The following is a 56774-nucleotide window of genomic DNA, read 5'->3' on the forward strand; positions in this document are numbered from 1 at the left end:
TGAGGTTATCAATTATGGTGTGTCAATCGATAAGCTGGCTCAGATGCTAGAGTCTGGACAGATGAGATTTGACGTTTAAGTTTCAGAGGGTCAAAAATGGAAATCAACCACTTTTTAAAGAGACCCGATTTTTTTGAAGAGGCTTTTGTGCGGTTTGACCTCGGTTTTGCATTCGGGGCAGATCCGTCTCACCAGCCGCTGTGCGACGATCCCGATCAGCGAATCGGCGATGAGATAGGGCTGAAGTCCCATCTGGACCATCCTCCCGATGGCACTGGGGGCGTCGTTGGTGTGGAGGGTCGATAAAACCAGGTGTCCCGTCAGGGAGGCCTGTGCCGCGGAGTTGAGCGTTTCGAAATCGCGGATTTCCCCGATCAGGATGATGTCGGGGTCCTGGCGCAGAAATGATTTGAGCGCTTCGTTGAACCCGAAACCGATCCGGTCGTTCACCTGCACCTGCTGGACGAGGGGCAGCTGGTATTCGATCGGGTCTTCGATCGTGAGCACTTTGTTTTCGATGCTTTTGATCTCATTGAGTGCGGCGTAGAGGGTCGTCGTTTTTCCGCTCCCGGTGGGACCGGTGATGAGGACGATCCCATAAGGGGAGCGGATCATTTCATTGAATCGCTCGAGGTTTTTGTTTTCGAAGCCGAGTTCGTGGAGGTTGAGGAGGATCTTTTGCTGATCGAGGATCCGCATCACGATCGATTCGCCGAACAGGGTCGGGGTGGTCGAGAGGCGGAAATCGTATTTGTTGACGCCGATTTCGAGGCTGAAACGGCCGTCCTGGGCCTTTCGGCGTTCGGAGATGTCGAGATTTCCGAGCAGTTTGATCCGCGACGTGAGTGCGGTGTAGATTTCGAGGTCGAATACGAACGTCTCCTGCAAAATCCCGTCCACCCGGGTGCGTACCGACATCCCCTGGGCATCGGGTTCGACGTGCAGATCGCTGGCGCGGCGGAGAATCCCGTCTTTGATGATGAGCAGTATCAGCTGCATGACGGCGCTCGATTCGGCATTGGCCGCCTTGAGCCCTTCATTATTGATTTCGCGCTTGATCTCCTGGGCGATGGTCTGGGTTTTTTTGACGATCTCGAGGCGCTGGAAAATGTGTTTGATGTCGGTGCTGAACGCAAGAAAGATTTTGAGCGGCTTGGTCGCAATGTTGCGTTCGAGCGCATCGAGCCCTTCGTAGTTGAACGGGTCGGAGGTGGCGACGTAGACGTAGTCTTCGTCCTCTTTAAACGGGATCGCTTCGGCGCCGACGAGCAGCGGAAGGGGAAAACGCTCAAGGGCGTGGAGGTCGATTTTCTGGCCGTAAAGGTCGACAAACTCGATATTGAGTTGTTTGGAGAGGATGACGGCGATCTCTTTTTGGGTGATGAATCCCTCTTCGATGAGGATTTCCCCGAGCTTTTTGAGGAAGCGGGACTCTTTTTGTTTTTCCAGTGCCTGGTTCAGCTGGGCCGGGGTGATGAGATCTTTTTCGATCAGCAGGTCGCCGAGGTGTATTTGCGGGCGTATCATCTCATCTCCATGTCCGGATCAGGTCGGCGGCCGCTTTGGAATTTTTGTAGTTCAGGTAGAGCTCCAGGATGCCGATCGCTTCGGCCGTGCGCCCCTGGGCGTGCATCGCCCGCGCGTAGAGCAGCCACGACTCTTCCCCCTCGCGGTTGATGCGGTTGGCTTTTTTGGCCCAGATCGCGGCGTCGATGTAGTTCTCTTTGGCATAAAAATCGCGGGCGGCGGCCATCGCGGTTTCGTATTTGGGATTGTTGTAATAGGCGTCTACCGGATTGAGGGCGCTTTGGGTGTTGACCTGGAACAGCGTGCTGGGCGGAGAGGGGATCGCGGGGACCGTGTTGTCGCGGGGCTGCGAGGGTGCTTCGGGCATCTCGGGCAAAGCCTGGGGGGATACGGGCTCGCCTGCGGCCGAGGGTTTTGGCGGGAGGGGTGCCGCGGCCGGGGTCTTGGGCGGATATTTGGATGCCCGCCCTTGGCCGCCTTTGGACGGTTCTTGGTGCGTGAAGGGAGCGGTTTCGTTGAGCTCGTCGACCGCGGGGAGGACGTTTTGAGCAATCGGCGCGGGAATGGGCGGCGGCGCTTTTGTCGGGGAACCCGCATGCGAGGGGGGCGGCGTTTGGGGGGCGAACCATACCCGATACGCCGAAATTCCGGCAATGAGAAACAGCAGTATCCCCGTCACGATCAGCGAGATGCGGATCATACGGCGGCGTCTTGAGGCCTGGCAGCGGGCGACGAGCTGATCGAAATTCTCAATCATGGATCAGCTCCGCGCTCATCGCCGCCATCGTGATCGTACACGACGAGGGACGGAGGTATTTCGTTTTCCGGTGGGCGTTGGTGTAGTGCAGCAGATGGAAAAAATGGTAAAAGAGCTTTTTGAAATTCCGGAAGTTGCCGCCGCTGATGCGGTGTGCTTTTTTGATCAGGGCCGGGGAGAGCTCGTCGATGTCGGCATAGCCGATCCGCAGCAGCTCCCGGTAGAGGTAGTTTTTGCATTCATTGGGGGTGAGACAGGAGAGTTCGACGACCCGGTGGGGGCGGCTTTTGAAATGGGGGGCCTGCAAGATCGCCTCCCCCTCTTTTTTGTGCATGGCCAACAGAAACCAGAACGCCTGTGAATCACTGAGCATCCGGACGAACTCACGCATTTCGACGCTGAGCAGCTGCGCTTCGTCGATCATGACGACGTGGTCCGTGCCGCGATAGAGCTCCGTCGCCTGCACCCGCAGCCGTTCGATGTCTTCCCCTTCGGCGACGACCCCCTTGTGGCGGATGAGCTGGTAGAGAAAACTCAAAGGGGTGATAAAAGGGGTCTCGATCAGGATGACGTGGCGTTTCTCGTACCAGCGGTCGTAGAGGAGGTTGAGGAGAAAGGTTTTGCCGCTGCCGGGCTCCCCGATGAGGTAAACGGGCTGCGGGAATTTTTCGTCGAGGCAGGTAGCGATTTTATCGATCGCCGAGAGGGCGCTTTGCATTTCGAAATAGTCCTGCGTATTCCGCCGCTCTTCGAACCGTTCCGCCGCTTTGAGCCAGGTCGTCATGTCAGTCAAACCGTTTGAGCACCGCATCGTCGATCGTGGGAAGGGTGTCTTCCTTGATCAGCGTCGGGGTAATCAGGATGAAAAGTTCGCTTTTGCGCACCGTGTCGGTGGTGTTGTGGAACAGCCGACCGAAGAGGGGAATATCCCCGACCAGCGGCACTTTGGTGTCGTTTTTATCGATTTTTTTCTCGATAAGCCCGCCGATGAGGACTTTTTGGGAGTCTTTGACCTTGACGATCGACGTCATCTGTTTGACGCGGGTATCGGGAGGCATCGCCCGCTCGGTCTGGGTGGTCGAAGAGGAGGACCCCCCGTTGCCGGAGAGCTCCGAGTCGTCGATCAGTTCGCTGGTAATCGGGTTGATCCGCATGATGATGTAACCCTCTTCGGTCACTTCGGGGATGATGTTGAGCGTCAGCCCCACGAAGACCGATCCGAGGGTGTTCGTCGTCGTCGTCGGGGTCGAAGTGGTGCCGATGATGCTGCCGTTTTGGTAGAGGTAGCTCAGCTGCTGTCCGACGTTGATGACGGCGGGCTGATTGTTGAGGGTGAGCACTTTGGGGTTCGAGAGGACTTCGACGTCCCCGTAGGTTTTGAGAAAATCGATCAGCCCGGCCGGGTTGAAATCGATACCGAATTTGTAAACCGGGTTGGCGACCCCGGTGTTGTTGAAGCTGTTCGAATAGGTACCGTTCAGTGCGAGGCTGAAGTTGCTCCAGTTTACCCCCACCGAACTGTAGTCGTTGTACGTGAGTTCGATGAGGTGCGCTTCGAGCATCACCTGCGCGTGCATCCGGGATTCGAGTTTGTCGAGATAGCGTTTGACCTCCGCCAGCTGGCGTTTGGTCGCGGTGACGCTGACGACCGCGGCGTCGCGGTTAACCATCGTTTTGTGGAGGGCTTCGTTGTAGGCGTCGTCGACCTGGAGGATTTGCTGGATGTGCTCTTTGAGCTGATCCCAGAAGGTAAACGTCGAAATTGCGCGGACCTTGGTATAGTCGGTGTTGGACCCGCTGCTGAGGTTTCCCGATCCCGATACGTTGTTCCCGGTTCCCGCAACATTTCCGGTCGTACCGTAGCCCCCCGAAGAGGTTCCGGCGTTGGTTCCCGGCCCCACGGTGATCGATTTGGTCGATTCGGTCACCAGCTCAGACATGTTGATGTAATCGACGTTGAAGTTGACCGTTTTGGTGTAGGAGACCCTCACGACCCCGCGTTGGGCGTCGTAGGTGTGAAAAAGGTTGTGTTCGTCGAAGATGAACGCAAAGAGTTCGGGGACGCTGTAGTCTTGGATATTGACCATGTCCAGCGGCTGCATCAGCTTTTCGCGGGCGAGGTTGTCCTCGAACACGACGCTGATGTTGCAGGTCTGCGCCACGTCGCGCACGAGATCGAGCAGGGTAAGCCCGCTTCCGCGGTTTTGGTAGGCGTTGAGGCTGAACCGTTTGTTGTCGCACTCCTGAGCCCCGAACAGGGCCGAAACAAAGATCAGCGTCAGGAAAAATATTCTCACGGAAGATCCTTGGCCCGAAGGACCGGGCGGGTAGCGCCGACGCCGAAGACGACGAGGCGGTTCCCTTCCCTGAGGCCGACGAAACGGTTTTGGATGTAGGCCACTTCCCGGTCGTTGACCTTGTCGCCGACGCGGTACCATGCCCCGTTGATAAACGCTTTGTCGTTCATTACCGCGCTCACCAGCGTCACCGTCGCAGGCTGCGGTGCGGCGAGCATCGGCGGAGGGGGGAGCAATGCGGATGAGGGATTCGCATTTTTAGGGCGGGCCGCTTTGCGGAATGGGTCATACATCTGCGCGTCCAGTGCGGTTGAAACGATCAGGCAGGCAATTATCCATGCGGTCATTCTCCTCATATTTCGATCCCCATGTAGAGGATGACGGCGGTAAAACGCGGGTTCTTCTCGCCGGCGCGTATGTGGACGCTTTTGACCTGAACCAGCGTGTTTTGCGCTTCGGCAAACGACAAAAACTCCGCGACGGCGGGGAACCTTCCGTTCCCGGTAACCGTCAGTTGCTTGAGTTGTTTGACTTTTCCGTAGAACACTTTGTCGGTATCGACCGATTCCATCGTCTCGATTTCGAGGCCGAGCTTCAGGGAACGTTCCAGTAGAATATCCAGCATTTTAGCATAGCGGCGGTTGTCGAACAATAGCCCCTGCGAATCGGACATCTGTTCGAGCAGGGCGATTTTGTTTTGGCGAAGCCGTTCGAGTTCGTCGTTTTTCTGAGCCAATTCATGATTGACGCGGGCGATTTTTTCCCGGTAAGCCGCGGGAGAATTGCGTTCGACCGTTGTTTCGAGCTCTGCGGTTCGGTCTTTAAGTGCGGAGAGTTTGTCCAGGGTGTCGGAGATGAAAAACATCCAGCTCATCATCAGGATCCCCGCGCTGATGATGGCGTAAATGAGCCGCCGTTTGAACGGCTCGTAGGCTTCGAGCTGGCCGTCGAGGATCTCGAGACGGTAGTCCATGCGACTCATCGGGTCACCTTCACGACGGCGTTATAGGTGTCGTTGTCCAGGGTGATCTCGTCGGTTTGCACGTTTTGGTATCCCAGGGCGTAGAGACCGCTCATCAGTTTGGCGATGTCGTCGCGTTTACGGTAGTCGGCGACGACATGCAGCGCCATCCCTTTGGAACCGTTTTGTTCCATGCTCAGCGTTCCGAGACGGTAGCGCCCCAGCTCGGACGTGACGTCGAGAAGCATTTGCTGGCGTTTGAGATGCATTTGCCCGATCAGCTCGGCGGTTTCGCGGCTGCCGCGTACCATATCGATTTCCCGGTTCAGCGCTTCGGCGTCGTGACGCGCCTTTTCGAGCTGCCGCATCCGGTCGCCGAGCGTCGATGAGAGTTCACTGCTCTGCCCTTCGATGCGTGAGAGCGTTTGGATCAGTTCCGCGTTGCGGCGGGTTTCGTCCGAAATCTGCCACGATATCGCCAACGGCGCTGCCAGGGCGACGAGTACAGACGCGGCGATGACGCTTAAGAACTTTCCGCTTTCGCGCCGGTACCACGGTGCCTGGCGTTCGAACGGGGAGAGGTTGAAAGAGGTGTTTCCCATCTGCCCTGCGAGGTGTTCGGCGCACAGCAAGTCGTGGAGAGCGTCGTCGGCGGGGTGTCCTTTGGTGATCGGAGCGATGGGGGCGCGGGTGATGCCGTAGGCCTCGAAAACGCTCTCCAGCCCCGGTATCGTATGTCCCTTGAAATCGAGATAGATCCGGTCGATTTCGGTGAGGCCGAACAGTCCGCGCTTGTGGTTGATCGTATGGACCAGACGTTCGACGTTGCGCGAGAGGGCATCCTGGATCAGCAGGCATTTGGCCGATTCTTCGGGGGGATAGTTATCCTCGACGACGCCCCGTTCCCAGAGAACCCTGAACAGCGTTTCACGCTCGCAGCCGCATTCCGCGGCGAGCGCGGCGAGGCTCTCCAGGCTCCGGTGGGCGATGTAATGCCCCTCTTGGTAGATGGCGGCGTAGGATTCGTTGTCGCCCAAATGGAGGAAAAGGTCGTTTTTCCCCGGCGGGGTGGTGCCGTCGTAAAACGATCCGTACACCATGATGGCGGGTACGATGAGGTCGATCGATCGGGTTTTGGCGAGGGCGGCGGAAAAATACTCGGCTGCTTTGGCATGTGAGAGGGCAAACGCTTCGAACAGGTAGCTGTTCTCGCTCGGAAGGTCATGGCGGACGTAGGCGATCGTATATTCTTCGTTGTTCTCGAGATTTCCCTCTTCGAACATCCGGATTTCGACGAGGATTTTCTGTTCTTCCTCGCTGAGATGGTTCGGGAGTTTGAGCGTGTGGATGTTGAGCAGGGAGAGGGGGACGATAGCCCCAGAGGGGATTTTTTGAATGTCGCGGCCGTCCGGTTCGCCGAATACTCCGTCCGTGTAGGTCGATGTCGCGTCATGATCAATGTAGAGAATCGTGTTCAGGGGCATCGGTCCGCTTTGTTCGTAGATAATGTGCTCAATTATTGTACATGATTATAGCATATCCGCTTTGGGGAAAGAGACGGATGAGGACATCGCTCTCTTGCTCATCGTCGGCGTTGTGAAACGTGATGTCGATCGGCGCGTGGATCAGGCTCTCGAGAGCGATCGAATACCCCATATCGTGGGGGCGGCCAAGCGCGTCGAAACAGACGGTATCGCCGCGCCCCGTGTGGGTGATCGTCGAGCGGATATCGTGTGCGGAGGTGGCGTTCTCCTCGAGGCCCGCTTCGGTGAGGGTGACGCACCCTTGCGACTGCACCCCGTCGTACCCGATCGCGCGGTAGCGCGCCTCTTTGAGTTTGAGGAGGGCGTACTGGGCGTCTTCGTAGGCGTTGTTGGAGCGGTAGGTGTAAAAACCGATGCCGCTGACGATACCGATGAGGACGATGACGAAAATAAATTCCAACAGGGAAAACGCTTTTTTCATGGGCGTTGCAGACTCCTTCGTTCCAGCCGGATCGGATGGAGCACTTTGGCGCCGGAGGCGGTCGTCACGACGACCCTCATGCTGAGCATCCCGTGCGAGGGGGTATAAGTGATCGGGGTATAAGGGACGTTCGTGCAGCCTGAGCCGTCGGCGAGGTAGTAGCGTTCCACCCTCACCAGCGCGTTAAAGCGCTGATCTGGGGACGTGACGTTCAGTTCCCTCAGGCAGCCGCCGCCGCTTCGGTCAAAGGCGCTGATCCGCAGCAAGGCCGCTTCGGTCGCGCTTTGCATGAACAGCTCGGCCTGCTCGCGGGTGTAGCTGTCGACGTAATGGTTGACGTTGATGGAGGCGTATTTGAGGGTTACCGTCACAATCCCGCCGACGAAGATGAGGATCGTCAATGCCTGCGGCAGTCCAAACGCGCGGCGCATCAGAACACCACCTTTTGTTTGGAGAGCTTCACGGGGTTCAGGCTGCCGCGGACGGGACGGTTCATGTCGATGGAGAGACGGATCGTGCCGTTAAGCATCTGGGCGCGGAACGCGTTGACGCCGGTGGCGACGACGGTGACCTCCCCGTCGCAGAAATTTTCCCCTTTCCAGGGGCGGTAGTTGTAAAACAGCAGCAGGGTGTCGTCGTCGAACGCGGGATTGGGAAAGCATGACGCGGCGTGTTCTTTGCGGGTGAGCGCGTACGCCGAATCGGCGATGCGGTACTGCTCGTAGATCGTTTCGGGCGGGGTGCCGCCCAGCGTGATCGCGTTCGGAAGGCTACCGCTGATGGCGTAGCCTTTGAACGTCGTTCCCGAAAAGACGAGGAGCAGGTCGGAAAAATCGAGGGCGGGATCGTTCCATTTGATTTTTTCGCGGGCGAGCAGGGCGGAGAGGTTCGTGTCGGGGGAGTAGAGGGTACGGGTCGCAAAATCGGAGCGGTTGAGATCGACGAATCCGCTGTAATCCCCCGCCAGATAGCCCTCGTTCGCCGAGCCGTACCATTCGAGGATCGTTTTGTCGTTCACTTCATCCAGCGGGCGGTAGGGACGCGTGTCGTTGAAGTCGAACCCGACGGCTGAGAAGGGGATGCGGTTGTAGAGGAGCGAACTGATCTGATCCAGGGCGCTTTGCGAATCGATCGAAAGGGTGCTGAACGCCTTGGCCTTTTCCGAGCGCAGAGCGATCGCTTCGAGCGCTTTGAACATCCCCATCGAGAGGATCCCCGCGATGGCGACGGTGAGGATGATTTCGATCAGGGTATAGCCGCGGCGCATCGTCAGTTCCAGGGGATCGAGTTGATCTGTGCCGTACCGATGTTGAAGGCGTGGTATTGCAACACGCCGATGCATCCGCTGTGGCGGTGGTCGACATGGTAGCCTACTTTGACGGTGACGTATTTGGTGTTGCTTTTGGACCCGGCTGCCAGGGGAACGGCGGAGAGGAGCGCCGTTCCCGCCGGCGGAGGATCGGCGACGTAGACGACGGTTGGGGTGAGGGTGTAGAGCTTTTCTCCCGTACTGCGGGAACAGTTACTGTCGGTGTCGATGGGGAGGGCGTAGTCGTCCACGTCGTTCATGTCGCTTCCCTCCGCTCCCGGTGATGAGGCGTTGTAATCGATCCCCGCGGGTTCGATGCAGTTGCGTCCGCCGACGAACCCGCCGATCCGGTAGCCCCCGGTCGTATTGCACTCGTAAGCGGGATTGCCGTGGGTAACGTGCAGGATCTGGGGGTGGAGGGTATTGTTTTCGTCCCAGGGGAGGTTGACGATGGCGCCCATCAGTGTCATCGCATTGTACATCGCCTCTTCCTTGACAGCGGTCTGTGAAGTTTGGTTGAGGGCGTGGATGAGGCGGGGAATGACCGTGAAAACGACCCCGATGATGACGGTGGCGAGGATGAGCTCGATCAGGGTGAGTGCGCGTCTCATCGGAATACCTTCTCCCCCTTCTGGATGATTTTTTTCGCCGGCGTCAGCGGGAAATCCGATCCCGTGAAGTTTCCGCTCGTGACGCCGCCGACGGGGGCCGTTCCGAAAAAACGGTAATCGAAACACGGGTGGCGCGAGCAGGTGGTGCCGTCGGCAAAACTGTAATCGTACCCCGTAGAGTACCACAGCCACGAAGGAATTTCCAAATGGATCAGGGCATGCGCAACGCCGTCGGGATTGACGATACGGATCGGATGCACTCCGTTGAAGGGAAGGGGGGAAGGATCGATCGAAAGGCTCGAAGAAACTCCCGTTTTGGTCGTCGTAGGGTAATCGTTTCCGCTGAGGACCCCCCCCTGTGCGAGGGAAGAGTGCCCCAGGTTGCGGTACCATCCCAGGACGTTTTGGGGCATCCCGGCGACGTAGGGCGTGGGAACCGAGCTGTAGACCTCGAGCTCGATGGGGTTGGGTGCGTTCGTCTGGTCAGTGGAGAGGTCATATCCCCTTGCCCGACCGTAGACGAAGGTCGCGGTTCCCGTCGGGAGCGTCGTCCCCTCGACGCCGTCGGCATCGTCTACGTCCAGGGCGCTCAGATTGAAATCAAAAGGGTTCAGCGCAACGGAGCGGCTGCGGTCAAAGTTGATCCCCAGTTTCAGCACCGCCGATCCCTGCACGAACCGTTCGGGTGAGAGAGCGAACGCGACGGGGGAGGGTTTGGTGACGTTCCCCTCTCCCGCGCCGTAGAGCTCGTAATAAAACACTTTGCCCAGCGCCGAGGGGAGAGGTGAATAGGAAAACTGCACCCCGGCGGTTTTGGCGTAACATCCGGCGGTGTAATTGCGGGTGACGTTCCCCTCGGCATTTTTGGCGGTGACGTTGGCGTCGAGCTGGGCGGACATGTTCAGATCGTTCGAGAGATAGGTGAACTCCCCTGCGTTGAAGTTTGCAAGCGTCGCATTGATGTCGAAACGGTGCGGTTTGAAGACGATTTGGGCATGGGCGTTCCCGATCGGAAGGAGGTCGGCGGTAAACGCGCTCCCGTCGCTGACGTTGGCGTCGTCGCAGTCGATTCGGGTGAAACGGGCGGTGCAGGGGAACGAAGTATCGGAGATGTTGACGTCGAGCACTCCCGCTTCGGCGTAACGGGTCGTAAACGCCCGCGTCCCTTCCGCAAAGGCCCACCCCGACAACGGCGAAGGATTCAGCGTCCCGCTGACGCAATCGGGGTTGTGTTCGGCGTAGCTGACGCCAAACCCGGCTCCGGCGCTTTCGTTGTATCCGGCGGTAGGGGCGGCCGTAAAATCGGGGGCGCTGAAGGTGAGGTTGAAATCGCTCCCGGCAATCCCCTGCGGCGCACTCAGCGCAAACGCGGCGGGACGGACCGAAAAATAGTCGCTCGCGAGGGTCGTGTTGTCTTCGCTCGCCAGCGGGCAGGGGAGGGTGACGCCGCGTTTCCAGTGCAGCCTCACCCCGGCGTAATCGCTGCCGCCGACGGCCCGTGCGACGCTGAAAAGGGCGTTCTGGGTCTGCGTCGAGGCAAACAGCAGCTGCGCCCAGCCGGTGATCGGTGTGCCGCTTCCATCGACGATCGCGGCGCATACCGTGCCGTTGAAATCCTGCATCGAGGTGCGGGCCGCATCGAGCGACGCGACGGTGAGGGTGAAGCTTTTACCTGCGATTTTGGTCGAAATGTTCCGGTCGGCGATGCTTCGAAACGGGTCCCAGGCATCGAAGCGTCCTCCGAAGGGGGGGACGTAGGTGATGACATTGAGGGTATCGGAGGCGCTTGCGGTGCCGGTGTTGTTTTGTTTGAGCGAGAGGGTCGCGGTGTCGGTGATCGTCGTCCCTGCAGAGGCGGTGACCTGCAGCTGCAGGTTGATTTCGGCGCTCGAACCGGTAGGGAGCGAGAGGAGATAAGAGCCGTTCACAAGTCGCCAGAAAAACTGCGGTGAGGTGGAGACGACCGTTCCGTAGGGGCTTGAGGGCATCAGGGGATCAAGCAGCGTCCCTCCGTCGTTTGAGACGTAGGAGAGTCCTGCGGGGATGAGGTTGGAGACGTTGACGTCGGTGACGCCGATCGATCCGAGGGCGGGGTTGGATATCCGCAGGGTCAGGGTCACCGTATCGCCGCTGTAGGCTTCGGTGCGATCAAAGAGCGCTTCGATCGAGACGGCGGCACTCAAATTCGAATCCGGGGGAAGCAGATCGGTATTGGGGACGCCGGGCGAGGGGGTGATCTCTTCGTCGGTTCCCGGATAGGTCTGGTAAAAGTCGCCGCTCCCGTCGGTGAGCCGGGCAAACGACTGGAGATTGGGGTCAACGCTGTTCATCACCAGGCTGCACGAAGAGGAAGCGACCGCATAATAATTGTACTGCTTGTTTTTGTAGTAGTTGAAATAATCGACGACCACGGCGGCCCCCTCGCTTAGGGGGGCGGTCGTGTTGGCGATGAACACCTCTCCGTCGGAGGGGTCGAGATCGTCGATCTGGTAGACGATGATGGTCCCTTTGGGATAGGTGGCGGCGGTGTCGCTTCCCGTCGAGCCGTCGGGATAGCGTACGTCCCCCAGCCCGCTGCCGATGTCGATGTATTTGTGGGTGTTGTGGTCGTTGATGTAAAGCCGCCAGCCGCTGATCGTCGTCGTTTCGTTGAAATAGATCTCGACCATCTCCAGGTAAAGCCCCGATTGGGTGTAGAGTTCGTTGGCCGTCACGGTACGGATTTGCGCCGCGGGAGAAGCGCAGTTGAGGTTCATGATAGTGGCGGGCGGAGTGTAGGGGGTTCCGTCGTCGGCGTAGCTCACGAGGGTGAGTAACAGCCACAGCACGGCACCCAGGGCTCTTTTCATGTTGACGTTTCCTTATGAGCGCCGGCGGGTGGGAAGATCAGGGTTCGATCAGTTTAAAGACGCCCGTCGTCGAATTGTATTCCCAGTAATCGTCCCCGTCGGGTTTGTTGGGAATGCCGCGATGTTCGGTCTTGTTTCCGGTTGCCGGACCGTAATAGCGGGGAGGAGTGAACGCGTCGTTGCGGACCCATTCCCCGTTCTCGGCATTTTTCAGCAGGTTTTTGAACGGGTTGGCGGCATCTCCCATCGCTTCGGCTTCGGGGTAGCCATAGCTGTTGAGCAGCGAAGAGTTCTGCTCGTTCCCCCACGTGAACATACACCCGTTCGTGATCCACTCCCCGTGCGTCGCGTCGATGGCGCTCTGGACCGACGAGGCGGTTGAGAGCTCCGAGGCGATTCTCGAATTGTCGATGAGATCCCCAAACCGCGGAATCACGAGGGTCGAGAGGATCCCGACGATGACGACGACGAGAATGAGTTCTATGAGGGTGAACCCTTCCCGTTTGGTCATGCCCAAACCTTAGTAAGTGACGGTTTTGTTCAGATCGGCACCCGTAACGGAGCTGACGTTCAGGTCGCTCAGACATTTTGACTGACTGACCGAATCGACGAAGTTGTCACAATCGATCAGATACTGCACGCTGCGGTCGGCGAGGTTGAGGCGGATTGTCGCGACCGTCCCTTCCGTCGTGATGTAGTTGTACGTTCCGTTGGTGTCGTTGGCGTCGTATGACCACCCTTTGCCCGATACGTTGACCAGTTCGGAGAGGGTGAATTCGCTGTCGTTTTCAAGCCCTACGCGGTTGACCGCGGCGTTGATGGCGCTGGTTGCCGTGTCGATGGTCGTTTTGATAACCCCTTTGACTTCCGCGTTTTGCTGCAGGTTCAGATACTGCGGGATCGCGACGGCCGCCAAAACCCCGATGATGACGATGACCATAATCAGCTCGATGAGCGTGAATGCACTACGTTTCATATTCGATAAATCTCCGATACTGTGATGATTACATTCCGTTTTTCAGGAATGCTTTAGATAAACATTATCGTCCAAACTTCCTTAATGTTTAATGACCTCAAAGGGCTTTTCGCTATAATCACGTTACTCATTTGCCCCTTCAGCAAAGGCGATGAGGAGTTCAAACAAAGAGGTTTCACCATGAAACATACGAAAATGGGCAAATACCGCCCTTATCCCCAAGTCGATTTGCCGAACCGCGTTTGGCCAACCAAAACCATCACCCGTGCTCCCATCTGGTGCAGCGTCGATCTTCGCGACGGAAACCAGGCGCTCGTGACACCGATGAATTTGGATCAGAAACTTGAACTCTTCACCCTATTGCTGAAACTGGGATTTAAAAACATCGAAGTGGGATTCCCCTCGGCGTCGAAAGTCGAGTTCGACTTTTTGCGCACCCTCGTCGATCAGAAACTGATTCCGGGTGACGTGACGATCCAGGTGCTCGTCCAGGCGCGCGAACACCTGATCGACAAGACGTTCGAAGCCCTCTCAGGGGTCAAAAAAGCGATCGTTCACCTCTACAACTCCACCTCGATCGCGCAACGCAAGATCGTCTTTGGCAAAGAGCAAGACGACATTATCGCGCTGGCCCTCGAAGGGGTCGACATGGTCAAGGCCCGGGCGCAGAAACACGACGGCGAGATCATGCTCGAATATTCCCCCGAGAGTTTCACGGGGACGGAGCTTGAATTCGCCGCACGGATCTGTAACGCCGTCATCGAGCGCTGGGGGGTCAACGAAAACCGCAAGGTGATCATCAACCTCCCCGCCACCGTCGAAATGGCGACGCCGAACGTCTACGCCGATCAGGTAGAATGGATGGGGCGCCATCTGATCCACCGCGAGCACGTGTTGATTTCGACCCACACCCACAACGACCGCGGAACCTCGGTCGCCGCGACCGAGCTGGCGCTCCTCGCCGGTGCCGACCGGGTCGAGGGGACGCTGCTGGCCAACGGCGAGCGGACGGGGAACGTCGACATCATCACCCTCGCGCTCAACATGTACACGCAGGGGATCGACCCCGAACTCGATTTCAGCGACCTCGACACGGTCGTCCGCACCGTCGAGCGGTGCACCGACATCGAAACGCACGTACGCCATCCTTACGTCGGGGAACTCGTCTACACGGCATTTTCGGGATCGCACCAGGATGCGATTAACAAAGGGCTTGCGTATCAGCGGGCCAAGCACGACGCGTTTTGGGAAGTCCCCTATCTCCCCATCGACCCGCAGGACGTGGGACGCAATTACGAGGGGATCATCCGGATCAATTCCCAGTCGGGCAAGGGGGGGGTCGCCTACGTTCTTGAAGACAAGTTCGGCTATTCGCTCCCCAAAAAGATGCACCCCGAGATCGGCCGGATCGTCCAGCACGTCACCGACGAAGCGGGGCGGGAACTGTCGAGCGAGGAGATATTCGGGATTTTCGAGAAGACCTATTTCGGCGAACCGCACGACATCGAATTCCTTGATTACTCGGTGATCAGCGAGAGCGCGAAAGACAAGCTGGTCAAATGCGTCCTTGAATACAGCCACAAAGGCAAAACGATCCGCAGCGAAGGGCAGGGGAACGGCCCGATCGATGCGTGCAAAAACGCGTTGATGGTCGAATATTCCCACCCGTTCAAGATCCTCTGCTACAGCGAGCATTCGCATGGGGAGCTCTCCAGCGCCGAGGCGATCGCTTACATCGAGATTCAGACGGAGAAACTGGAGAGTTTCTTCGGCGTGGGGCGCGACAGCGATATCACCGTCGCTTCCATCAAGGCGATGTTCAGTGCGCTGAACCGCGCGTTTTCGTAAAGTTTCCCGCCTGCGCGGGAAATCCTCTCCTAATTCTTCTTTTACGACTTCTTCGCTATAATCGCGCAATTTTTACTATTGCGAGTAACCCTATGTTAGACGTCCGCGAAGCCTTTTTGGCCTTTTTCGAATCCAAACAACACGAGCGTACTGCCAGTTCGCCGCTGGTTCCCGATGATGCGACCCTCCTCTTTACCAACGCAGGGATGGTTCCGTTCAAATCGGTCTTCACCGGAGATATCCCGATCCCGGCCAACCCGCGTGCGACGAGCGCCCAGACCTGCGTCCGTGCCGGCGGAAAACACAACGACCTCGAAAACGTCGGCCATACGGCCCGCCACCACACGTTTTTCGAGATGCTCGGAAACTTCAGTTTCGGCGACTATTTCAAAGAAGAGGCGATTGCCTATGCGTGGGAATTCGTCACCGAGGTGATGAAACTGCCGAAGGAGAAATTGTGGGTCACCGTCCATGAAAGCGACGACGAGGCCGAAGAGATCTGGAAAAAACACATCGCCGCGGATCGGATCATGCGTCTTGGGGACAAGGATAACTTCTGGCAGATGGGTGACACGGGCCCCTGCGGTCCGTGTTCGGAAATCTTCATCGATCAGGGTGCCGAACATTTCAACGGTCCCGAGGACTACATGGGGGGAGACGGAGACCGCTTCCTGGAGATCTGGAACCTCGTATTCATGCAGTACGAGCGCAATGCCAAAGGTGAACTCAAGCCGCTTCCCAAGCCCTCCATCGATACGGGTATGGGGCTGGAGCGGGCGACCGCAGTCCTCGAAGGGGTAACGAGCAACTACGACAGCTCGCTGTTCATGCCGATCATCCGCAAGGTCGAAGCCCTCATCGGCAAGCCCTACGTTTATGCCACCGGCGCATCGTATCGCGTCATCGCCGACCATATCCGCACCGTTACGTTCCTGCTCGCGCAGGGGACGAACTTCTCCAACGAAGGGCGCGGGTACGTCCTTCGCCGGATTTTGCGCCGCGCGGTGCGCCACGGCTATCTGCTCGGGTTTACCAAACCGTTCATGTTCGAAGTCGCCGATACGGTAGCCGAAGTGATGGGGAAACAATACCCTTACATCGTCGAAAAACTCGCCGTCGTCAAAGAGCAGATCATGCTCGAAGAAGAGCGTTTCTTCAAGACGATCCAGTCGGGGATCGAACTCTTCAACGAGGAGCTTAAAAATACCAAAGAGGTCTTCAGCGGCGACGTGGCGTTCAAGCTCTACGATACGTTCGGCTTCCCCCTCGATCTGACCGAGGACATGCTTCGCGAGAAAAACATGAGTCTCGATACCGGGACGTTCGAGCGGCTCATGGGTGAGCAGCGCGAACGCGCCAAAGCGGCATGGAAAGGCTCGGGAGACGCCCACGTCGAGGGGGATTTCAAAACCCTTCTCGAAACCTTCGGCCTCAATACGTTCATCGGTTACGGCTACACCAAAGCGCCGGTCAAAGTACTCTCACTGCTGGGTGAAAATTTCGAGCGCGTCGACCAGCTCAGCGCTCGTCAAAAAGGGTGGGTGCTCCTCGAAGAGACCCCGTTCTACGCCGAGAGCGGCGGACAGTGCGGAGATACCGGAACGCTCGGCGACAAAGCGACCGTTCTCGATACGAAAAAATTCCACGGCCTCAACCTCTCGCACATCGAGACGACAGCGACGCTCAGCGTCGGCGAAACGGTAGACGCGATCGTCGATCCTTCCCGCAACGAGATCGCCAAACACCACTCGGCGACCCACCTGCTGCACGCCGCCCTTTTTGATATCCTGGGCGACCACATCAGCCAGGCCGGTTCGCTCGTCGAGCATAACCGTCTGCGCTTCGACTTCTCCCACCCCAAAGCGATGAGTGCGGAGGAGATCGCCCTCGTCGAAGAGCGGGTCAACCAGCACATTTTTCACGCCCTCGAGGGGATTACCCGCGAAATGAGCATCGACGAAGCGAAAAAAAGCGGTGCGAAAGCGCAATTCGGTGAAAAATACGGCGATACGGTCCGCGTTGTCAATTTCGGAACCGCGTCGGTGGAATTCTGCGGCGGAACCCACGTCGACAACACCGCCTCCATCGGGACGTTCGTCATCGTCAAGGAGAGCGGCGTAAGCGCCGGGGTACGCCGTATCGAAGCGGTGTGCGGCAACGCGGCCTACAACCTCTTCAAAGCGCAGCGCCATCTTCTCGAAGAGGTCGAAGCTTCGGTCAAAAACCGCGACGTGCTGGCGGGGATCGAGCGGCTCAAAGAGCAGGTGAAAACCCTCAAAGCCGAGATGAGCGCACTGGCATCGGCTTCCAAAGAAGAACTCGCCGTAACGATGATGGGTTCTACCGCCGTGGTCGTCGCCGAACTGGGCGCGGGGGACATCAAAGAGCGGATCGACGAGCTCAAAAACGCCCACGATTCGGTCGCGGTCATGCTTTTCCAGGTGAAGGACGATAAGGTGATGCTGGCGGCGGGAGCGAAAAACACCTCCCTCAAAGCGGGAGACTGGATCAAAGCCATCGCGCCGATTCTCGGCGGCGGCGGCGGCGGACGTCCGGACTTCGCCCAGGCGGGCGGAAAAGACGCTTCCAAACTGGGTGAAGCCAAAGATGCCGCTCTCTCGTACGTGACGCGGGAGCTTGGCGCATGAAAGCCTTTATTATCGAAACGTTCGCCGACCACCGGACGCTGATCGTCTTTTTGCATGTGCTCAGCGCCGTCGTCTGGGTCGGGGGGATGATTGCGGTCCGCTTTGCGGCGCATCAGTCGCTCTCGATGATCGCCGATCCGAAACTTCGTCTTGAACGTGCCGCGCATACGCTGAAACGCCTCTTTTCCATCGTGTGGCCGTTCGTCGTCATCCTGATCCTTACGGCGATCTTTATGGCGGTGGGGCTGGGCTTCCGCGCCGCGGCGCTCGACGCGTCGGGCAACGTGATCGACGACTATGCGATGAGCCTCTACAACACCGTCCACATCAAAGAGGCGATCTGGCTGGTGATGGCGCTCAACCTCGCTGCCATGATGTACCGCCGCACCAAAGCCGAAAAAGCATTGAAAGCGGGCAATATTGAAGAAGCCAAAACCATGCTCGCTCTGATCGCCAAGTATATGGTTCCGGTCAATATCGCTCTTGGAATCGCGGCGATTTATCTCGGCGTCTTTTTGCGGGGCGCCCACGCCTGACATGCTGCGGCTGGCCTCTTCTTCCCCCACCCGCGCCGAACTGCTTCAGAACGCGGGAATCCCTTTTGTCCAGCAATCGGTCGATTTCGACGAAGATTCGATTCTCGCGACCTCCCCGAAAAATTTTGTCTACCAGGCGACGCTGGGAAAATACAAAACGAATTTCGAAGCCTTCGGATGTGCCGATTATCCCCTGCTGGTGGCCGACACGGTCGTAACGGCAGGGGGAAAAATCCTCCGCAAGGCCAAGGACGAAACCGATGCACGGGAGATACTGGCTACCCAAAGCGGCTCGGAAACCGATATCATTACCTGTATGATCTACAAAACCCCCCGTCTGGAACTGATCGATATGTCGGTAACCCGTTATTTTTTCGATCCCTTCGAACCTGAGGACCTGGAGCGCTATCTCCAAAGCGGGCAATGGCGCGGGAAAGCGGGGGCGTGCATGGTGGAGGGGTTTTGCAAACCCTATATCCGGGAAGTACGGGGATTCGAGAGCACCGCGATGGGGCTTTCCGTCGAAATCCTCAGAATATTCATGGGGGAGGCTTGAGATGACGTTGCGTGCGTTGATTCTGGCGGCGGTATTGATGGGGGGGTGCGCGACGACCCCGGTGACGAACCGGACGCAGTTTATGATGATCTCGACCGATCAGGAGATGAGCCTGGGGGCCAGCGAAGCGCAAAAGGTACTCCAGAAATCCAAACTCAGCACCGATAAGGCGCTTCAGGCGAGGGTCAAGCGGATCGGCGAACGGATCGCCGCGGTGAGCGGGCGGAGCGATTTCGCCTGGGAATTCAACGTCATCGAGGACGCGACCCCAAACGCTTTTTGTCTTCCCGGCGGAAAAGTCTTTTTTTACACCGGGATTTTGAAGATCGCCGAAAACGACGATCAGATCGCTACGGTGATGGGACACGAGATCGCCCATGCCCTGGCGCGGCACGGTGCCGAACGTCTTTCGATGCAGACGGCGAGCAACATCGGGGCGCAGGTGCTGGCCACCGCGCTCAACATTCCCGCACAGTACCAGAACCTCTATTCGCAGGCGTACGGCATCACCTCGCAGGTTGGGCTGATCCTCCCCTACAGCCGTAAATTCGAACACGAAGCCGACCAGATCGGGATCTACCTGATGTGGAAAGCGGGACACAATCCCCTCCAGGCGCTCCGTTTCTGGGAAAACATGGCCCGCCTCTCCCGATCGTCGCAGAAACCGCCCGCGTTTCTTTCGACCCACCCCGCCGACGAAGAGCGGATCGCCGAAATCCGCGCATACATCGCGCAGCTTCCCGTCCGTCCATGAATCTTCCCTACGCCGGCGAGCTCAAAGCGCTCAAACGTTCCGGACGCTATCGCGAACGCCGCCTTGCCGACGAGGCGTTGCTCGATGCGGCGTCGAACGACTATCTGGGATTGGCGCACCTGCCCCTGTTGCACCGCGCGGCGTGCGAGACGCTTGAACGTTCCGCTTACCATGCCCCGAAGGCCTCGATGCTGGTGGGGGGATACCACCCCGTCCATGCGGCGTTCGAACGCGCCTTGTGCGAGGCCAACGGCTTCGAAGCGGGGATCGTCATGGGGAGCGGATTCAACGCCAACATCGGCCTCATCGAAGCGTTGGTGCGCAAGGGCGATGTGCTGCTCATGGACGAGGATTACCATGCAAGCGGCATCCTCGCCTCCCGCTTATGCGAGGGGGAAGTGCTCTTTTTCCCCCACAATGACGCGGCGTATCTCGCCGAAGCGCTGGAACGCTTTTCGGGGCGGCGGATCGTCGTCGCGGTCGAGGGGATCTATTCGATGGGGGGAGATTGCGTCAGCCGCGCGATTCTCGAACTCGCGATGCGTCACGAAACGATTTTGCTGATCGACGAGGCCCACAGCAGCGGGGTGATCGGGCCGAAGCTCATGGGGATTCTCGACCATTACGCCATCGCACCCACCCCGCTCATGGTCAAAATGGGGACGCTGGGGAAAGCGTACGGGAGTTTCGGGGCGTACGCGCTGTGTTCCGAACACGTATGCGAGTATCTGGTTAACCGGGCGAAAAACGTCATCTACGCGACCGCTCCGTCGCTGTACGATACGGCGCTGGCGCACCATGCCCTCGATTATATCCGCGCCAACGCCGCCTCGCTGGGGAGCAAAATCCGAGCGCGCCGCGCCATCGTAGAGGAGATGCTGGGGATCGACGTCCCGGGCCTGATCGTTCCGATTCCGATCGGAGACAACCGCGAGGTGATGCGGTTGCAAGAAGAACTCAAAAACGACCTTGGGGTCCATGTCGGCGCGATCCGCCAGCCGACGGTCAAAAAAGCGATCGTCCGGCTCATCGCGCGGCTCGATCTCGACGAAAACGTTTTACGGCGGGTATGTGAGCGATTTGTCCCGATATTGGATAAAATATCGCGATGAATACCGTCTTGATCGATCGGCTGAAAATTACCCACGGCAAGAGCGTACTCGTCGATATTTCGCTGAATATCGGGAATTCTCTGGCGCTGGTGGGAGAGAGCGGCAGCGGAAAATCGCTGACCCTCAAAGCCCTCCTGGAACTTTTGGACCCGGGGCTGGAAGTACAACTGCAAAAGCGGTGCGCGTTTGCGTGGGAGCGGGGGAAAAGCGTCGCCCTGGTCCCGCAAAACCCTTTTACGGCCCTCTCTCCGCTGACACGGATCAAAGACCAGCTTTTCGTGCCGCGCGAACGGAGCGAAGAACTTTTCGCGCTTCTGGGGCTTGAAAAAGGGTTGCTGGAGCGCTATCCGCCCGAGCTTTCGGGGGGGCAGCTCCAGCGCGTCGTCGTGGCGATCGCCCTCTCCAGCATGCCCAGGCTGCTGCTGCTCGACGAGCCTACCACGGCACTCGACCCCGCCTCGAAAGAGGCGATGATCTCCCTACTCGGACGGCTGCAGTCGAGTATGGGGTTTTCGCTCCTTTTCGTGACGCACGATATGGGGGTCGCCGCATCGTTGTGCGAGGAGATTTGCGTCATCCGAGGCGGCAGGATCGTAGAAACGGGAAAGACCGCAGAAGTGATCGCCGCTCCCAGAGAAGAATATACCCAAGCGTTAATCGACGCCGAGTTTAAAAACAGAGGATTTAGAATTTGATGAACCTTTATGAACCCGAACAGCTGTCCCTGAAAGCCCGGATGAAAAAATATCTGCTGGCTTTGGCGGCAATTATGATTCTGATCCCCGTCGGTTTCCTGGGGTATCTCATCTACACGTTCGAATACGAAACCCAGCGCCTGATCAACTATCAGCCGCGCCTCACCACCGAGGTATACGACCGTCACGGCAACAAAATCGCCAACCTTTTCAGCGACCAGCACCGGTATTACGTATCGTACGAAAACATCCCGCCTCGACTGATCGAAGCGCTGCTGGCGATCGAGGACACGATGTTCTTCGAACACTACGGGGTGAATCCCGATGCGATCATGCGGGCGATCATCAAAGACGTCACCGCCGGAAAGCTCAAAGAGGGGGCGAGTACGATCACCCAGCAGCTGGTCAAAAACACCCTCCTCACCCGCGAGAAAAAGTTTTCGCGCAAATTCAAAGAGGTTCTCTACTCGATCCGGATCGAACAGCAGCTGACGAAAGAGCAGATCCTCGAGCGCTATTTCAACGAAATCTATCTGGGGCACGGCTATTACGGGATCAAAACGGCCGCCGACGGTTATTTCCGAAAACCGCTTAAAGAGCTGACTCTCAAAGAGTCGGCGATGCTCGTCGGCCTTCCCAAAGCCCCCAATTTCTATTCGCCGACCCGCAACTACGAACTGTGTCTGGGACGTGCGAACCGCGTTATCGCGCGGATGCTCGAACTGGGGTGGATCGATCAGGCGACCTACGAAAAAGCGACGCAGGAACGGCCGAAGGTCTACAACGACACGCTGAGCAAAAACTCCGGTCCCTACATTATCGATGAGGTCATGCGCCAGCTGGGCGACGCGTTTCCCGACATCCGCAGCGGCGGTTACAAGGTGTACACGACGATCGACATGCGGCTGCAGGAGGCGGGATACAAGGCGCTCCAGTCGGGTCGCGACGAAATTCTCAAGCGGGCGCAGGAGGCGGGCGATCTGGACGAAAACATGCAAGCGCAGCTCAACGGCGCCCTGATCAGTCTCGATCCCTATACGGGGGAGATTCTGGCCATGGTGGGCGGGTATGACTATTCGCTCAGCCCCTTCAACCGCGTCACTCAGGCCAAGCGCCAGCCGGGTTCGGCGTTCAAGCCCTTCATCTACCAGGTGGCGCTTGATAGCGGAATGTCCCCCGCGTCCCTGGTCCCCGACATCGCGCGCACCTATACCTATGCGGGGGCGGACGGCGAAGAGAAGACGTGGCAGCCCAAAAACTACAAAAACGAATACAAGGGGATGGTGACGATCCGTGACGCGCTCACCCATTCGCGCAACCTGGCGACGATCAACATGGTCAGCGACATGGGATTTGGCAAAGTGGTCGAGGGATTGCGCCGGTACGGCATCACCGAGAACCTTCCTCCCGATCTTTCGCTGGCGCTGGGGACGATGATGATCTCCCCTCTTGATCTGGCCAAATACTACACGATGTTCGCCAGCGGCGGAGGCCTCACCAACCCGATTTTGGTGCGCGAGGTCGTTACTCCCTCGGGAGAACGGGTCCGTTACGAAAACAAACGCCGCCAGGTCAACACGCCGCAGCAGATTTACCTGATGACGTCGATCCTCAAAGACGTCGTGAACCGAGGAACGGGAACGTTTGCCCGCGTTCCGGGGATCGAGATCGCCGGAAAGACGGGGACGACGAACAAAAACGTCGACGCCTGGTTTGCCGGGTATTCGCCGAGCGTCGAAACGGTCGTCTGGTTCGGGCACGACAATAATACTCCGATGCGCCGCAGCGAGACGGGAGGACGCGCCGCCGGACAGGCTTTCCGCTACTTTTACGAAGACATGCTGCGCATCTATCCGAATACAAAACGCTATTTCGACCGCCCCGCAGGGGTATACGACATCGCGACCGACGGCGAGGGCAACAGCAGCGAGGCGTTCACCGACACCTCAAAAGCCCCGGACGGCACCGAAGGGGCGACCCCCGCGACGAACGAACAGCTCGTATTCTAGGGGTGCGGTTTTATCTTTTTTTGGTCGCGGCCGAAAAATAAAGCCAGAGGCTTCCCCCGACGATCAGGAGCGTGAGGGGTGCCAGATAGGGTTTGTCGGCGACGAGCTCGTACCCTTCGATCAGCGCCGCCCCGCCCAGATAGCTTCCTCCGCCGACCACAACGGTCCAGACCAGCGCTCCCAGCGCGTTGTAGCCGCTGAATTTCCAAAAATCGTATTTGGTTAGTCCTACCGCCAGCGGAACGAGCGTTTTGAGGCCGTAGACAAACTTTTTGACGACGATGATCCATGCCCCGTGCTTTTTGATCAGGAGGTGGGAAAATGCCAGCTTCCGGCGATGTTTTCTGAAATATTCCATCATTTCGGATTTGTGGTAGCGGGACATGTAAAACAGCAGGGAATCGCCGATGAAGTTCGCGGTAAAAGCGACCGTCATCGAGAGCGACAGATCCATTTTGCCCATGTAACTGAGCACCCCGGCCCCCAGCAAGGCGACAAAGCCGCCGCCCAGCGAGTAGAGGAAGACGACCACGTAGCCGTATGTCGAGAGGTTGGTGAGCATTTCATCCATTTTGATTTTTAACGCTGCGGGAGTAAAACCCCCGCATGCTACGTTCACACCGGGTTTTCCTCGGCGGAAAGCCCACGCGCAGGTAGCCGCGCTTTCTCCTTTTTAAATTTATAGTTTACGAATCTTGGCAATTTCGTCTCGGAGGCGCGCCGCTTCTTCAAACTCCAGTTTTTTCGCCGCCTCCTTCATTTTTGCCGTGAGTTCGTCGACGAGCTTTTTCCGCTCGGCGGCGGGGAGGGTTTTGGCTTTTTTGGAGCGGTTGTAGAGCTCGGCAGGGTCTTCGAGCTTGAGGTTTTCGTCGAGGGAGCGCTTGGTCGATTTGGGGGTGATGCCGTACTCGCGGTTGAACGCCTCCTGCGCGGCGCGCCGTTCGGTCGTGGTGCGGATGGCTCTCTCCATCGATCCGGTGGTTTTGTCGGCGTACATGATAACCCGTCCCCGTTCGTTTCGCGCCGCCCGCCCGATCGTCTGGATGAGCGAGGTCTCCGAGCGCAGGAACCCCTCCTTGTCGGCGTCGAGGATCGCCACGAGGCTCACTTCGGGCAGGTCCAGCCCCTCCCGCAGCAGGTTGATCCCCACCAGCACGTCGAAATCGCCTACCCTCAAACCCCGGATGATCTGGTTGCGCTCGATGGCGTCGATCTCGGAGTGCATGTACTGCACCTTTATCCCCAGATCGGCGAGGTATTTGGTGAGGGCTTCGGCCATTTTCTTGGTCAGTACCGTCACGAGGACCCGGTCGCCCAGTGCGACCGTCTTTTTGATCTCGTCGTGGAGGTCTTCGACCTGGTTGGCGATCGGCTTGATCGTGATTTCGGGATCGAGGAGCCCCGTGGGGCGGATGATCTGATGGGCGAGGGTGGTGGAGAGCTCCAGTTCCTGTGCGGCAGGGGTCGCCGAGACGAACATATAATGAGGCGCTTTTTCGATGAATTCATCAATCATCAGCGGCCGGTTGTCCAGCGCACTTGGGAGGCGGAAACCGTAGTCGACGAGGACCTCTTTGCGGCTGCGGTCCCCGGCGTACATCCCCCGAAACTGCGGCAACGACACGTGCGATTCGTCGACGATGATGAGGTATTTGTCGTGGTGGAGGGCGAAGTAATCGAGCAGGGTGTAGGGTGCTTCTCCCGGGGCTTTGCCGGTGAGGTGGCGGGAGTAGTTCTCGATCCCCTTGCACATCCCGGTGGCCTGGAGCATTTCGAGGTCGAACTCGCACCGCTGCTGCAGCCGTTGTGCCTCGACGATTTTTCCCTGCTCGCGCAGCTCTTTGAGCCTCTGCCCCAGTTCCTCTTCGATCGCCCTGATTGCCCGGGAGAGCTTCTCCTGCCCTACGGCGAACTGGCTCGTGGCGTAGATCGTGATCGTTTCGATGTTCTGGATGACGCTGTTGTTGAGCGGTTCGAAGAGGGCAAGCCGCTCCACCTCGTCGCCGAAAAACTCGATCCGCAGCGCCTGATCCTGCCAGTAGGGGGGATAGATGTCGACCACCTCGCCGTTGACGCGGAAATGCCCCCCCTCGAAAACGCTGTCGTTGCGGGCATACCCCATTTCGACGAGGCGCAGCAGCAGTTTTTTCTGGTTCATCTCATCGCCCAGCGCGATCACCTGCACCATCTTTTCGTACTCTTCGGGGTCTCCCAGACCGTAGTTGGCCGATACCGAGGCGACAACGATGACGTCGTCGTAGCTGAGGAGGTTCGCGGTGGCCGAGAGGCGCAGCCGCTCGAGCTCGTCGTTGATTGAGCTGTCTTTTTCGATGAAAAGATCCTGGCGGGGAATGTAGGCTTCGGGCTGGTAATAGTCGTAATAGCTGATGAAATACTCGACGTGGTTTTCGGGAAAAAAGCTTTTGAACTCGCTGTAGAGCTGGGCGGCAAGGGTTTTGTTGTGGGTCATAATGATCGTGGGGAGCTGGACGCTCTCGATCACCTTGGCCATCGTGTAGGTTTTGCCCGAGCCTGTCACCCCCTCGAGGGCGACGTAGCGATCCCCCCGTTTGATGCCTCCGCTCAGTGCTTCGATGGCGACGGGCTGATCGCCTGCGGGTTGATAGGGGGTATGGACTTTAAACAGCGGCAAAAGAGACCCTCAAAAATAGATGTGAAATTATAGCGGAATTGTTGTTGCCTGATCTTGACTTTTTTAAAAACATGTACTATTATATGTACATGTTTAACAAGGAGGCATTGTATGACCGCCATTACTTATACATCCGCTCGTGAACAGTTTGCCCGTACGATCGATACGGCTGTCAATGACCATATTCCAGTACTCATAACGCGACGAAGCGGAGGCAATGCCGTGTTAATGTCTGAAGAAGATTTCCGCTCCTACGAGGAGACCGCTTATCTCATGCAAAGTACAACCAATGCGGTGCGTCTCAACAGCGCTATCGAATCGTTGCGCAGCGGACGCGGAATCGAAAAAGAGTTGATAGAGGAATGAAGATCGTTTTTGCCGAAGAGGCATGGAATGATTATCTCTATTGGCAAGAGACGGATAAAAAAATGCTCAAGCGGATTAATGAACTGATCAAAGCGATCAGCAGAGAACCGTTTGCGGGGATCGGTGATCCCGAACCGCTGAAATTTAACTGGAGCGGGTTCTGGTCACGGCGTATCAACCGCGAACATCGGATTGTCTATGCCGTCCAAGACGACTCGATTTTAATCGCCCAGTGCCGATACCATTATTGATTCGGTAACCCTCTATGCGTCTCCGTGTGAAAATAAAGAGCGCGAATGGAAGAGCACATAATTACCTGTATAAAACTACTTTTATACAGTCTATAACTCTATGGTTGCTCAAAAGCGAAAGTGACTATCAAAATGTGTTAAAATTGCGACCAGTAGATCAAACGAAAAAATTCCGATCCGAGGCTAATCATGCTTTTTAATCCGACTCCCCTGGAAAAACTCGAAACACTCGCAAGCGACCTTCTCTCCCGCTACAATACGGCTAAAGAAGAACTCGAAACCCTGCGTCAGGAGATTGTCGCCATCCGTGCCCACGGCAGCGGAAAAGACGATGAGATCGAGCGCCTCACCGCCGAGCTGCGGACCAAAGACGCCGAACTGACGGCCAAAAACGCGGAACTCGCCGAGAAGGATGCCGAGATCGAGGCGATCATCGCCAAGATCGAAAGCATGCTGGGCTGATCCGTGAAATCCAAAGTCTCCCTGACGATTAACGCCAAACGTTACGACATCGACGTCGAAGACGATTTTGCCCGTTTTTTGATCGCCGCGATGAAAGAGGATTTTCATTTCGAGGGGAACAACGACCTCAAAGTACTGTTGCAGGCCTACGTCCGCAAAAATTTCGCGTTGTTCGAACAGGAAAAGCAGATTGCCCGCTTGATCGAACGGCTGCACAACGCCTGATTTTTCTTCACAATCGCTCCACGATCCTTTTTTATACTGCTCCTATCCAAAGAGGAAAACCTCCCAAAGAGATTCCTCGAAGAAGGAGACGACAATGAAAAAACTTATCATGTTGCTGGCTGCGGCGGCTCTTGCGGCTTCGATGGCGCAAGCCGACGTGAAAACGGGTCAGAAGGTTTATCTCAAAACGCTCAAGGCGAAATTCGGGATGAACGGGACCAAGTTTGCCGCCGAACATACGGTGGCCGAATGGGAAGAACTCTTTGCGGATGACGCGAAAGGGTTCATCAAGGAATACGGAGAACGTTTCCCCGCTGCGGTGCCGGTGCTGGCCAACCCCGCGATGAAGGAGAAGCTGCAGGATATCGGCGATTTCGCTAAAGAATACGGTTCGGACAGCGGAAACGTCCCGTCGTGCGGCTAATACGCCGGCGGAACAATACCCAAAGGGACGCACCCCTTTAAAAACAAAAACACCGATAAAAGGTAAAGGATAGAAGATGAAAACGTTAATTGCACTTGTAGGATTGACCGCGATGTTGAGCGCCGCCGACGGAGGCGCTTTGTACCAAAAATGTGCCGCCTGTCACGGTGCCAAAGCCGAAAAACCGGCTCTTGGAAAATCCGAAGTGATCGCCGGATGGAGCAGCGCCAAAACGCTTGACGCCCTCAAGGGGTACAAGGCGGGAACGCGCAATACCAAAGGGATGGGCGCGTTGATGAAAGGGCAGGTTGCCGCCCTTTCGGATGCGGACATGAAAACGCTCGCCGATCACATCGCGAAAATGCAGTAAATTCCGCGCACTCTCTCCCGGGGGATTATTTCCCCCAGGGCATCTCCACGTACACCCTCATCACCACATCGTCATTCCACGGCAAAATAGGCCGCAGCCCCGCTTTTTGATACGGTTCAAGATTGTAACGGCTATATTCGGCGCTCATGCCCAGTGTCGCTTTGTTGATCCAGTCGGCCCCATCGTAGCGGACGATCAGCTCTCCGCGGTTTTCAAGCCATGTTTCGTCGTCACGGTATTGCTGGACCCGCGCGATCGCACTCGTTTTCGGGGTGAGAGCCGTTCGGGCTTCGGCGACGAGAGTGTAGGCGGGGGTCTCATGAACGAAATCCCCCGCACGGTACCCCCGGCTGCGCGGGACGTCGTCGTCGATTTCAAGCATGTAGTATCCCCCCAGCACCTGGAACCCCAGGATCAGCCCGGGGAAGGCGTAGCGCGCTTCGGTCCCGGCAAAGAGTTTGTAGTGTTTCTCGACGCCGCTGACCGTATTGTGTTTACCGTCGAAGTTTGCGATCCATCCCAGCGTCGCGTCGGGGGAGAAGCGGTATATATCCTGTCCGGCAGCGGTTCTGAGACGATACCAGATCGGCTGGTAATCGGGGTCGAGTTCGTCGTGGTCGTATTCGAAAAAGAGGGTGAAATCACCCTCCACTCTGATCCCCCCCGGGGTCAGGCTGCGTCCGATGACCCCTATGTCGGCTCCTGTGGTATGGGAACCCTTGTCGTTCACAAAGGTGTCGTGGATGCCGTAGGCGGTCGCCCATTCTGCACCTTGCAGCCAGATCGATCCGCAGAACAGTAACGGTGCCAGTCGGTTCATAGCGGCTCCTGAGTCGTTGAATGCCGCCATTTTAGCCTACCGCAGGGTTGTTCCACCTTACGCATATCGTTGTTCCGACGTTTTCTTCCGATTCAACGGCTATCGTCAAACCGTATTCTTTGGCGATCATTGCGACGATATGCAGCCCGATTCCGAATCCCCCCACACTTTTGTCGGCGCGGGTGTAGCGTTCGAATATCCGTTCCCGCATCGTTTCGGGGATGCCGATGCCGTTGTCTTCGACGCACAGCAGCCCGTTGCGCGCGACGACCGATACCGCCCCGCCCGCTCGGGTGTATTTGATCGCGTTGGAGAGGAGATTGTCGATCAGCCTGGCCGCTTTGGCCGGATCGATGAGCAGCTCAACCCCCGGATCGATTTCAAGGGCGAGGGAGAGTTTTTTCTGTTCGATCCGGTCCCTGAAATAATCGATCCGTTCGTGCAACAGCGTGCCCAGATCGAGCTGAACGTTCCGCACCGCAAGATCGTGGTTAAGAACCAGGTAGGTGAGGTCGTCGTAGAGGGTCGAGATGGTACGCGAGGCAATTTCGATCCGGTGGAGTTTTTTGGCTGCCGCCGGCGGAAGCTCGCCGTTTTTGAGCGCCTCGACGTTGGTGAGGATGGCGGTGACGGGGGTGTTGAGTTCGTGGGTCGTATCTTTGATAAAGTCGTCCAGCAGTGCAATCGCGTCGTTCATCGGACGCAGGAACATCCGCGAGAGGCTAAACCCGATCAGGGCGAGGAGGGCAAACAGCCCTCCGCCGAAAAGTGCGATGGTGCGGAACGCCTGTTCTTTCCACAGCCCGTCGTCGGGGGTCTCGAACACAAGATAATATTCTCCGAGTCCGTAGGGAGAGAGGGGGATGACGAGGTGGACGAACCCCGCGTGCAAGGCGATGTTTTCGTCGAAATCGCGGTGGCTTTGGCGGAGGTTGCCGACGAGCAGTTCTTTGTCGTAGCCGTAGAGGGCGGTGCGGTAGGCGAGGTCTTCGGGGAAGCGGTTCAGGTCGATCCCCGCTTCGAGCCAGCGTTTGAGGCGCGGGACATAGTTTTCCGATTGCAATTGCATCGCCAGGCGGTGGGAAGAGAGCATCTGTGCGCGGATCGATTCGTAATACAGGGTTCCGAGCAACGCCAGGATCAGGACGCTCATCACCCCGTAGAGGGCCAGAAAGGATCGAAGGGTACGGTATTTAGCGAAACTGATACCCGAGGCGTTTGTGGCTGACAATCCGATCCTTTCCGAGGTATTTGCGCAGGGTTTTGATGTAGGTTCGCAGGCTCCCGTCGCTGGGGGTTTCGTCGTAATCCCACAAATGCTCCATAATCCTTTCGTGGGAGAGGAGTTTGTTCGGATGCTGGATAAAGAGTTTGAGAAGTTTGTGTTCTTTGAGTTGCAGGTTCTGCTCTTTTCCCCCGACCCGGAGGGTCTGGCTGTCGATGTCGTAGGTGATCCCTCCGCCCAGATCGAGGGTTTCGGAAGGGTTGTGGAAAAAGTTGCGCTTGAGGATCGTTTTGATCCGCAGTAACAGCTCTTTGAGTTCAAAGGGTTTGCGCAGGTAATCGTCGCCGCCGCTTTCGAATCCGCTTTCGAGGTCGCTCATCGCGTTGCGCGAGGTGATGAAGATCGCGGGGGTGGCGTTTCCGTCGGCCCGCGAGGATTTGAGAAGTGAAAAACCGTCGCCTCCGGGGACGTTGACGTCCAGGAGGAGCAGATCGAACTTTTGCTCGAACATGGCGTCTTCGGCCTCTTGCGCGTCGTAGACGCAGACCACCTCATAACCGTTCTCTTCAAGGTATTCGCCCACGCTTTCGGAAAGGTTCGGGTCGTCTTCGAGAAGGAGAATTTTCGCCCTCATCCCAAAACTCCCGCACCGACGAAGAGGATGAACGCGATCAGCGCCGAGATGAGGGCGTAGGGAAGCTGCGTTTTGGTATGTTCGATCACGTCGCACCCCGAGGCCATGGCCGAGATGATCGTCGTGTCGGAAATGGGGGAACAGTGGTCGCCGAAGACCCCTCCCGAGATCACCGCCCCCATCACGAGGGCGGGAGGCACACCCAGGGCGACGGCGAGCGGCACCGCGATGGGGAGCATGATGCTAAACGTCCCCCAGCTTGTCCCCGTCGCAAAGGCGATGACCCCCGAAAGGAGAAAGATCGCCGCCGCGAGGTACTGCGGCGGAAGGTAGTCGCCGACGAACGAGGCGAGGTAGCGCCCCACCTCCATGTCCGAGCAGACCCCTCCGATCGCAAACGCGAACAGCAGGATCGAGGCGATCGGGACCATCGATTTGGCCCCTTCGAATGCCGTTCGCAGAAATGCCGGCGTTTCCATCGCCCCTTTGGAACGGTAATAGATCCACATCAATGCAAGGGTGAACAGCAGCGTGTAAAAAATGGAACTCGATCCGGAACCTTTGACGATATCGCCGCCCCCCGTGAGGAACATAAACCCGATCACCCCCGCGATCATCCAGAAGATCGGCCAGAGGAAAAAGCCGACCGAGCCCTCGGGATCGGCCGTTTCTTGGGCGGGTTCGTGAATGCGGGCCCGGCGCATGGCCCCCAGATCGATGTCGTACCAGACGGCGATAAACGTCACCCCCAGCGCGACGTAGGCGTAAAAGTTGAACGCGATCGATTCGACGAGCCATACGGCGCTTTCGCCGACGATGAGCCCCGCGGCGATCTGCCCGCCGATGAGCCCCAGCAGTAACGCTCCCCATCCGTTAAGGGTGATGATCGAGCACACCGGTGCCGAGGTGGAGTCGCATACGAACGCCAGTTTGGCACGGCTGATACCGTAGCGGTCGCAAAACGGCCGTCCGATCGCCCCCGCGACGAGCGAGGTGATGGAGGATTCGATAAAGATGACGAGACCCGCGATAAAGCTGGGGATGAGGGCGCCGCGTCTGGAACGGACCAGGGAGCGTTTGATGCTCAGTTCATGCACCAGCCCGCTGACTCCGCCGCTGCGTTCGATGAGAAACATGACCGAGCCGACCATGACCGCGAAGGCGAGCGTTTTGAGGACCCATCCTTCGCTGAGCAGTGCGGCGAAACGCTCGCCGGTGAGCACCAGGGTATCCAGGGGACGAAACCCCGCGATGATGAATTCCCCGACGATGACGGCGAAGACGAGGGCGATAAAAACCGAACGGCTGTACAGTGCGAGGACGATTGCGACAAGCGGGGGAAGAAGCCCTAAAATTCCGTATTCGATGGGGATCCTTTAGAGGGAGAGCTGAAGCCGCGTGATTCCGGCGCGCCCGAACTGCTCTTTGTAGTACTCGCTCCGTTTTTCGTCGACGACGTCGAAGCCCAGCTTTTTATAGATCATCTCGGTTTCGGCCGAACCGATCTCGATGGAGGTCTGTACTTTACGATACCCTTTGAGACGGGCGGTCAGCATGCTTTTGCCGATGAGTTCCTTGTAGACGTCGACCGTTTTGAACTCGGGTTTGACGTAGAGGAAATCGAGAACATAGGTTTTATTGTCCACTTCCCCCTCGCACAGCAGGTAGGCGGCGATCCGCTCGTGATAGCTCTCATCAAACCCGATCTCCTCGAGCGCTTTGGAAAAAATTTCGTGGGTGGCGATGCGCGGTTCGTAACCGCAGATGACGCCGGCGTTCTGATTTCCCGAAACGGCGACGAAAAAATTGGAGAAATGGCAATAACTTTTGGTGGCGGTAAGGGCAAGGCGTTTGAGATGGTTCCGCAGGGTCTCTTCATCGGACGTATCGAACACCAGGTCGAAGAGGCCGATTTTCTTTCCGGCCCTCGAACTTTCCAGGAGCGCTTGGGCAATCATTTCAATGTCCGTCTCGGACGCTTTGCGAACGGTAAGTGCCATAATGCCCTCGTTCCTGGATTTTTCAATATGCTATACTACCTAACTTTAAAAAATCCTAAGAAAAGTTTCAATGTTTAAAAGTATTCTAAGTTTTATCGCATCTCTCGTCTGCCCTTCCGAACAGCTGGTTGTGGTCGTTTCGAACGATATCAATGCGACGAGCGCCCTTCTGCAGCGATACGAGAAACGCGGGGAGTGGGAGAAAGTGGGAGAGAGCGTCCCGGTGACGCTCGGACGCGCCGGTATGGGATACGCTTCGCTGAAAGAACCGCTCAAACGCGAAGGGGACGGCAGATCGCCGCTGGGGGTCTTCGAGATCACCTCCGCGTTCGGATACGCCGAGCAAAGCCGTTCCCGACTCCCCTATCTTCATGCGGACGACAAGCTGATCTGTATCGACGATCCGCAGGACAACCGCTACAACACGATTACCCGTCTGGAAGGGGAACTTCCCAAAAGTTTCGAGCGGATGCGGCGCGAGGACGACGTATACCGTTACGGCGCGGTGATCGGCTACAACGCTGCGGGCGAACAAGGGCGCGGCTCGTGCATTTTTTTGCATCTCAATCATGCCGACAACCATCCGACTTCGGGGTGTACCGCGATGAACGAAGCCGATTTGGTTGTGTTGCTGGAGTGGCTGGACCCGGAGAAGAAACCGAAGATACTTCAGATCCCCAAAAGCGAATGCGGAGAGTTTAAAAAAGAGTTCGAAGGAATCGATTGCGATTGAGAGTGACGGTCGCGTACCCGTCGGGAGCCGTTCCCGATGGGGTATGCGATGAGGCTTTAGTCGTTATGAACGTCGACTTTTGGCGTTTTCGCCGTTGAAGCGGGGAGCATCGGGTAGGCGATGGCGGGTTTTTTCCCTTCAAGCGCTTTGAGGAAGGTTTCGATTTCGGCGGTTTCGGCGTCGCTGAGGTCAACGCCCAGCTGAATCCGTCCCATCTCTTTGATCGCTTCGGAGAGGGTCGCGATCTGACCATTGTGGAAATAGGGGGCCGTTTCAGTAACGTTGCGCAGTGTCGGAACGCGTACGAGGCCGTTTGCGTTCCCTTTGAAGTCACCGACGTTGGCGTGTTTGTATTGTCCGGCTACGCCGAACGCCTGCATCGTACCGCCCAGGGCGATGTCGTTGTGGCAGGTGGCGCACCCTTTGTCGATAAAGGTTTTAAGCCCTTTTTGCTCCGCCTTCGAGAGAGCGTTTTTCTTGCCGTTCAGGAAATCGTCGTAGCGTGAGGGAGTCACGAGGGTCCGTTCGAACACTGCGATGGTGTCGGCCACTTTTTCAAAGGTGATTTTGACGTCTTTGCCGTAGGCTTTCTGAAAAGCACCGACATACGCGGGGATCGAGTTGACGACCGCTTCGACGTGCTCTTTGGGAGCGGCCATCTCCGGTCCCGCCTGGATCGGCCCTTGCGCCTGGTCTTCGAGGTGCGGGCTGCGGCCGTCCCAGAACTGCTGGGCGTAGAACACGGCGTTGTAGACCGTCGGAGAACTCAGGTGATGCGGATTCGCTTTCCATTTGTGGCCGATCGCGGCGCTCATCCCGTCGCTCCCGCCCAGGGCGAGGTTGTGACAGGTGTTGCAGCTGACCAGTCCGCTTTTGGAGAGGCGGGGATCGAAATAGAGCATTTTCCCCAGTTCCGCTTTGGCGGCAGTGGTGGGGTTTTTGGGATTCGAAGTGAGTTTTTCGACCGCTTTTTTATTAGCCGGGATCGGCTTGAGACCGGCGTTTTTGGCTTCGTCGACAAGGGACGCGCCCATCACGGCGGTAGCGACAACGGCGGAAATCATCAATGCTTTCATGCGGAATCCTTTGGAAGAAAATTTTGATGGAATCAGTATAACACATTTTTTCTAAAGGAAAATTTTTATCCTTTAGCTAATTCGCGCATGACCGTGGCGCGTCTGGTGTGTTCGAGGCGGCGCGACGCCGATTCGAACGCCCCGCTTTCGCCGACGACGATGCAGCGGCGTTTGGCCCTGGTGAGGGCGGTGTAGAGGAGTTTGGTGTTGAGCATGATGTGATGCGAGAAACTCATGACGATGACGACGGTATCGTATTCCATCCCCTGAACCTTGTGGATGCTCAGGGCGTAGGAGAGGTTGAGCAGCTCCCCGATCCCTTCGAATTTGTACTGGACGATCAGCTCTTCGTTGGGGTAATAGACGAACGCGAGTTCCTCGTCGTCGTCAATCCGAAACAGCAGCCCGCACATTCCGTTGAAAATGCGCCGTTCGCTCGCTTCGCCCCCCTCTTTGAACTCTTCGGGGGTATAGGAGGGGATGTTTTCGTTTTTGACGTGGACCACCTTGTCCATCAGGCGCAGTTCCCCTTTACGGGTTGAAATTTTCTTTTTTGCCTTCGGGTTGAAATACTCCTGCAAGACGGTGTTGAGATTATCTACGCCCAGTGTATTCGAGCGCATCGGGGAGAGGACCTGGAATGCGGTGAGGTAGTCGCGGATCTCTTTGGCGCGCAGTTTTTCACGCGAATCGGCCAGATGTTCGAGCGTCACTTCGGCGATTCGGGCGAGGGTGTTGTGGGCGAGCGTCTGGATCGCTTCGGAAAACGCGTCGGCGCCGAGGCTGTTTTTGAGGGCATGGCGGTTGGGAAGTTCGACGGGGAGAAAGGCGAAGTCGTCGTAGGTTTCACGGTACGGGGGGATCTTTCCCTGCCGGATGTCGTTGGCGATGAGTGCGATGGCCTGATCGTCGCGCTGACGGTAGATATGGGTAAGGGTGATTGTCGGCGCGAGATTTAGCGCGATGGCGTCGCTGAGGGGATTGCCCGCGCCGATCGGGGGGAGCTGGGCATCGTCGCCGACGACGATGACGATCGCATCGGAAGATATTTTGGCGATCAGGCGGGCAAAAAGGGTCGAATTGATCATCGAAGCTTCGTCGATCAGGACCGCCTTGTAGGGCATTTCGTCGTGGGACTCGAACCGTACCAGCAGGCTTTGGATCGTGGAACTCTGATAACCGCTCCGCTCCCGTATCCGCTGGGAAGCGATGCCGCTCAGCGCGCAGGTCATGATCAGCGCGGCGTCATGGCGGAGGCTGAGCAGATCGAGCAGTGCTTTGGCCGTCGTGCTTTTCCCGGTTCCGGCGTATCCTACGAGAAAGAGGAGTCCGGTTCCCGAATTGATGGCTTCGAGCGCTTTGTACTGCTGTTCGCCCAGATTTAGGCCCCGCTCGGACAAAAAAGCGGCCAGGTCATCACACAGCTCGGGGAAAAGGGGCTTTCCCCGTTTGCGAAACTGCTCCAGGAGAAACTGTTCGGCCTCAAAAATCCGTGTCGGGGCGAGCTTGCCGCTGCGGAGACGGACGATGCTCCCCTCGCGGATACGGTCTTCGAGCGCTTCGTCGTAGGGGGCATGGTCTCCGAGTTCGAGGAGCAGGTCGAGTTTGTCGTAGAGGGTTTCGCGCTCGATGCAGCTGTTCCCCTCCGCGTCGCAATATTCCCCCAGCGTGTATTCCATGGCGGCCTGGATGCGGCGGGGATCATGGACTCCTATTCCCATCTGGATGGCGATTTCGTCGGCTTTTTTGAAACCGATCCCGTTGATTCGCATCAGGCCGTAGGGGTTGGAACGGATCGCTTCGATCGGATCGCCGACATCGCGCATCGCTTCGGCGATGAGGCGCAGCAGGGAGGGGGTGACCCCTAAGGGGGCGAGATATTCGCCCAGAAGCCGCATGGAGCGAAACTGTTTCCATCCGGCCGAGAGCTTGGCGAGCCGTTTGGCGCTCATCCCTTTGATCTCCATGAGGCGGTCGATGTCGTTGTCGAGGATGTCGATCAGTCCTTCGGTGGTGTAGCGCTCGATCAGCTCGGCGGTCAGCTTTTTCGTAAAGCCTTTCACGACGCGGTTGAGGAAAAAGAAGAGCTCATGCTGGTTGACCAGCAGCGATTCGGCCCGGAAGCTCCGGCCGTACTTCTCGTGCTCCTCCCACGCCCCTTTGAGCGTGATCGCCGCCCCCTCAAGGTGCGCGACGTCGCTCTCGTAATAATGGGCGCTGATCTTCTCCCCGCTGCGCAGCCGCGCGATGAAGAAGCCGTTGTTCTCGTAGATGATTTTGTCGATTTGGCCGATCAGGGTTTGCATGGGGCGATTGTAGCTAAAATTTAAACGTGGGGGGAGTTTTCGGGCAGGATGAAATGCCCGGGGAAGGATTTAGGCTTTGACCCGCTTGATCCGATCCTCTTCCTGCTCTTTGTAGAGTTCCGCACATCCGCGCGCGAGTTCGCGGATTTTGAGGATGTAATTGGCCCGTTCGGTCACCGAGATCGCTTTGCGCGCATCGAGGGTGTTGAACGTGTGCGAGGCCATCATGCACAGATCGTACGCGGGAAGGGGAAGCCCCGCATCCAGACACCGTTTGCATTCGGCCGCTTTGGCTTCGAAATCGGCAAAGAGCATTGCGGTATCGGCGATTTCGAAATTGTATTTGCTGAATTCGATTTCCCCTTCCTTGTGGATGTCGCGGTAAAGGGTTTTTCCGAAGGCATTTTCACTCCAGACGATGTCAAAGACCGTATCGACCCCCTGCAGGTACATCGCCAGACGTTCCGTACCGTAGGTGATTTCGACCGCCACGGGATCGCAGGCAACGCCTCCGACTTGCTGGAAGTAGGTAAACTGTGTCACTTCCATACCGTTGAGCCATACTTCCCAGCCCAGTCCCCAGGCTCCCAGCGTCGGGGATTCCCAGTTGTCCTCGACGAAGCGGATGTCATGGTCGGCAAGGTTGAGCCCCAGGTATTCGAGGCTTTTGAGGTAGAGTTCCTGGATATTTTCGGGGCTCGGTTTGATCAGCACCTGAAACTGGTAGTAGCTTCCCAGGCGGTTGGGATTTTCGCCGTAGCGCCCGTCGGTGGGACGACGGCTGGGCGCGACGTAGGCGACCGACCAGGGCTGGGAATCCAAAGAGCGCAGGAAGGTTGCGGGATGAAACGTCCCCGCCCCTGCGGCAACGTCGTAGGGCTGTACAATTGCGCACCCCTGTTCGTTCCAGAATTGTTGCAGTTTCAAAAGCAGATCGCCGAAAGTAATCATTGAAAATCCCGATAAAAAAATTGTGCCATTATACCAAAACCCGTCCCCGTCTTGTTCGCTCCCCAAAGGCTTTCTTAATCAAATTGCCCCTATTATAAGGCTAACCAATACCAAGGCAGGCGGAATGATCCGTTTTTGGATACTTTTTTTAGTGTGTGCGGCGTTTTTGCATGCCCAAAAGCCGCTCGAGAGAGTTTCGGTGCAGCTTCAATGGGCGGACCAGTTCCAGTTCGCCGGGTATTACGTGGCCAAGGAAAAAGGGTTTTACGCCGAAGCGGGGCTGGACGTTTCCATCCGCCCCTTTGATCCCAAAAGACTTGCGATCGATGAGGTGATGGAAGGTCGCTCCGAATACGGGATCGGACGCTCCTCGCTTCTGGTCGACCGGATGAGGGGCAAACCGGTCGTGGCACTGGCGGCGATTTTTCAAAGTTCCCCTTTCGTGTTGCTCTCCGCGCGATCAGCCAATATCCGAAGTCCCAAAGACCTGATCGGCAAACGGATCATGATGACGCAGGATTTTCAGGATACGATTGCGATTCGCGCGATGGTCAATTCGCAGGGAATGCGGATGGAAGAGCTCAAATTCATCGAGCACAGTTATAATCCCATCGACATCGCCAACGGAAAAACCGACGTCATGGCGTGCTATATTTCGAACGAGCCGTTCACCCTCAAAGAAAAGGGGATCGAAACCAACGCCCTCAATCCCGAACAGTACGGGTTCGATTTTTACAGCGATATACTCTTTACCAGCGAGAAGGAACTCAAACACCACCCCGAACGGGTGCGCGCCTTCGTCACCGCGACCCTGAAGGGATGGCAGTACGCGTTCGACCATATCGAAGAGACCGCAAGGCTGATCAAAACCCGATACAACACTCAGAACAAATCGTACGCAAGCCTCGTTTACGAGGGGCAGATACTCAAAGAGCTCGCTTACCGGGGCAATCAGCCGCTGGGGGCCATGAACCTCGAAAAATTCCGCCGTATTTCGGATATTTACAAAGTGATGGGGATACCGCAGGACGAAAAGAGGCTGAGAGGATTTTTGTACGAAGATACCTCGCGGATCGCTCTTCCTTTGAGCATCGAGGAGCGTTCCTTGCTGCAGATGCGGACGATACGCTACACCTCTACGTTCAGCTGGCCCCCCTTCAACTACCGTTCGCAAAGCGGCGCGCTCGAAGGGATCGCGGCCGACTTCTGGGCACTTGTCGTCAAACGCAGCGGGATGCAAACCGAGTTTACCCCCGCACTGACATGGAACGGCGTACTCGATGCGATCAAGACCAAATCGGCCGACGTGACGCTGGGGACGTCGATTTCCCCCGACAAAGAACCCTACGCCCTTTTCTCCAAACCCTACGCCTCTTTCCCAAACGTAATCGTGACCAACAAAAAAATCGATTTTCTCCCCGGCCTTTCGGCACTGGAAGGGAAAAACGTCGCGATCGGAAACGGGTACGGAATCGCCGACCTGATTGCGCGAAAATACCCCGCCATCCGTATCGTCGGGGTGGACGACACGCGAGAGGGGCTTAAACTGCTCAGCTCCGGACGGGTCGACGCGGTGATCGACATCCTCCCCGTCGTAGCGTTTTTGATGAACGAATACCATTACGTCGATTTGAAAATTTCGGGGACAACCGAGTTTATGTTCGACGTGCGGATGATGATCCGAAACGATTATCCCGAACTCAAGTCGATCATCGACAAAGGGATCGATTCGATCACCCCGGCCGAGCGGCAGAAGATTTTCAACCGTTACATCGCGGTGACCTACGAAGACAGCATCGACTATCGCTGGGTATACGGAATCGCCTTGGGGGCACTGACGATCATAGCGTTGTTCATGTGGCGTCAGTTCGAACTGGGGCGCTACAACCGCAAACTGTTGGAGATGGCGTCGACCGATCCGCTGACCCAGCTTCCCAACCGGATCAGAACGGACGAAAAACTTGCCGAATGCCACGCCTATTACGAACGCCACCGCAGACCCTACGCGGTCATTATCATCGATATCGACTGGTTCAAGCGGATCAACGATACGTTCGGGCATCTGGCAGGAGACAAGACACTCATCAGTATTGCGCAGATCCTGCGCAGCCACGTTCGCGGGACCGATACCGTCGGACGTTGGGGCGGTGAAGAATTCATCATCGTCTGTCCCGAAACCGATATAGAGGGGGCGCGTCAGGTAGCCGAGAAACTGCGCGGTGTTATCAACGAATACGATTTCGAGACGGTGCACACGCTTACCTGCAGTTTCGGGATCAGCGAATCGCGCGATGACGATCGTGTGGAGGATGTCGTCGGGCGTGCCGACAGTGCCTTGTATCAGGCCAAAGAAGAGGGGAGAAACCGGGTCTGCGCCCTTTGAATCAGTCGAATTTGCAGACGATATCGCCGATGTTTTGCCCCAGCGAAGCGGCGACAACGGAGCATTTTACCTTGAGTAAAAAGGCGATCCCTTTCCGGCGCTGTGGGGTCATGCATTCGTAATTCCCCATCCCTTTGGCGAGGATCAGATCAGCCGTGTCGAAGAGGCTTCGGGCCTCTTGCGTTGCCAGCTCGTAGACGAATCCCGGAGTCGGAACCCCGCTGTCGCAAAGGGAACAGTAGCGCTCGAACCCAGCCTCGCGGACCTCTTTCATCGTGACGTCGTTTATGATGGGATTTCCGCGCACCGCGTAGGTGATTGCACACCCGGGATAGAGGGTCGAGAGCTTTTCGATGACGAGAGCGTCGAAAATGTGTTCTCCCGTATTGTCCCCGATGTAGAGCAATGTTTTCGCGTTTTGAAGCGCTTGGTGCAAAGCATGAGAATCATCAAGCGCAAAAGGGGTGTCGAAAACCGAATTGATCGCGTCGTGAAGGTCAAAACTCACTTCCGCCGCCAGATCGATGACGTTGCCGACGACCGCCGTTTTCAGCAGGGCGGTAAACGGGTCTTCAGCTGATTCGATCGTTTCGCGAAGGTAGGGAAGATATTCACGCGCCTGCGCGGTTGCCTGGCGTTTTTGTTCGTCATACAGATCGTATTTTCCGGCGATACGCGCCATCGCTTCATAAAGCGGTGCGGCCAGAACGGGAGGCGAAAGGGAGAAATCGGCTTCTTCGAGTTTTCCGTCCACATAGCGGGTGATTTCGCCGCGCAGGGTTTCATCGGCATGGATCGCATCGCATACGCGACGGCTTTGGGCGGCGATGCACCCGATACATTCGGGCTGGATAGTCACGCTTTTTCCGTGCCGTACTCGTCGATCACTTTACCCCACATCAGTTTGTATTTGCGGCGCATGAACTCGACCTCCTGCTGGGAGAGGCGGAGCTGCTCGGTGAGGGTTTCGATCGTTTTGCGGTCTTCTTCGTAGAGCTCCTGAAGTGACGCGAGGGCCTCTTTGAGAAATTCGTTTTCGTTCTTGATCGATTCGATCGTCTCTTCTTTGGCAACGAGGACTTTTTCGTGGAGGTTGATGATGGTCCCGATCGTCTTTTCGACGAAATTGGCCCCCATCGTAACGTCGGCTTCGGACGCGCTGAGCTCATGCAGGGTTGAGGGGACGATTCCCGCCATCCCCTGTGTCGCGTCGATGAGTACCTTTCCGTCTTCGACGAGGGTGGTGAGCTTTCCGCGAACGATCAGCGTCTCAACCTCGCTTCGGTCCATTTGCGCCAGCCGCGCGTATTCGTCGATACTCATCCAATGTCCCTGCATGCCTAACCGCCTTTAAATAGGTGTAATCTTTTGAATAGTTTAGCAAAAAGTGTACCGAAAAGCCGATTCGGTTTAAGAGAAGGGGAAAAAGATAATGTCAGAGTAGACTGATCCGGCTTCGCCGGACAGTCGTATAAAATTTATAGAATGGTCTCGATTTCGAGTGAATCCATCTCCACTTTTTTCGCTTTGGAGATGCGGTCTTCCTGAAGCTTCATACGAAGTTCTTCGTTTTCGAGGGCCATGATCTGCATCGCGAGATAGGCCGAGTTGATGGCTCCCGCTTTTCCGATGGCGACGGTCGCGACCGGCATACCCGCAGGCATCTGAACCGTGGAGAGGAGGGCGTCGATACCGCTCAGTGCCGATGCGCTCATCGGTACCCCGATGACCGGCTTGATCGTTTTGGAAGCCAGAACGCCCGCCAGATGTGCCGCCATGCCGGCTGCAGCGATGAAAACCTGCGCCCCTTTGGCTTCGGCTTTCGCGATATAGTCTTTCGTACGTTCCGGGCTTCGGTGAGCCGAGGAGATGATCAGTTCGTACTGTACGCCGAACGCTTCGAGTGTTTCCGAGCACGATTTCATAACGTCGAAATCGCTTTTGCTCCCCATGATGATTGATACAAATTTCATTGTCTGTTCTCTTCCTCGTATGTGAATTTTAAACTCTGGCAATTAAAGCGCATGCGTGCGCACCGATTGTCTCCTGAAGAGATCGCTTATCAATCCGGCCCGGGAAAGCTTTCGCTTCGGGCATCTCAACATTTGGTTATCACCCCCATTTCTTCGGTAGCTGGAATACGGAAAAACGTAAACGGCGGCAATTTGGCCGGCAGGACGAAACGGTTGAGGTTGCCGCTGTGGACCTGGTCCCACACCTTGCCGCTTTCGGCCAGGAGTTGTTTGAAGGAGATTTTCCATCCCCCTTCCTCCTCCCAGATGCGTCCGATGTCGTTCTCGACCGCTTCGACGGGTGATCCTTCGGGGAAGACCAGCTCCATCGCATCGCCTGGGAAGGTTTTGTATTTGCATTCGAAAAACTCTCCGCTCTCATCGACGAGGCCGCTCACCTGGTGGGTCCCCATCATCATCGTGAAATCGAGATTCTGGGTGTCGTGTTTCTCGAACGGGCGGTTGATGAGGTAGGCGTCGGTGAAACCGCGGTTTTGCATCGTGTTCAGTTCGCGCTGGTACGTCTCGCCGTCGAATTGCCCGGCATAATAATCGTCAATCGCACGACGATAGACTTTTGCGGTGATCGCGGCGTAATAGGGGGCTTTGGTGCGTCCTTCGATTTTGAGTGAATCGACACACCCCGCATCCAGAATCTCCTTGATATGGCTGGCAAGATTGAGGTCTTTGGAATTCATGATGTAGGTTCCGACCCCTTCGTCCTCGACAAGCTTGAAAAGCGTCCCCGTTTCGGGATTGGCGGCGTACATTTCGTAGGGGAAACGGCAATCGTTAGCGCAGCTTCCGCGGTTGGGAACACGCCCGCTCTGGAGCGTCGAGATGAGGCAGCGCCCGCTGTAGGCAAAACACATCGATCCGTGGACGAAAACTTCGATTTCGAGGTCGGGGAGTTCGGCTTTGATCTGCTGGAGGTCTTTGAGCGAAATCTCGCGCGCCGCGATGATGCGCCGCGCGCCCATGTCGTAATAGACCTGCGCATCCAGCACGTTCATGACGTTTGCCTGCGTCGAGAGGTGCAGCGGAATGTGCGGAGCGATCTGGTGGGCGAGTTTGAGGACCCCCGGCGTCGCGACGATGAACGCATCGGGTTCCAGTGACGCCATCTGGGAAATGTGTTCTTTGAGGAGCTTCAGCTGCGAATTGAACGGAAAACCGTTAATCGTGACATAGACTTTTTTGCCCCGCGCATGGGCGTAGTCGATCCCTTCTTTGAAACTCTCCATGTCGAACTCTTTCCCCGAACGGATCCGGAGCGAAAAATGGCTCACGCCGCCGTACACGGCATCGGCACCGTAATCAATGGCGATTTTGAGCTTTTCGAGATTGCCCGCGGGAGAGAGGAGTTCGACTTTGTTCAAGGGTTTTCCGTCTGTTAAAAATGTGGGCGAATTTTATCGAAAAAAAGTTACAAGGAGAATGAAAATTTGGGGTTAAATGCAGATTTGCAGGCCGATGCGGGGAACCCGCGGAATGAGAGGCCTATTTTTTCCCGAAAGAGGCGAGCAGGGCTTCAATATCGTCGCTGCTGACGACGTCGTCGGTCGTTGTGTCGCCGGGGAGGTGAACGGCGGAAGTAACCCGTTTGGAATCGTCGATTTTACCGGCGAAAAGGTGATTCATGTAGGTGGAAAGGGCGCGCATGACGTTGATGACCCGTTCGATTTTCTGGCGGTGGATATCCTGGTATTGCATGATGTCCATCACGTTCATGATCGTGTCCCCGCCGTTTTGGAGCATATCGAGGATCGCGTCGGCTTCACTCTGCGCTTCACGGTTTTTCTCCAGCTGCGTTTTGAACGCGTCGACGTGGGGGAATTTCTGGCTGAGGGTTTCGAAAAGGTCGATGTTACCCTGTAATATGCCGCCCACTTTCTTGATCTGTTTTTCGCCGTCGGCGAGATCGTTGCTGATCCCTTCGATCAAATCGAAGATTTCGGTCGCTTTCTGCTCGCTCTCTTTGGTCACGTCGTCGAGCTGATGGACCATTTTGTTGTCGTCCGTCGGCGGTGGAGGCGGCCAGCTGTGAAGGGCGGATACGCGGTAGCTGTGCGGATCGGGTTCGTCGGAGGGCGCTTCTTCGCTCTCTTCGGCATCGGGCTGGGGCGTTTCGCTCTCTTCGAACGTTTCGTCCAAGTCCATGTCGCCGTTCATTAATGCGTCCAGTTCTTCTTGCGTCATAACGGTAACCTCACAAAAAATTGCACTATAATAGCATGATAAATCTTTAATTTTTCGGATGAACGGTAATGAAAGTCGATCTTCACAACCATACGGTTTTGTGCAATCATGCAACGGGAAGCGTGAACGAATACGTCGAGACGGCGATTGCGTGCGGAACCGAATATTTCGGTTTTTCCGACCATGCGCCGATGCATTACGATCCCGAGTACCGGATGCGTTTTGAAGAGATGGATCTCTACGAAGCGTGGATCCGCGAAGCCCAGCAGCGATACGGCGGGCGCATTACCGTTTTGGCGGGATACGAAGTCGATTATTTGCCGGGGTATATGGACGATCGGGTACTGGAACGCCCGTGCGATTACCTGATCGGCAGCGTCCATTTTATCGACGACTGGGGCTTTGACAACCCCGAATTCATCGGCCGTTACGAAGGGATGGACCTGGATACGGTCTATCGCCGCTATTTCGGCCTGATCGAAGCGATGGCAAAGAGCGGCCGTTTCGACATTGTCGGACATCTTGATTTGCTCAAGGTCTTCAAGTTTCTTCCCCAAACCGACATACGGCTGTTGGCCAAAGAGGCGCTCAAAGCGATCAAAAAAGCCGATATGGCGGTCGAAATCAACGTCGCGGGATGGCGGAAGCCGATCAACGAATCGTATCCTTCTCCTTCGCTGCTGGCCGAAATCGCCGAACTCGATATTCCGATCACGTTCGGTTCGGATGCCCACCGCCCCGACCAGGTCGGCCTCTACAGCGACGAGGTTGAAGCGGTCGCCCGAAGATTCGGGTACACAAAATGCGCACTATACCGGGGGCGTGATCGAGAATTGATTAATTTTTAATCAATATTTTTCCCTCCAAAACGGGGTATTTTTGCTATACTGCCGTAAGTAAAAATATTCAGGAGAAATACATGGGTAAATTCGTAAACAGCGTAGACGAGTTTTTCAGTTTTTGTAAAGAAAACGACGTTCAGTTCGTCGATTTCCGCTTCACCGACATGAAAGGGACATGGCACCACGTAACGTACCGCATGAGCGCGGTCAACGCGGGTCATTTTGAAAACGGTCTCCCTTTCGACGGTTCGTCCATCGAAGCATGGCAGCCGATCAACCGTTCGGACATGATTCTTAAACCGGATGCGCCGACGGCGTTCATGGATCCGTTTACGGCCGATCCTACCATTATCGTTTTCTGTGACGTTTACGATATCTACAAAGGCCAGATGTACGAAAAATGCCCACGTTCTATCGCGAAAAAAGCTCTTGAGCACCTTGCCAACGCAGGTGTCGGTGATGTCGCGTATTTCGGTCCTGAAAATGAATTCTTCGTCTTCGACGACGTCAAAATCCGTGACGAAGCGAACTGCTCGTACTACGAAGTCGACACCGAAGAGGGTGTATGGAACGACGGTAAATCGTTCAAAGACGGTTACAACACAGGCCACCGCCCACGCACCAAAGGGGGATATTTCCCGGTCGCTCCGATCGATACGATGGTAGACCTCCGCGCCGAGATGATGCTTGTGCTTGAGCAGGTCGGACTTGAAGTCGTTCTCGGACACCACGAAGTTGCACAGGGACAGGGCGAGATCGGTATCGTTTTCGGTACGCTCGTCGAAGCGGCGGACAACGTCCAGAAACTCAAATACGTCATCAAAATGGTTGCCCACCTCAACGGCAAAACCGTTACGTTCATGCCAAAACCGCTCTACGGAGACAACGGTAACGGTATGCACGTTCACCAGTCGATCTGGAAAAACGGCAAAAACCTTTTCTACGGAGAAGGCGGATACGGCAACCTGAGCGAAACGGCGCTCCACTACATCGGCGGTATCTTCCACCACGCGCGTGCGGTTGCGGCGTTTACAAACCCTTCAACCAACTCGTACAAACGTCTGATCCCCGGATTCGAAGCTCCTTCGATCCTCACCTATTCGAGCCAGAACCGTTCGGCTTCTTGCCGCGTCCCTTACGGTGCGGGTGAAAAAGCGGTTCGCGTCGAAATGCGCTTCCCGGATTCAACCGCGTGTCCGTACCTTGCGTTTACCGCGATGCTCCTTGCAGGACTTGACGGTATCAAAAACAAAATGGTGCCGGTAGGACCGATGGACGAAGACCTTTTCGAACTCAGCCTCGACGAAATCCGTGAAAAAGGGATCCCGCAAATGCCGCACACGCTTCGCGGTTCACTCGAAGCGCTGATTCGCGACAACGAGTTCCTCAAGCCTGTTATGACCGATTTGTTTATCGATACGTATCAGCACTACAAATTCGAAACGCAGGTATGGCCTTACGAAGCCCGTCCTACGGCGTTCGAGTTCAAAACTACCTACTCTTGCTAATCTTCCGGCAGGGCTTTTTCTCCGCCCTGCCGTTTTTTCCGCGATCCATTTTTTCTTATCTCTTTTAATTATTACAGGTTCAGGGTGTGTTGCGAGGGCAATGCGTTTTCATGAAATGATTTTTGCAGAACGCAAAAATAGACACCAAAATACCCGTGAACTAATACTTAGAACCGTTTCAAAGGCGTAGTGTCGAGAAGAACGAGCGTTCTTGGATCGCGGTATGCTCTTTTTTCTGCTTTTCTCGCAGAAGAGAAAAGCAGAAAAGACGTTAAAAAGAAAAAAGATTAGGGAAGCTGCGGGCCGGCTGCGGAGTAGTCGAAATTGCTGTCGGCATTTCCGATATATTTTTTGAAGTTTTCGATGAACATGGCGGCAAGTTTGTCGCGCTGTACGAGGTAAGCGTCTTTATCCGCCCACGCGTTGCGCGGGTTGAGGATCACCGGATCGATGTCTCCCAGGGTTTTGGGGATGTAAAAACCGAACGTGTTGGTCTTGTCGAATTCGCTTTCGCGGATCGATCCGTCGAGGATGGCGTTGATGCACGCGCGGGTATCTTTGATGCTCATCCGTTTTCCGACGCCGTAACCGCCTCCGGTCCATCCGGTGTTGACGAGGTAGACATTGACGCTGTAGCGGTCGATCTTCTCACCGAGCAGTTTCGCATAGACGGTCGGATGCAGAGGAAGGAACGCTTCCCCGAAGCACGAGCTGAACGTTGCGACCGGCTCGGTAATGCCCCGTTCGGTTCCGGCAACTTTGGCCGTATAGCCGCTGAGGAAGTAGTACATAGCCTGCTCTTTGGTCAGTTTGCTGACCGGGGGCAATACGCCGAATGCGTCGGCGGAGAGGAAAATGATGTTTTTGGGATGAGGCGCTTTGAGGGAAGGCTGATGGTTTTCGATGTGCTCGATCGGATACGAAACACGGGTGTTTTCCGTTTTTGAACCGTCGTGGTAGTGGACGTTTCCGTCTTCGTCGAATACGACGTTTTCGAGGAGCGCGTTACGGCGGATTGCCTGATAGATTTCAGGCTCGCTGGCGGGATCGAGGTTGATGACTTTGGCGTAACATCCCCCTTCGAAGTTGAAGATCCCCTCTTCGTCCCATCCGTGCTCGTCGTCCCCGATCAACGCCCGTTTCGGGTCGGTCGAGAGGGTGGTTTTACCGGTGCCGCTGAGGCCGAAGAACAAGCAGGTGTCACCTTCGGGCCCGACGTTGGCCGAACAGTGCATCGGGAGCTTCCCTTCGAGGGGAAGCCAGTAGTTCATCATCGAGAAGATCCCTTTTTTCATTTCGCCGCCGTACCACGTTCCACCGATGATGCAGAGGTTGTCTTCGACGCTGAAGAGGACGAATACTTCGGAATTGAGCCCGTGGTTTTTCCACTTTTCATTGACCGCTTTACATGCGTTGAGGACGGTGAAATCGGGCGAGAACCCTTCGAGTTCTTTCTCGGTGGGACGGATAAACATGTTTTTGACAAAATGGGACTGCCATGCGATTTCGGAGACAAAACGGACGGAGCGTTTGCTCGAAAGGCTCGAGCCGCAGAAAACGTCGGTGACGTAGAGGTCTTTGTTGGAGAGCTGTTCGCGGGCCACTACCAGCAGCTCGTCGAAAACGGCTTTGTCAACTTTTTTGTTGACGTCGCCCCACGCGATGTATCGGTTCGAAGGATCGCGGTCGACAAAATATTTGTCCTTGGGGCTTCGACCGGTAAAGATACCGGTGTCGACCATCGTGGCGCCGTTGCTGGCGAGGTGACATTCACCGTTTGCGAGTTCGTGTTCGATCAATTCGTCGTAACTGAGGTTGTGGAAAATTTTTCCGGTATTTTTTATGCCTAACGTCTCAATTTCTGCGGAAATCATGGTGTTGTTTTGCCTTTTGGGTTCGCCGCCGTACTGTACGGTCAACGAAAATTTGAAGCGAGCCGCTCCGTTTACGGGGCGAATTATACGCCTCCAATTTATAAACGAGAATTAAAGCGGCGGATTATTTGAACTGAGGAGCCAATTCGGTGAGGATTTTCGGTGCCAGGGCTTCGCTGCCGTTGTACTTTTGCAGTTTGACGCCGACGTTGTTCATGCTTTTGGCGGTGTTTTTGCACGCCATTTTGACCACGAGGTAGTCGCAGTCTTCGATCGCTTCGGCCATCGTATCGTGGGCGCGGATGTGCTCGACGTCGTCATCGTCGTGGTCGCAGGTGTGCGGAGCGTCGTGGTCGTGATGGTGATCCTCTTCTCCCGCTACTTTGGGATTGGGGCGGAGCCCTTCGAGGGTGAAGCTCTTGAACATCCCTCCGCTGAGGTTAAAAACCGCAAAATAGGGGGTATGACCCGCATTGCCGGCCATTTTGAGCGTCTCATCCACTACGGGAACGGCTATTTTCATGATTTTCCTCCTGGGTCGTTTCGACAATTATGCCACACTCTCATTGAAGCTTTACTGTAGCATCATGTATTGTCGGTTTCTGTTTAAATTCAACATTTTCTAAGAAAAATGGGTTCATAATCACCGTAGCGTTACGAGTGTAATGCATATTTTATCCGTAAAAAAGGAGTAAACCATGAAACGTTCTGGTTTTACTATGATCGAGTTGATCTTCGTGATCGTTATTCTGGGTATTTTGGCGGCGGTTGCGATTCCCCGTCTGGCGGCAACGCGTGATGACGCGACACAGTCGGCGTTGCTGGCAAACGCACGGACATGTATCAGTGACGTCGCATCCGTGGCTCAGGCAACCGGAACCGTACCGACTGATCTTTCGACAATCGAATCGTGTGCCGCTGCGAATGATTTGGCAGCCGGCACAGCGTCGATTGCCGGAAATACACTGACGATTACCGGTACTATCGACGCTAGCGTCAACGGTGCTCACGTTGTCGGCGGACAGCAAGTTACTCGCTAACGGTCCATTGCTATACTGTTTCTTCGGCGCAAAGCCGAAGAAACCCCTCTTTTTTAACTTTCGAAAGTGTAATCTACATGTATAATTCCCGGTGAATGGATAGGTCGATTCCACTTTTTAGCCTCAGAAACAGGTGATACCGATGAAAAATAGAAATGCGTTTACGATGATCGAACTGGTTTTTGTGATCGTTGTGCTGGGAATCCTCGCGGCCATCGCCATACCCAGGCTCGGGGCGACCCGGGATGACGCCCACGTCTCCAAAGGGCGTAGCGACGTCGCCGCGATACGTGCCGGGATCATCAGCGAACGGCAGGGACGTTTACTGACGGGGGACACCACTTTTATCGCATCGCTTGACGCCGCGGCCGAAAACACCGAAGGGGTGACGCTGTTTAACAACAACGGCATACTGACGTACGGGATCGTATCGGCGAACACCCCCGGCCACTGGATGAAAACGGGGGCGAATACCTACACGTATCAGGCGGCCGGAGGGACGGCGACGTTTACCTATACCCGTGCGAACGGTACGTTCTCGTGCGATCGCGCTTCCGCGCTGTGCCAGAGTCTGACCGATTGAGTTCTCAAAAATTTCCTGCAAAGCAAACACCGACGTGCATTTTTACCGCATCGCCCTGCTGGGCTCCCCGCTTGAGCCGCTGACCTACTCTCACGATGCTCCGCTCGACATCGGCGAAGTGGTCGGCGTCACCCTCTCGGGACGATCCATGCAGGGGGCGGTGATCGAGGCGGTGCCGAAGCCGGCGTTTGAAACCCTCGGCATCAGTGCCGGCGAAGGGGGAATCTTCGGCGAAGCACAGTTGCGGACGGCCTCTTTTATGGCCGAGTACTACGGGTGTTCGCTGGGCGAAGCACTCAACCTGTTCGTCCCCTACGCGGTCCGGGATACGGTAGAAGAAGCGGACGAACCGCCTTTCCATTCCCCGGTGACGATCACCCTCTCTTCCAAGCAGGGCGAAGCGCTCGAGTTTATCCGGCGTCATAGCGTGTCGCTTCTTTTCGGGGATACGGGTGCGGGCAAAAGCGAGATTTACATGAAGCGGATGGATGAGGTGCTCTCCCTGCGGAAACGGTGTCTCCTGCTGCTGCCCGAAATCTCCCTTACCCCCCAGATGGAAAAGCGTTTTCGGAACCATTTCGGCGAGGGGGTCGTATTGTGGCATTCGAAAATGACCCCCAAACAGAAAAAAGAGGCGCTGGAAAAGATCCGGAACGGATTGGCCCGCATCATCGCGGGGCCGAGGTCGGCCCTCTTCCTCCCGATCCGTGATCTGGGGCTGATCGTCGTCGACGAAGAGCATGACGAGAGTTACAAATCCTCGTCCCGCCCCCGTTACAACGCCCGGGATATGGCGGTTTACATCGGCAAAACATTGTCGATCCCCGTCGTGCTCGGGAGTGCCACGCCGAGTTTGTCGAGTTATGCGAAATTTCCCGCTTTCCGTTTGCGCGGCGGGTATTTCGGTTCGCGGCGGCGGTTCGTATTCGAGCCCTCCATCGAGGCGCTGAGCCCCGCGATCGACGAGGCGGTGCGTGAAAATTTCCGTGAGGGGCATCAGGGGATCATTTTTATTCCGACGCGAGCCAATTTCAAATACCTCGTGTGCGGCACGTGCGGCTACAGGGTCGAGTGTCCGTTTTGCAGCGTCGGCATGAGTCTGCACAAAAATGCCCGTGCCCTCAAATGCCATTACTGCGGTTACAGCGAGATGATCCCCTCGGTGTGCCCCAAATGCCAAAGCGGCACCCTCGAAACCTCGCGTCTGGGGACCGCCGAGGCGGCGGAGCATTTCGCCGCCCTGGAAACGGAACTGCGGGTTGCGCAGTTCGACCGGGACAAAATAACGACCCAGAACAAACTGGTCAAGACCCTCAAAGCGTTCAATAACCGTGAAATCGACCTGCTCGTCGGGACCCAGATGCTCTCGAAAGGGCACGATTACCACGATATTGCCCTTGCCGTCGTGATGGGGATCGACAATCTTCTCGCGCAGGCCGACTACCGTGCCCGCGAGAGGGCTCTTTCGCTGCTCATACAGATCGCGGGACGCAGCGGCCGAAAAGGGGAGGCGACGGTTTATGTCCAGAGTTTCAACGAACATTTTTTCCGCCGTTACCTGGACGATTACGAACTCTTTTTGCAAGAAGAACTCAGCGCGCGCGAAGGGCGTTATCCCCCGACCAAAAAACTGGCCCGGCTGCTGTATGCGGACAAGAACGGCCTCAAGGCGAAGACGCAGATGGAGCAGGCGCTGAGAATTCTTGAGGGGATCGGAACGGTCGAGATAATCGGCTATGGTCCCTCGGCGATCGAGAAGATCGGGAACAAATACCGTTTCCAGATTTTGGTGCGCAGCGACAAAAGCACCGAGCTTATCCGCGCACTCAAATACGTCAAATCGCCGTTGTGCGAGATCGATATGGATCCGATTGAGTTTACGTAAAATTAACATCGAAGAAGCTACAATCACCCTATGATAAAACGCTATCCAACCAAACAGATATTTGTCGGAAACGTCGCAGTAGGCGGAGATGCGCCGATATCGGTGCAGTCGATGACCTATTCGCGCACGGCGGATGTCGCCGCCACGGTCGAGCAAATCAACCGTCTCCATTTCGCGGGATGCGACATCGTCCGGGTAGCCGTTCCGGATGAAGAGGACGCCCTGGCCCTCAAAGCGATCAAGGAGCAGATCGCCCTCCCCCTCGTCGCCGATATCCATTTCAATTACAAGCTCGCCCTCATCGCCGCCGAAAGCGTCGATTGTATCCGGATCAACCCCGGAAACATCGGGGAGAAAAATCGGGTCCGTGAAGTGGTCAAAGCGTGTCAGGAACGGAACATTCCAATCCGGATCGGGGTCAACGCGGGGAGCCTGGAAAAAGAGTTCGAACAGCGTTACGGGCAGAGCGCGGAGGGGATGGTCGCCTCGGCCGAATACAACATCAAATTTCTTGAAGATCTCGGTTTTACCGACATCAAGGTCTCCCTCAAGGCCAGCGATGTTCAGCGCACCGTTGAAGCATACCGGCTGCTGCGCCCGAAAAACAACTATCCGTTCCATCTGGGGGTAACCGAAGCCGGGACCGTCTTTCATGCCACGATCAAAAGCGCAATCGGGCTGGGGACGCTGCTGCTGGAGGGGATCGGCGATACGATGCGCGTCTCGATTACAGGGGAACTCGAAGAGGAGATCAAGGTAGGCCGTGCCATCCTTAAAGACAGCGGGGTCGCCAAAGAGGGTCCCAATATCATCTCCTGCCCGACCTGCGGGAGGATTGAAGCCGATCTGGTGAGTGCGGTCAGCGTCATCGAAGCAAAAGTCAAACACATCAAAAAACCGCTCGATCTTTCGGTCATGGGGTGTGTCGTCAACGCGATCGGCGAAGCGAAACATGCCGATGTCGCCATCGCGTACGGCAAGGGATCGGGTCTTGTAATGGTCAAGGGCGAAGTGGTCGCCCGTCTCGACGAGGACAAGCTTGTTGACCGGTTTGTGGAAGAGGTGGAAAAAATGGCGAAGGAAGAGGAATAATGGAAGAATCTTTATACAACCTGGCCTTTGAACGCTCGGTCCTCAGTTCGATCGTTTTCGACCCTTCGCAGTTCGACGAATTCGAAGCGGTTCTGAGCCCCGAAGATTTCTATCTCGCGGCGCATCAGGAGATTTACCGTGCGATGCTTTCCCTCTCCCATCGCGACCTTCCCATCGACGAGGAGTTCATCAAAAAAGAGCTGAACGCCAAAGGGCAGTTCGACGAGCGGGTGATGGTCGAGATCCTCACCGCCAACCCGATCGCGAATACCAAAGCCTACGTGCAGGAGATCAAAGACAAAGCGATCAAGCGCCATTTGTTGACGTTGACGACCGAAATCAAGCGGGTAACCCTCGAAGAGGAACTGGGGGGGAGCGATGTGGTCGATCTCGTCGAGAAAAAACTCTACGAAATCACCCAAAGTTCGCAGGCGACCGATTTCAAGGATGCCCCGACGGTAACGGACGAGACGATGCGCTACATCGAGGAGATGAAAGCACGCGGCGACGCTGTTCTTGTAGGGGTTGATACCGGGTATGCGGAGCTGAACAAAATGACGACGGGATTCGGGAAGGGGGATTTGGTCATCATCGCGGCGCGTCCGGCGATGGGGAAAACCTCGTTTGCCCTGAACATGGTCCAAAACCTCCTCGACAAGGGGAGCGGGGTCGCCTTTTTCTCCCTCGAGATGCCCGCCGAGCAATTGATGCTGCGTCTGCTCAGCGTCCAGACCTCGATTCAGCTGCAACGGCTGCGGGTCGGAGACATGAACGCCGAGGAGTGGAAACGGCTGAACGATGCGGTGGAGAAAATGCGCCATTCCAAGCTCTTCGTCGACGACCACGGATCGGTGAACATCCATCAGCTGCGCTCGAAGCTGCGCAAACTCAAGTCGCGCCATCCCGAGATCGAACTCGCCGTCATCGACTACCTCCAGATCATGAACGGCACCGGGGGCAAAGACCGGCACCTCGAGGTGAGCGAGATTTCGCGGGGACTTAAAATGCTGGCGCGGGAGCTCGGGATCCCCATCGTCGCCCTCTCGCAGCTCAACCGAAGTCTCGAATCGCGCGCCGATAAACGTCCGATGCTCAGCGACATCCGCGAGTCGGGATCGATCGAGCAGGACGCCGACATCATCCTTTTCGTCTACCGGAACGACGTCTACCTCTACAAAGAGGAGAAAGAGCGCGAAAAAGAGGCGATCGCTTCGGGCAAAGAGTTCATCTCCAAATATGTCGAAAAAGAAGAAGAAGAAGCCGAGATCATCATCGGCAAGCAGCGTAACGGTCCTACGGGCCATGTGAAGCTGATGTTCCAGAAGAAATTCACCCGGTTCGTCGACCGTCCGACATTCGGTGCCGCGCAGATCGTGTATGAAAACATCGACATGAAGAGTGCGACGATGAACGTCGGGGGAGACGAAATCGTCTCAATGCCGGTGATTTAGCGATGCGGGTGCTGGAGCGGGTCGAATTGTTCGATCGCTCCGGCGCTTTGGTGTTTGCCGCATTCGTTCTCCTCATCGCTTTTTTCTCCCTTGCGTGGGAATATCACGGCTACCGCGGACTGACCCGTTTCGACGATCCTCTGGTCCGCGCATCGGTCGTCGATCAGGAAGTCCGGCTGATCGGCAACGTCCCGAAAACGTCCATCAAATTCCGTCTTGAGGGGGGAATGACCCTACGCAGCGCAATGAGCCCGTATTTGCGGGATTTGCGGGGGCGGGAAGTTTTGCTGGAACTTCAAACCGACCGGCTGACGTTTCTCGATTATCTGCGGGGAGGGCGGGCCCGCGTGACGATCGAAGAGGTCTATCCGCCGCTGAGCCTCAAGGAAAGAGGCTACAGGGCCATCGCCGCGATGCACGAAGATGTCTGGATGCAAGAGCTTTACGGGGCGCTTTTCGTTGCAACCCCATTTTCGCAGGAGCTTCAGGAACTCGTCGGCGCAATGGGCCTGAGCCATATCCTCTCCATCAGCGGCTACCATTACGGCATCATCACCCTGATCGTCTATTTCCTCTTGCGCAGGCCCTACGGATGGGTGCAAAGCCGCTATTTTCCCTACCGTCACGGTAACCGGGACCTTTTTGCGGTCGTGGCGGCCGTGTTGTTCGCCTATTTGTGGGCGTTGGAATTCAATCCCGCAATGGTGCGCGCTTTCGGGATGCTCGTCGTGGGGTATTGGCTGTACGACCGCGGCATACGGATCGTTTCATTTCAGACCCTGTTCATCGCGGTCGTTTTGTTACTGGCGTTTTGGCCGAGGCTCTTTTTTGCGCTGGGATTCTGGTTTTCGGCATTGGGCGTGCTGTCGATTTTCGTCTTTCTCCGCCATTACGAACACTGGAAGGCGTGGCAGATTTTTTTGGCGTTGCACGTATGGTGCTATCTCGTACTGCTCCCCGTTTCACTCGCGGTTTTCGGGACGTTCGGTTGGGCCCACATCGCCTCGATTCCGCTGGCGCTGCTGTTCAATCTCTATTATCCGGTTGTAGCGGCGCTGCATCTCACCCCGTGGGCGTCGTGGTTTGACCCTTATCTGATCGCGCTGTTCGAATGGGGGGACGTACGGACGGTGTACGTTCCGATGTGGACGGGGATTGCTAGCGTCGTTCTCGCCCTTGCGGCAATGGTTCGAAAAGAGGCGTTTTGGGCGTTAGGGGCGATGGGCGGTGCGGTGTTTGGCGGCGCGGTTTATCAGATAGCATAGTTTCATCCCGTAGATGACGATGATCCACGAGACGTAGATCCACAGGAAGAAAAAGATAAGCGAGGAAAACGAACCGTACATCGTTGCGTACGTATGGTTCATAAAAACGTACTGCACAAAACTGTTTTTGGCGATTCCCCAGACAAGGGCGACAATGAACGAGCTGAACGCCGCCGCTTTCGTGGAGACTTCGGCGTTGATGGCGATTTTGTAGATGATGAAAAAAATCCCCCACAACAGCAGGAAAGGGAAAACCGACAATACGGTGGCGATCCATTCGCTGCCAAAAGAGGTCTGAATGTACGAACGCAGGCTCATCGACGTGATCAGGACGATCGGGGTAAGGGTGATGAGGGTCCAGTAGGTGGTGAGCGCATCCCAGAATCGGCGGGGAGGGGCTTTGAAAATCTTTTCGGCGATGTTTTCGAAGTTCTGAAAAAACAGCATCGACGAGACGACCATCGTCGTAAACCCGATGATCCCCAGCTGAACCGAGTTCTGGAAGAACGATTCAAGATACCCCGCAATCGCCGCGGTATGGACCGGCATGATGTTTTCGAAAATGAAAATCTGGATTTTGGCGTATTGCTCTTCGAAAACGGGGACGTTGGCGATGAGGCTCAGCGAAATGATCAACAGCGGGACGACCGTAAAAATCGTGTAGAAACTGAGGCTGGAGGCGTATACCGTGATGTCACGGTCGAAGAGCATAAGAAAAAAAAGCCGCGTTCGCC

General features: G+C 56.3%; 56 protein-coding genes. 24 read left to right on the forward strand and 32 right to left on the reverse strand.

Annotated elements, in window-relative coordinates; translation table 11 throughout:
• Positions 1-114: 114 nt before the first annotated feature.
• The 14 genes from AB1763_09870 to AB1763_09935 are packed head-to-tail and all read right to left on the reverse strand — an operon-like array spanning position 115 to position 13252.
• Positions 115-1527: a GspE/PulE family protein gene (locus AB1763_09870; protein ID MEW5833129.1), complete on the reverse strand. Its 1413-nt coding sequence runs from the start codon at positions 1525-1527 to the stop codon at positions 115-117.
• Position 1528: 1 nt separating this feature from the next.
• Positions 1529-2284, reverse strand: coding sequence for a hypothetical protein (locus AB1763_09875; GenBank protein ID MEW5833130.1), 756 nt, complete (start codon positions 2282-2284; stop codon positions 1529-1531).
• Entirely contained in the window at positions 2277-3068 is a 792-nt protein-coding gene (locus tag AB1763_09880) for an ATP-binding protein (GenBank protein MEW5833131.1), read from the reverse strand. The genes AB1763_09875 and AB1763_09880 overlap by 8 nt, the downstream gene beginning before the upstream one ends.
• A 1-nt stretch (position 3069) precedes the next feature.
• Positions 3070-4581 carry a secretin N-terminal domain-containing protein gene (locus AB1763_09885; protein MEW5833132.1) on the reverse strand — a complete coding sequence of 504 codons (1512 nt, stop codon included), beginning with the start codon at positions 4579-4581 and terminating at the stop codon, positions 3070-3072.
• Positions 4578-4928, reverse strand: a complete 351-nt coding sequence (locus AB1763_09890; protein MEW5833133.1) for a hypothetical protein — start codon at positions 4926-4928, stop codon at positions 4578-4580. The genes AB1763_09885 and AB1763_09890 overlap by 4 nt, the downstream gene beginning before the upstream one ends.
• 5 nt (positions 4929-4933) lie before the next feature.
• Positions 4934-5563 (reverse strand): hypothetical protein, encoded by a 630-nt coding sequence (locus tag AB1763_09895; protein ID MEW5833134.1) that lies wholly within the window; start codon positions 5561-5563, stop codon positions 4934-4936.
• Positions 5560-7026, reverse strand: coding sequence for a hypothetical protein (locus tag AB1763_09900; GenBank protein ID MEW5833135.1), 1467 nt, complete (start codon positions 7024-7026; stop codon positions 5560-5562). The genes AB1763_09895 and AB1763_09900 overlap by 4 nt, the downstream gene beginning before the upstream one ends.
• Before the next feature lie 28 nt (positions 7027-7054).
• Positions 7055-7507 (reverse strand): type II secretion system protein, encoded by a 453-nt coding sequence (locus AB1763_09905; protein MEW5833136.1) that lies wholly within the window; start codon positions 7505-7507, stop codon positions 7055-7057.
• Positions 7504-7938, reverse strand: a complete 435-nt coding sequence (locus AB1763_09910; protein MEW5833137.1) for a hypothetical protein — start codon at positions 7936-7938, stop codon at positions 7504-7506. The genes AB1763_09905 and AB1763_09910 overlap by 4 nt, the downstream gene beginning before the upstream one ends.
• Entirely contained in the window at positions 7938-8774 is an 837-nt protein-coding gene (locus tag AB1763_09915) for a prepilin-type N-terminal cleavage/methylation domain-containing protein (GenBank protein MEW5833138.1), read from the reverse strand. The genes AB1763_09910 and AB1763_09915 overlap by 1 nt, the downstream gene beginning before the upstream one ends.
• 2 nt (positions 8775-8776) lie before the next feature.
• The gene (locus tag AB1763_09920) at positions 8777-9427 is read right to left on the reverse strand and encodes a type II secretion system protein (protein ID MEW5833139.1); all 651 of its coding nucleotides are present in this window, start codon (positions 9425-9427) and stop codon (positions 8777-8779) included.
• A complete protein-coding gene (locus tag AB1763_09925; GenBank protein MEW5833140.1) occupies positions 9424-12276 on the reverse strand; it encodes a hypothetical protein in 2853 nt (950 codons plus the stop codon). The genes AB1763_09920 and AB1763_09925 overlap by 4 nt, the downstream gene beginning before the upstream one ends.
• Before the next feature lie 37 nt (positions 12277-12313).
• Positions 12314-12787, reverse strand: coding sequence for a type II secretion system protein (locus tag AB1763_09930; GenBank protein MEW5833141.1), 474 nt, complete (start codon positions 12785-12787; stop codon positions 12314-12316).
• 9 nt (positions 12788-12796) lie between these two features.
• The gene (locus AB1763_09935) at positions 12797-13252 is read right to left on the reverse strand and encodes a prepilin-type N-terminal cleavage/methylation domain-containing protein (protein ID MEW5833142.1); all 456 of its coding nucleotides are present in this window, start codon (positions 13250-13252) and stop codon (positions 12797-12799) included.
• 180 nt (positions 13253-13432) lie between these two features.
• Here AB1763_09935 and leuA point away from each other — a divergent pair, with 180 nt between their 5' ends.
• The 8 genes from leuA to AB1763_09975 all read left to right on the forward strand — a co-directional run bounded on the left by leuA (position 13433) and on the right by AB1763_09975 (position 23410).
• Positions 13433-15100, forward strand: coding sequence for a 2-isopropylmalate synthase (gene leuA / locus AB1763_09940; GenBank protein MEW5833143.1), 1668 nt, complete (start codon positions 13433-13435; stop codon positions 15098-15100).
• Positions 15101-15192: 92 nt separating this feature from the next.
• Positions 15193-17748, forward strand: coding sequence for an alanine--tRNA ligase (alaS, locus tag AB1763_09945; protein MEW5833144.1), 2556 nt, complete (start codon positions 15193-15195; stop codon positions 17746-17748).
• Positions 17745-18284: a hypothetical protein gene (locus tag AB1763_09950; GenBank protein MEW5833145.1), complete on the forward strand. Its 540-nt coding sequence runs from the start codon at positions 17745-17747 to the stop codon at positions 18282-18284. Before alaS ends, AB1763_09950 begins: the two co-directional genes overlap by 4 nt.
• Before the next feature lies 1 nt (position 18285).
• Positions 18286-18840, forward strand: coding sequence for a septum formation inhibitor Maf (maf, locus tag AB1763_09955; GenBank protein MEW5833146.1), 555 nt, complete (start codon positions 18286-18288; stop codon positions 18838-18840).
• A gap of 1 nt (position 18841) precedes the next feature.
• A complete protein-coding gene (locus tag AB1763_09960; GenBank protein ID MEW5833147.1) occupies positions 18842-19594 on the forward strand; it encodes a M48 family metallopeptidase in 753 nt (250 codons plus the stop codon).
• Positions 19591-20706, forward strand: a complete 1116-nt coding sequence (locus AB1763_09965; protein MEW5833148.1) for an aminotransferase class I/II-fold pyridoxal phosphate-dependent enzyme — start codon at positions 19591-19593, stop codon at positions 20704-20706. Before AB1763_09960 ends, AB1763_09965 begins: the two co-directional genes overlap by 4 nt.
• On the forward strand, positions 20703-21401 hold the full coding sequence (locus AB1763_09970) for an ATP-binding cassette domain-containing protein (protein MEW5833149.1): 699 nt from the start codon (positions 20703-20705) through the stop codon (positions 21399-21401). The genes AB1763_09965 and AB1763_09970 overlap by 4 nt, the downstream gene beginning before the upstream one ends.
• The gene (locus AB1763_09975; GenBank protein ID MEW5833150.1) at positions 21401-23410 is read left to right on the forward strand and encodes a PBP1A family penicillin-binding protein; all 2010 of its coding nucleotides are present in this window, start codon (positions 21401-21403) and stop codon (positions 23408-23410) included. Before AB1763_09970 ends, AB1763_09975 begins: the two co-directional genes overlap by 1 nt.
• A gap of 10 nt (positions 23411-23420) precedes the next feature.
• Here AB1763_09975 and AB1763_09980 read toward each other — a convergent pair whose 3' ends face one another.
• Together AB1763_09980 and uvrB are read right to left on the reverse strand one after the other, a co-directional pair.
• Positions 23421-23981, reverse strand: coding sequence for a DedA family protein (locus tag AB1763_09980; GenBank protein ID MEW5833151.1), 561 nt, complete (start codon positions 23979-23981; stop codon positions 23421-23423).
• A gap of 108 nt (positions 23982-24089) precedes the next feature.
• Positions 24090-26063 carry an excinuclease ABC subunit UvrB gene (gene uvrB / locus AB1763_09985; protein MEW5833152.1) on the reverse strand — a complete coding sequence of 658 codons (1974 nt, stop codon included), beginning with the start codon at positions 26061-26063 and terminating at the stop codon, positions 24090-24092.
• A gap of 111 nt (positions 26064-26174) precedes the next feature.
• On the opposite strand from uvrB, the gene AB1763_09990 reads away from it, so the two are divergent.
• From AB1763_09990 to AB1763_10015, 6 genes are all read left to right on the forward strand, one after another.
• The gene (locus AB1763_09990; GenBank protein ID MEW5833153.1) at positions 26175-26429 is read left to right on the forward strand and encodes a type II toxin-antitoxin system prevent-host-death family antitoxin; all 255 of its coding nucleotides are present in this window, start codon (positions 26175-26177) and stop codon (positions 26427-26429) included.
• Positions 26426-26680, forward strand: a complete 255-nt coding sequence (locus AB1763_09995; protein ID MEW5833154.1) for a Txe/YoeB family addiction module toxin — start codon at positions 26426-26428, stop codon at positions 26678-26680. The genes AB1763_09990 and AB1763_09995 overlap by 4 nt, the downstream gene beginning before the upstream one ends.
• Positions 26681-26869: 189 nt before the next feature.
• Positions 26870-27142, forward strand: a complete 273-nt coding sequence (locus AB1763_10000; protein ID MEW5833155.1) for a hypothetical protein — start codon at positions 26870-26872, stop codon at positions 27140-27142.
• Between the two features lie 3 nt (positions 27143-27145).
• A complete protein-coding gene (locus AB1763_10005) occupies positions 27146-27367 on the forward strand; it encodes a hypothetical protein (GenBank protein ID MEW5833156.1) in 222 nt (73 codons plus the stop codon).
• A gap of 94 nt (positions 27368-27461) precedes the next feature.
• Complete coding sequence (locus tag AB1763_10010) at positions 27462-27791, forward strand: hypothetical protein (GenBank protein ID MEW5833157.1); 330 nt, start codon at positions 27462-27464, stop codon at positions 27789-27791.
• A 76-nt stretch (positions 27792-27867) separates the two neighbouring features.
• Complete coding sequence (locus AB1763_10015) at positions 27868-28161, forward strand: c-type cytochrome (protein ID MEW5833158.1); 294 nt, start codon at positions 27868-27870, stop codon at positions 28159-28161.
• Positions 28162-28186: 25 nt separating this feature from the next.
• Here the strand turns inward: AB1763_10015 and AB1763_10020 are convergent, their stop codons facing one another.
• The 5 genes from AB1763_10020 to AB1763_10040 all read right to left on the reverse strand — a co-directional run bounded on the left by AB1763_10020 (position 28187) and on the right by AB1763_10040 (position 32840).
• A complete protein-coding gene (locus AB1763_10020; protein MEW5833159.1) occupies positions 28187-28981 on the reverse strand; it encodes a hypothetical protein in 795 nt (264 codons plus the stop codon).
• Between the two features lie 31 nt (positions 28982-29012).
• Entirely contained in the window at positions 29013-30212 is a 1200-nt protein-coding gene (locus AB1763_10025; protein MEW5833160.1) for a HAMP domain-containing sensor histidine kinase, read from the reverse strand.
• Complete coding sequence (locus AB1763_10030; GenBank protein ID MEW5833161.1) at positions 30175-30840, reverse strand: response regulator transcription factor; 666 nt, start codon at positions 30838-30840, stop codon at positions 30175-30177. Before AB1763_10030 ends, AB1763_10025 begins: the two co-directional genes overlap by 38 nt.
• The gene (locus AB1763_10035) at positions 30837-32063 is read right to left on the reverse strand and encodes a Na+/H+ antiporter NhaC family protein (GenBank protein MEW5833162.1); all 1227 of its coding nucleotides are present in this window, start codon (positions 32061-32063) and stop codon (positions 30837-30839) included. Before AB1763_10035 ends, AB1763_10030 begins: the two co-directional genes overlap by 4 nt.
• Before the next feature lie 153 nt (positions 32064-32216).
• Complete coding sequence (locus AB1763_10040; GenBank protein MEW5833163.1) at positions 32217-32840, reverse strand: acyl-CoA acyltransferase; 624 nt, start codon at positions 32838-32840, stop codon at positions 32217-32219.
• A gap of 70 nt (positions 32841-32910) precedes the next feature.
• On the opposite strand from AB1763_10040, the gene AB1763_10045 reads away from it, so the two are divergent.
• Positions 32911-33573, forward strand: a complete 663-nt coding sequence (locus AB1763_10045; GenBank protein MEW5833164.1) for a L,D-transpeptidase family protein — start codon at positions 32911-32913, stop codon at positions 33571-33573.
• Between the two features lie 56 nt (positions 33574-33629).
• Here the strand turns inward: AB1763_10045 and AB1763_10050 are convergent, their stop codons facing one another.
• From AB1763_10050 to glyQ, 3 genes are all read right to left on the reverse strand, one after another.
• Positions 33630-34649 carry a cytochrome-c peroxidase gene (locus AB1763_10050; GenBank protein ID MEW5833165.1) on the reverse strand — a complete coding sequence of 340 codons (1020 nt, stop codon included), beginning with the start codon at positions 34647-34649 and terminating at the stop codon, positions 33630-33632.
• A gap of 65 nt (positions 34650-34714) precedes the next feature.
• Entirely contained in the window at positions 34715-36955 is a 2241-nt protein-coding gene (locus AB1763_10055) for an AAA family ATPase (GenBank protein ID MEW5833166.1), read from the reverse strand.
• Between the two features lie 69 nt (positions 36956-37024).
• Positions 37025-37906: a glycine--tRNA ligase subunit alpha gene (glyQ, locus tag AB1763_10060; GenBank protein MEW5833167.1), complete on the reverse strand. Its 882-nt coding sequence runs from the start codon at positions 37904-37906 to the stop codon at positions 37025-37027.
• Positions 37907-38030: 124 nt separating this feature from the next.
• Here glyQ and AB1763_10065 point away from each other — a divergent pair, with 124 nt between their 5' ends.
• Positions 38031-40289: an ABC transporter substrate-binding protein gene (locus AB1763_10065; GenBank protein MEW5833168.1), complete on the forward strand. Its 2259-nt coding sequence runs from the start codon at positions 38031-38033 to the stop codon at positions 40287-40289.
• Between the two features lies 1 nt (position 40290).
• Here the strand turns inward: AB1763_10065 and AB1763_10070 are convergent, their stop codons facing one another.
• From AB1763_10070 to AB1763_10090, 5 genes are all read right to left on the reverse strand, one after another.
• On the reverse strand, positions 40291-41148 hold the full coding sequence (locus AB1763_10070; protein ID MEW5833169.1) for an ARMT1-like domain-containing protein: 858 nt from the start codon (positions 41146-41148) through the stop codon (positions 40291-40293).
• Positions 41145-41627, reverse strand: a complete 483-nt coding sequence (locus tag AB1763_10075) for a DUF3972 domain-containing protein (protein MEW5833170.1) — start codon at positions 41625-41627, stop codon at positions 41145-41147. The genes AB1763_10070 and AB1763_10075 overlap by 4 nt, the downstream gene beginning before the upstream one ends.
• A 140-nt stretch (positions 41628-41767) precedes the next feature.
• On the reverse strand, positions 41768-42262 hold the full coding sequence (purE, locus tag AB1763_10080; protein MEW5833171.1) for a 5-(carboxyamino)imidazole ribonucleotide mutase: 495 nt from the start codon (positions 42260-42262) through the stop codon (positions 41768-41770).
• A 125-nt stretch (positions 42263-42387) separates the two neighbouring features.
• On the reverse strand, positions 42388-43680 hold the full coding sequence (locus tag AB1763_10085; protein MEW5833172.1) for a peptidase U32 family protein: 1293 nt from the start codon (positions 43678-43680) through the stop codon (positions 42388-42390).
• A 121-nt stretch (positions 43681-43801) separates the two neighbouring features.
• On the reverse strand, positions 43802-44500 hold the full coding sequence (locus AB1763_10090) for a chemotaxis protein (protein MEW5833173.1): 699 nt from the start codon (positions 44498-44500) through the stop codon (positions 43802-43804).
• 68 nt (positions 44501-44568) lie between these two features.
• Between AB1763_10090 and AB1763_10095 the strand changes: the two genes are divergently transcribed.
• Together AB1763_10095 and glnA are read left to right on the forward strand one after the other, a co-directional pair.
• The gene (locus tag AB1763_10095) at positions 44569-45348 is read left to right on the forward strand and encodes a histidinol-phosphatase (protein MEW5833174.1); all 780 of its coding nucleotides are present in this window, start codon (positions 44569-44571) and stop codon (positions 45346-45348) included.
• Between the two features lie 71 nt (positions 45349-45419).
• Positions 45420-46850 carry a type I glutamate--ammonia ligase gene (glnA, locus tag AB1763_10100; GenBank protein MEW5833175.1) on the forward strand — a complete coding sequence of 477 codons (1431 nt, stop codon included), beginning with the start codon at positions 45420-45422 and terminating at the stop codon, positions 46848-46850.
• A gap of 287 nt (positions 46851-47137) precedes the next feature.
• Here glnA and pckA read toward each other — a convergent pair whose 3' ends face one another.
• Together pckA and AB1763_10110 are read right to left on the reverse strand one after the other, a co-directional pair.
• Positions 47138-48724: a phosphoenolpyruvate carboxykinase (ATP) gene (gene pckA / locus AB1763_10105; GenBank protein MEW5833176.1), complete on the reverse strand. Its 1587-nt coding sequence runs from the start codon at positions 48722-48724 to the stop codon at positions 47138-47140.
• 124 nt (positions 48725-48848) lie between these two features.
• On the reverse strand, positions 48849-49247 hold the full coding sequence (locus tag AB1763_10110) for a hypothetical protein (protein ID MEW5833177.1): 399 nt from the start codon (positions 49245-49247) through the stop codon (positions 48849-48851).
• 175 nt (positions 49248-49422) lie between these two features.
• Here AB1763_10110 and AB1763_10115 point away from each other — a divergent pair, with 175 nt between their 5' ends.
• The 6 genes from AB1763_10115 to AB1763_10140 all read left to right on the forward strand — a co-directional run bounded on the left by AB1763_10115 (position 49423) and on the right by AB1763_10140 (position 56040).
• Complete coding sequence (locus AB1763_10115) at positions 49423-49764, forward strand: prepilin-type N-terminal cleavage/methylation domain-containing protein (GenBank protein MEW5833178.1); 342 nt, start codon at positions 49423-49425, stop codon at positions 49762-49764.
• A gap of 142 nt (positions 49765-49906) precedes the next feature.
• Positions 49907-50347: a prepilin-type N-terminal cleavage/methylation domain-containing protein gene (locus AB1763_10120; protein ID MEW5833179.1), complete on the forward strand. Its 441-nt coding sequence runs from the start codon at positions 49907-49909 to the stop codon at positions 50345-50347.
• 34 nt (positions 50348-50381) lie between these two features.
• A complete protein-coding gene (locus tag AB1763_10125; protein MEW5833180.1) occupies positions 50382-52232 on the forward strand; it encodes a primosomal protein N' in 1851 nt (616 codons plus the stop codon).
• Between the two features lie 30 nt (positions 52233-52262).
• The gene (gene ispG / locus AB1763_10130; protein ID MEW5833181.1) at positions 52263-53324 is read left to right on the forward strand and encodes a flavodoxin-dependent (E)-4-hydroxy-3-methylbut-2-enyl-diphosphate synthase; all 1062 of its coding nucleotides are present in this window, start codon (positions 52263-52265) and stop codon (positions 53322-53324) included.
• The gene (locus tag AB1763_10135; GenBank protein MEW5833182.1) at positions 53324-54775 is read left to right on the forward strand and encodes a replicative DNA helicase; all 1452 of its coding nucleotides are present in this window, start codon (positions 53324-53326) and stop codon (positions 54773-54775) included. Before ispG ends, AB1763_10135 begins: the two co-directional genes overlap by 1 nt.
• 2 nt (positions 54776-54777) lie before the next feature.
• Positions 54778-56040 carry a ComEC/Rec2 family competence protein gene (locus tag AB1763_10140; protein ID MEW5833183.1) on the forward strand — a complete coding sequence of 421 codons (1263 nt, stop codon included), beginning with the start codon at positions 54778-54780 and terminating at the stop codon, positions 56038-56040.
• Here AB1763_10140 and AB1763_10145 read toward each other — a convergent pair.
• Positions 55987-56751, reverse strand: a complete 765-nt coding sequence (locus AB1763_10145; protein MEW5833184.1) for a YihY family inner membrane protein — start codon at positions 56749-56751, stop codon at positions 55987-55989. The two genes, AB1763_10140 and AB1763_10145, sit on opposite strands and share 54 nt — an antisense overlap.
• Between the last annotated feature and the right edge of the window lie 23 nt (positions 56752-56774).

This window comes from Campylobacterota bacterium, from assembly GCA_040752835.1.
In the GTDB taxonomy this organism is placed as follows: domain Bacteria; phylum Campylobacterota; class Campylobacteria; order Campylobacterales; family Sulfurimonadaceae; genus Sulfuricurvum.

Excerpts from the sequence above, each read along its gene's own strand:
- AB1763_09870 (MEW5833129.1), bottom strand. The coding sequence starts at position 1,527 with ATGATACGCCCGCAAATACACCTCGGCGACCTGCTGATCGAAAAAGAT.
- AB1763_09875 (MEW5833130.1), bottom strand. The coding sequence starts at position 2,284 with ATGATTGAGAATTTCGATCAGCTCGTCGCCCGCTGCCAGGCCTCAAGA.
- AB1763_09880 (MEW5833131.1), bottom strand. The coding sequence starts at position 3,068 with ATGACGACCTGGCTCAAAGCGGCGGAACGGTTCGAAGAGCGGCGGAAT.
- AB1763_09890 (MEW5833133.1), bottom strand. The coding sequence starts at position 4,928 with ATGACCGCATGGATAATTGCCTGCCTGATCGTTTCAACCGCACTGGAC.
- AB1763_09895 (MEW5833134.1), bottom strand. The coding sequence starts at position 5,563 with ATGAGTCGCATGGACTACCGTCTCGAGATCCTCGACGGCCAGCTCGAA.
- AB1763_09900 (MEW5833135.1), bottom strand. The coding sequence starts at position 7,026 with ATGCCCCTGAACACGATTCTCTACATTGATCATGACGCGACATCGACC.
- AB1763_09905 (MEW5833136.1), bottom strand. The coding sequence starts at position 7,507 with ATGAAAAAAGCGTTTTCCCTGTTGGAATTTATTTTCGTCATCGTCCTC.
- AB1763_09910 (MEW5833137.1), bottom strand. The coding sequence starts at position 7,938 with ATGCGCCGCGCGTTTGGACTGCCGCAGGCATTGACGATCCTCATCTTC.
- AB1763_09915 (MEW5833138.1), bottom strand. The coding sequence starts at position 8,774 with ATGCGCCGCGGCTATACCCTGATCGAAATCATCCTCACCGTCGCCATC.
- AB1763_09920 (MEW5833139.1), bottom strand. The coding sequence starts at position 9,427 with ATGAGACGCGCACTCACCCTGATCGAGCTCATCCTCGCCACCGTCATC.
- AB1763_09925 (MEW5833140.1), bottom strand. The coding sequence starts at position 12,276 with ATGAAAAGAGCCCTGGGTGCCGTGCTGTGGCTGTTACTCACCCTCGTG.
- AB1763_09930 (MEW5833141.1), bottom strand. The coding sequence starts at position 12,787 with ATGACCAAACGGGAAGGGTTCACCCTCATAGAACTCATTCTCGTCGTC.
- AB1763_09935 (MEW5833142.1), bottom strand. The coding sequence starts at position 13,252 with ATGAAACGTAGTGCATTCACGCTCATCGAGCTGATTATGGTCATCGTC.
- leuA (MEW5833143.1), top strand. The coding sequence starts at position 13,433 with ATGAAACATACGAAAATGGGCAAATACCGCCCTTATCCCCAAGTCGAT.
- alaS (MEW5833144.1), top strand. The coding sequence starts at position 15,193 with ATGTTAGACGTCCGCGAAGCCTTTTTGGCCTTTTTCGAATCCAAACAA.
- AB1763_09950 (MEW5833145.1), top strand. The coding sequence starts at position 17,745 with ATGAAAGCCTTTATTATCGAAACGTTCGCCGACCACCGGACGCTGATC.
- maf (MEW5833146.1), top strand. The coding sequence starts at position 18,286 with ATGCTGCGGCTGGCCTCTTCTTCCCCCACCCGCGCCGAACTGCTTCAG.
- AB1763_09960 (MEW5833147.1), top strand. The coding sequence starts at position 18,842 with ATGACGTTGCGTGCGTTGATTCTGGCGGCGGTATTGATGGGGGGGTGC.
- AB1763_09965 (MEW5833148.1), top strand. The coding sequence starts at position 19,591 with ATGAATCTTCCCTACGCCGGCGAGCTCAAAGCGCTCAAACGTTCCGGA.
- AB1763_09970 (MEW5833149.1), top strand. The coding sequence starts at position 20,703 with ATGAATACCGTCTTGATCGATCGGCTGAAAATTACCCACGGCAAGAGC.
- AB1763_09975 (MEW5833150.1), top strand. The coding sequence starts at position 21,401 with ATGAACCTTTATGAACCCGAACAGCTGTCCCTGAAAGCCCGGATGAAA.
- AB1763_09980 (MEW5833151.1), bottom strand. The coding sequence starts at position 23,981 with ATGGATGAAATGCTCACCAACCTCTCGACATACGGCTACGTGGTCGTC.
- AB1763_09990 (MEW5833153.1), top strand. The coding sequence starts at position 26,175 with ATGACCGCCATTACTTATACATCCGCTCGTGAACAGTTTGCCCGTACG.
- AB1763_09995 (MEW5833154.1), top strand. The coding sequence starts at position 26,426 with ATGAAGATCGTTTTTGCCGAAGAGGCATGGAATGATTATCTCTATTGG.
- AB1763_10000 (MEW5833155.1), top strand. The coding sequence starts at position 26,870 with ATGCTTTTTAATCCGACTCCCCTGGAAAAACTCGAAACACTCGCAAGC.
- AB1763_10010 (MEW5833157.1), top strand. The coding sequence starts at position 27,462 with ATGAAAAAACTTATCATGTTGCTGGCTGCGGCGGCTCTTGCGGCTTCG.
- AB1763_10015 (MEW5833158.1), top strand. The coding sequence starts at position 27,868 with ATGAAAACGTTAATTGCACTTGTAGGATTGACCGCGATGTTGAGCGCC.
- AB1763_10020 (MEW5833159.1), bottom strand. The coding sequence starts at position 28,981 with ATGAACCGACTGGCACCGTTACTGTTCTGCGGATCGATCTGGCTGCAA.
- AB1763_10030 (MEW5833161.1), bottom strand. The coding sequence starts at position 30,840 with ATGAGGGCGAAAATTCTCCTTCTCGAAGACGACCCGAACCTTTCCGAA.
- AB1763_10040 (MEW5833163.1), bottom strand. The coding sequence starts at position 32,840 with ATGGCACTTACCGTTCGCAAAGCGTCCGAGACGGACATTGAAATGATT.
- AB1763_10045 (MEW5833164.1), top strand. The coding sequence starts at position 32,911 with ATGTTTAAAAGTATTCTAAGTTTTATCGCATCTCTCGTCTGCCCTTCC.
- AB1763_10050 (MEW5833165.1), bottom strand. The coding sequence starts at position 34,649 with ATGAAAGCATTGATGATTTCCGCCGTTGTCGCTACCGCCGTGATGGGC.
- AB1763_10055 (MEW5833166.1), bottom strand. The coding sequence starts at position 36,955 with ATGCAAACCCTGATCGGCCAAATCGACAAAATCATCTACGAGAACAAC.
- glyQ (MEW5833167.1), bottom strand. The coding sequence starts at position 37,906 with ATGATTACTTTCGGCGATCTGCTTTTGAAACTGCAACAATTCTGGAAC.
- AB1763_10065 (MEW5833168.1), top strand. The coding sequence starts at position 38,031 with ATGATCCGTTTTTGGATACTTTTTTTAGTGTGTGCGGCGTTTTTGCAT.
- AB1763_10075 (MEW5833170.1), bottom strand. The coding sequence starts at position 41,627 with ATGCAGGGACATTGGATGAGTATCGACGAATACGCGCGGCTGGCGCAA.
- purE (MEW5833171.1), bottom strand. The coding sequence starts at position 42,262 with ATGAAATTTGTATCAATCATCATGGGGAGCAAAAGCGATTTCGACGTT.
- AB1763_10090 (MEW5833173.1), bottom strand. The coding sequence starts at position 44,500 with ATGACGCAAGAAGAACTGGACGCATTAATGAACGGCGACATGGACTTG.
- AB1763_10095 (MEW5833174.1), top strand. The coding sequence starts at position 44,569 with ATGAAAGTCGATCTTCACAACCATACGGTTTTGTGCAATCATGCAACG.
- glnA (MEW5833175.1), top strand. The coding sequence starts at position 45,420 with ATGGGTAAATTCGTAAACAGCGTAGACGAGTTTTTCAGTTTTTGTAAA.
- pckA (MEW5833176.1), bottom strand. The coding sequence starts at position 48,724 with ATGATTTCCGCAGAAATTGAGACGTTAGGCATAAAAAATACCGGAAAA.
- AB1763_10110 (MEW5833177.1), bottom strand. The coding sequence starts at position 49,247 with ATGAAAATAGCCGTTCCCGTAGTGGATGAGACGCTCAAAATGGCCGGC.
- AB1763_10115 (MEW5833178.1), top strand. The coding sequence starts at position 49,423 with ATGAAACGTTCTGGTTTTACTATGATCGAGTTGATCTTCGTGATCGTT.
- AB1763_10120 (MEW5833179.1), top strand. The coding sequence starts at position 49,907 with ATGAAAAATAGAAATGCGTTTACGATGATCGAACTGGTTTTTGTGATC.
- ispG (MEW5833181.1), top strand. The coding sequence starts at position 52,263 with ATGATAAAACGCTATCCAACCAAACAGATATTTGTCGGAAACGTCGCA.
- AB1763_10135 (MEW5833182.1), top strand. The coding sequence starts at position 53,324 with ATGGAAGAATCTTTATACAACCTGGCCTTTGAACGCTCGGTCCTCAGT.
- AB1763_10140 (MEW5833183.1), top strand. The coding sequence starts at position 54,778 with ATGCGGGTGCTGGAGCGGGTCGAATTGTTCGATCGCTCCGGCGCTTTG.
- AB1763_10145 (MEW5833184.1), bottom strand. The coding sequence starts at position 56,751 with ATGCTCTTCGACCGTGACATCACGGTATACGCCTCCAGCCTCAGTTTC.